Below are 56309 nucleotides of genomic sequence, written 5' to 3' on the forward strand. Positions count from 1 at the left end.
GCGGTCGCGAGGGAGTCCAGGTCAGGCGTCACAACCGACCTTTGGACTCCCTCGCTTCATCTCATGCGTGCCAGCAAGCCCTTCGCATCAATCATCTAGTTGAGGCGGTGGCGGGCCGACCTCGCCTCCAGGCGGACCTTCGCCGCGCTCTCCGGGTCGAAGGCGTCGAGGATGGTCGCGTAGGCGTCCATCTCGGCCGCACCGGCCAGGAAGTCGCCGGTCTTGACGAGCAACTCAGCGCGCTCCAGCCGGAGTTGGGCGGGGTGGCGGGGCAGCAGCAGGGCGAGCTCGGCGGCCCAGAGCTGGGTGCGGGCGTGTTCGGGGCGGTCGGCGGCCCAGCGGCGGATGTTGCCGAGGACGCGCAGCACGGTGTCCAAGGGCTGCGCAGGGGTGAGGAGTTCGGCGGAGAAGCGGTGGCCGGAGGCGGCGACCAGGCGCTCGACGTCGGGGACGTCGAGGAGCCGGCCGCCGTGGAACGGGTCCGCGAGGACGTACTCGTCGCCGCCCGCCGGGTCGCCGACCGCGACGATGAAGTGGCCGGGCAGCGCGATGCCGTGCACGGTCAGGCCGGCCCGGGCGGCCACCGCCTGCCAGACCAGCGAGAGCATGATCGGCAGCCCGCGGCGGCGGCGCAGCACCTCCGGCAGCAGCGAGGACTCCAGCCGGAGGTAGTCGGACTGGCGGCCGTGGAAGCGCTCGCGGCCGCCGAGCACCGCCGCGAGCAGCGCGGCGGTCTCCTCCGGGCCGTTCGGGCGGCGTTCGGCGACCGCCTGGCGGATGGCCGCGGCGTGCCGGTCCAGGGCGGCCTGGCAGGCCGTCAGGAGTTCCTCCAGGGACGGCTGTTCGGCACTGTCGCCGGGATCGCCGAGGGTGTGCTCGGCGGCGGCGAGCAGGCACAGCAGCACCGGGTCGGGGTGCTCGCCCCGGGCTTCGGTGCGGAAGCGGGTTCTGCTCTGCTCGGTCACTGCGGCCTTCGGTTCAGCAGCGGTCGTGGCTCACTTCAGGTGGTGCACGCTACCGCTGGGGAAGGCGGGCGTAGTGGTAAGTGTGACTGGTCGTGAAGCCCAGCCCGTCGTACAGGGCGATCGCGCCCCCGTTCTCGGCCTCCACCTGCAGGTAGGCGCCGGTGGCGCCCTCCTCGGCGGCGCGGGCGGCGAGCGCGGCCATCACGGCGGTGGCCAGGCCGCGGCGGCGGGCGGCCGGGGCGACCTCCACGGCGCCGAAGCAGGCCCACGGGCCGTCGACGGCGAGCCGGCCGATGGCCAGCGGGGCGCCGCCCGGGCCCTCGACCCGGGCGAACCAGACCGAGGGGCCGCCGTGCAGCACCGCGGTCGCGGCCGCCTCCAGAGCGGGGTCGCCGCCCACCCGGCGGTACAGCGCCAGCCACTCGGGCCCGGCGCTGCGGGCCAGCCGGACGTCCGCGGGGCGCCCGGCACGGGCCAGCCCACCGAGCGGGGCGGTGCGCACCAGGGTCGGGGCGAGGGCCGCGCCGAGCCGGTCCAGTTCGGCGGCCAGCGCGGGCGGCGAACCGGGGGAGACCACCTCGACGTACGCGGGCAGCGAACGGGCCGCGTACCACTCGCGCACCCGCTCCAGCGCCGCGGGCAGCGGCAGGCCCGGATCGCCCAGCGCCTGCACCGAGTTGGCCCGGCGGGTGAACCCGGACGAGGCGCGCAGCGTCCACTCGCCCAACTGCTCCTGCTCGACGGCGGGCCAGGAACGGGCGGCGGTCCGCTGGAGGTCGAGCGGGGCGACGGCGGGCGCGGCGGCGCGGCGGGCCGGGAACGCCGGAACGGGCTTGCCCGCCACCAGCAGTTCGGCCGCGAAGCGCACCGGCGCACCGGTGCGCGGCGCGACCGTCAACCCGTCGCCGTCCCACGAGGTGAGCACGCCGACCACATCGCGGAACACCGGACGGCCGTCCGCCACACCGTCGACACGCCGGACCGACACGCGTCGTCCCACGTCAGACGGGTCCATCCGGACCTCCGGACGGGCCTTCCACGGCTCCGGGCCGACCATCAACCGCACCTCCTGTGCATTTGCGCCCCCCGACCCGCGATACTAGGGGCGGGCATCGACGACGCCGCGCGCAAAGCGCGACCGAGTAAACAGTAGGGCGGCAGCCCTTCCGAGGAGGAACGACAGCGTGACCTACGTCATCGCGCAGCCTTGTGTCGACGTCAAGGACAAGGCGTGCATCGAAGAGTGCCCCGTGGACTGCATCTACGAGGGCGAGCGCTCCCTCTACATCCACCCGGACGAGTGCGTGGACTGTGGTGCCTGCGAACCGGTCTGCCCGGTCGAGGCGATCTTCTACGAGGACGACACCCCGGAGGAGTGGAAGGACTACTACAAGGCGAACGTCGAGTTCTTCGACGACCTGGGCTCGCCCGGCGGCGCCTCCAAGCTCGGCCTGATCGAGCGTGACCACCCGTTCATCGCCGCGCTGCCGCCGCAGAACGCCGAACACTGAGCCGATCGGTGGCATCCACGCTGTGAGCACCAACGACAGCACGCACGCGCCGCTCCCGGGACACCCGGGGGCGGCGCGCCGCGTCTCCGACCGCCTGCCGGTCTTCCCGTGGGACAAGCTCGAACCGTACAAGCGCACCGCCCAGGCGCACCCGGACGGGCTCTGCGACTTCTCCGTCGGCACCCCGGTGGACCCGGTGCCCGAGCTGATCCGGCAGGCGCTGGCCGCGCACACCGACACGCCCGGCTACCCCACCGTGTGGGGCCCGCTGTCGCTGCGCGACGCGATCGCCGGCTGGCTGGGCCGCCGCTGCGGCGCCGAGATCGGCCCCGAGGCCGTCCTGCCGACCGTCGGCTCCAAGGAACTGGTTGCCTGGCTGCCCGGCCAGCTCGGCCTCGGCCCCGGCGACCAGGTCGCCTACCCGAAGCTGGCCTACCCCACGTACGAGGTCGGCGCGCTGCTCTGCGGCGCCGAACCGGTCGCGTACGAGGACGTCGCGGAGCTGGACGGCTCGAAGGTCCGGCTGCTGTGGCTGAACTCGCCGTCCAACCCCACCGGGCGGGTGCTGGACGCGGCCGAGCTGCGCCGCGCCGTCGCCTGGGCCCGGGAGCACCGGGTGCTGCTGGTCAGCGACGAGTGCTACCTGGAGCTCGGCTGGGAGGCCGAGCCCGTGTCGGTGCTGCACCCCTCGGTCTGCGGCGGCTCGCACGAGGGCCTGCTGGCCGTGCACTCGCTGTCCAAGCGCTCCAACCTGGCGGGCTACCGGGCCTCCTTCGTGGCCGGTGACCCGGTGGTGGTCCGCGAGCTGCTGGAGATCCGCAAGCACGGCGGCATGATCGTGCCCGCGCCGGTGCAGGCGGCCACCGCGGCCGCGCTCGCCGACGACGCGCACGTCGCCGAGCAGCGGGCCCGGTACGCCCAGCGGCGCAGCGCCCTGCGGGCCGCGCTGGAGGCGTACGGGTTCCGGATCGAGCACTCCGAGGCGAGCCTGTACCTGTGGGCGACCCAGGACAAGCCGTGCTGGGAGACCGTGGCCGAACTCGCCGAGCTGGGCATCCTGGTGGCGCCCGGCGACTTCTACGGCCCGGCGGGCGAACGCTTCGTGCGGGTGGCGTTCACCGCCACCGACGAGCGGGTGGCCTCGGCGGTGGAGCGGCTCAAGCGGTAGCGCCGGCCGGTGCTGGTGCCGCGCGGTACGAGACGCGCGGACACGACGGAGGGGGCGGGCCGAAAGGCTCGCCCCCTCCGTCATGCGTGAGTCGTCATGCGTGAGTCGTCATGCGTGAGTCGTCATGCGTGAGTCGTCATGCGTGAGTCGTCATGCGTGACGCGTCAGCCGATCGGCAGGCCGCCGCCCTGGATGCCGCCGAGCAGGCCGCCGACCGGGCCGAGGGCGCCGGTCAGGCCGCCGAGCGGGCTGTCGCCGCCGAGGCCGGGCATGCCGCCGAGGCGGTTGGCGGACTCGTGCTCGGTCAGGCCCTCCACGGTGCCCGCGACCGGGAGGGAGTGGAGGGCGCCGGTGACCGGGCCGAGCTTGTCGGCGGCGGGCAGGCCCTGGGTGAGCTTGTCGGTGGGCAGGCCGCGGGCGACGGTGGCCAGCGGGGTGGCGGTGGCCCGGTCGGTGGCGGGGAGGACCTTCTCGGTGACCGCCGGGGCGACCTTCTCCTCGACCGCGGGGGCGACCTTGTCGCTGAGCGTCCCCAGCGAGCCGGTCAGCTGGCCGGCCTTGCCGACCGGGCCGAGCTTGCCGAGCGCGTCGTCGGTGGACGGCAGGTTGTGCGCGACGGTGTTGCCGGCCGCGTCGGCGGCCGCCGGGCCGCCCGCCGCGAGGGTCGCGGCGCCGGTGGTGCCGACCACGTGGCCCAGCTCGTGGGTGGCCCCCTGCACCGCGTCGCCCGAGTTGGGGACGTCGGCCAGCTTGGTCACGCCGGCGCCCAGGTCGGTCTGCGGCACCACCTCGGTGGCGGAGGCGGCGCCCGCCGCGGCTGCGAGCGGCGCCGCGGTGGCGGCGACGAGCAGCGCGGCCTGGGCGATCCGGCGCGTGAGGGGGAAGGACATGGTGCTCCTAAGAGGTGAGGTCGACGGTCCGCCGGGGCCGGGGCGCGGGGCGCTCCGCCCGGCGGGCGACGTGTATGACCGCAAGAGCACCGGGAAGGTTTCGGCCGGTCAAGGTCAAGGGTTGGTAAAGATCGGACGATCCTTTTTCGGGCATTGCGGAAGTATCGGCCGGACGGCGGTTCCCGGAGAACCGTCACTTCCCTTGTGGGCCGCGCCTTCGGGCGCCCGTCGGCACACCGCTCCGGGCGCGCCCGCCGACGGGCCCGCCGTCAGCGGGAGTTGACGCGATTCACCCGGTGGACGGTCACCCGCGCACCAGTGCGTCAACGCACCGTCGGGCCCCGCAGCCCCGCAGCCCCGCAGCCCCGTAGCCGCTCAGCCGTCCCCGCGGCCCGCGCCCCGCGCCCCGCGCCCCGCGCCCCGGCGTCACTTCTTGACCGGCGCGCCCAGCGTCACCAGCACCCGGTCGGACGGCGCGCCCGCCAGCGGCTTCCACCCCTCGCCGGGCTTGTCCACCCGCCACACCTTGCCGTCGTACGCGACCTGCCCGATGCCCAGCTCCGCCGCCTGCGCCACCGACCAGTGCGCCAGCGCCCAGCCGGTCTGGCCCGGCCCGCCCGCGCCCGCGGTGCTCGCGGTCGGCTGCGGGGTGAGCGCCAGCACCTCGCGCGGGTCCTTGGCCGGCTTCTCGGCGCCCGCCGCCGTCACCGCCTTGCCGAACTCCCGGCGCACCCGATCCGAGAGGTTCGCCGCGTCCGGAACGGGCTCGGCCCGGTCGGTCGGGTGCGGGTCCGGCAGCTGGTGCACCACGCAGTCCAGCGAGGCGGGCTCGCGGCCGGTCAGCACCGTGGCCAGCAGCGTCGCGTTGTTCTCGTGCTTGGCGTACGCCTGCGGGTAGCCGCTGCGCTGCACCTGCTGGGCGGCGTCGGTCAGCGGCATCTGCGCGTACCCGTTGACCTTCACCAGCGCGTCCAGGAACTTGTTGGTCGCGTACACCGGGTCCATGATCTGCTCGATCGTGCCCCAGCCCTGCGAGGGGCGCTGCTGGAACAAGCCGACCGAGTCCCGGTCGCCGCCCTCCAGGTTGCGCAGCTTCGACTCCTGGATGGCCGTCGCCAGCGAGATGGTCACCGCCCGTTCCGGCAGGCCGCGCGACATCGCGACCGCCGTGATGGTGGCCGCGTTGGCCGCCGCCGGGAGCTCCAGGGTGCCGCTGCCCGCCGCGGTGGTGACCGTGCAGCCCTCGTCGGGGGGCGTGATCTTGTCCCGGTTCAGCCAGACCACCAGGCCGCCCACCACCGACAGCGCGACCACCCCGACCAGCACCCGCCGCCACGGCCGCCGCCGGCGCTGCGCGTCGTACTCGGCGTCCTCGGTCACGGGTGGCCCCTCTCTGTGGCTGATCGCGTCGCATCGGTCCCGGCCCGGCGCGCGCTGTTCGCGGACACCGTAACCGCTCGGACGGCCGTACGGGTCCGCCCGGTTGCGCGGCCGTCCGCGGAGGGGGTCCGGCGGGCCGCCGACCTTACCGGCGGAGCCGCACCTTATCGATAGGGTGGCCGCCATGAGCAGCCCGAACGCGCCCCTCGACCTCTTCCTCGACGGCGGAACGCTGACCGCCCGCCTCGTCGACTTCCCGTCCGTCAGCGGCGAGGAGACCGCCCTCGCGGACGCCGTCGAGGCCGCGCTCCGGGCCCTGCCGCACCTCACCGTCGACCGGTACGGCAACAACGTGGTCGCCCGCACCCACTTCGGCCGGGACGAGCGGGTGGTGCTCGCCGGGCACCTGGACACCGTGCCGATCGCCGACAACGTGCCCTCGCACGTCGAGGGCGACCTGCTCTACGGCTGCGGCACCTCCGACATGAAGTCCGGCGTCGCCGTGCAGCTGCGCCTCGCCGCCACCCTCACCGAGGCCAACCGGGACGTCACCTACGTCTTCTACGACTGCGAGGAGGTGGAGGCCCACCGCAACGGCCTCGGCCACCTGTTCGCGCTCCACCCCGACTGGCTGGCGGGCGACTTCGCGGTCCTGATGGAGCCCAGCGGCGCCGTCGTCGAGGGCGGCTGCCAGGGCAGCCTGCGCGTCGACGTCACGCTCACCGGCGTCCGCGCCCACGCGGCCCGCAGCTGGCTCGGCGAGAACGCCATCCACAAGGCCGCGGAGGTGCTGCGGCGGCTGGCCGAGTACCGGCCGCGCCGGGTGGAGATCGACGGCCTGGAGTACCGCGAGGGCCTGAACGCGACCCGGATCGACGGCGGCGTCGCCGGGAACGTCATCCCCGACGAGTGCAAGATCCACGTCGCCTTCCGGTTCGCCCCCGACCGCACCCTGGAGCAGGCCGAGGAGCACCTGCGCGAGGTCTTCGAGGGCTACCAGGTCGACGTCGCCGACGCCTCGCCCGCCGCCCTGCCCGGCCTCGGCCTGCCCGCCGCCCGGGACTTCCTGGCCGCGATCGGCGGCGAGCCCCGGGCCAAGTTCGGCTGGACGGACGTGGCCCGGTTCTCCGCCCACGGCGTCCCCGCCGTCAACTACGGCCCCGGCGACCCGAACCTGGCGCACAAGCGCGAGGAGCACTGCTCGCTGAGCGCGATCGCCGAGGTCGAGCAGCGGCTGCGGGACTGGCTCACCCGGTAGCGGGGGAGGGGCCGGGAGTCGGGTGCGGTTCGCCCGACTCCCGTCTGTGCGACGGCCGTTATTTACCCCGGATCGTGCCTCGTCAGGCGTAGGGTTTCGTCATGACAGCCAACGGAGATGACCCCGTCCGCCGGCCGAAGAAGCCGTGGCCCGAGAAGCGCAAGGGCCCCGTCCTGCTGCGGCGCGACCAGGTCGAGACGAGTACGACCGACCAGCGGCTGCTGGACACCACCGGGCCCACCGACTGGTTGCACACCGACCCGTGGCGGGTGCTGCGGATCACCTCGGAGTTCGTCGAGGGCTTCGGCGCCCTGGCCGAACTCCCCACCGCCATCAGCGTGTTCGGCTCCGCCCGGACGCCGGTCGGCTCGCCCGAGTACGAGGCCGGGGTGGAGATCGGCCGGGCCCTCGCCGAGGCCGGCTACGCGGTGATCACCGGCGGCGGCCCCGGCGCGATGGAGGCCGCCAACAAGGGCGCCACCGAGGCGGGCGGGCTGAGCGTCGGCCTGGGCATCGAGCTGCCCTTCGAGCAGGGCCTCAACGAGTACGTCGACCTGGGCCTCAACTTCCGGTACTTCTTCGTCCGCAAGACGATGTTCGTGAAGTACGCCCAGGGCTTCGTGGTGCTGCCCGGCGGCCTCGGCACCCTGGACGAGCTGTTCGAGGCGCTCACCCTGGTGCAGACGAAGAAGGTCACCCGCTTCCCGGTGGTCCTGTTCGGCAGCGCCTACTGGGGCGGGCTGGTGGAGTGGCTCAAGTCGACCCTGGTCGCCCAGGGCAAGGCCAACCCCGCCGACCTCGAACTGTTCCACGTCACCGACGACGTGGCAGAGGTCCTGAAGGTGCTGGACGCCGCGCGGGGGCCGAAGGGCACCCCCGCGTAGCGCCGCGGCCGGAGCCCGGGCTCCGGCTCCGGCTCAGGCCAGTCCCCGGCGGGCCACCGCCGGGGGACGGGTGCCGCGGATCGAGGCCACCATGTCCAGCACCTGGCGGGTCTCGGCGACCTGGTGCACCCGGTAGACCTGCGCGCCCAGCCAGGCCGAGACCGCCGTGGTGGCCAGGGTGCCGAGCAGCCGCTCGTCCACCGGCTTGTCCAGGGTCTCGCCGACGAAGTCCTTGTTGGAGAGCGAGACCAGCACCGGGAAACCGGTCGCGGTCATCTCCGGCAGCCGCCGGGTCGCCTCCAGCGAGTGCCGGGTGTTCTTCCCGAAGTCGTGCCCCGGGTCGATGATCAACCCGTCGCGGCGCACGCCCAGTTCGAGCGCCCGCTCGGCCAGGCCGACGGTCACCGCCAGGATGTCCGCCATCACGTCCTCGTACCCCACCCGGTGCGGGCGGGTGCGCGGCTCCGCGCCGCCCGCGTGCGTGCACACCAGGCCCGCGCCGTGCCGGGCCGCGACCTCCGCGAGCTTCGGGTCGAAGCCGCCCCAGGCGTCGTTCAGCAGGTCCGCGCCGACCTCGCAGACCGCCTCGCCGACCTCGTGCCGCCAGGTGTCCACGCTGATCACCGCGTCCGGGTGGCGCTTGCGCAGCTCCGCCACGAACGGCACCGTGCGGCGCAACTCCTCCTCCACGGTGACCTCTTCGCCCGGACCGGCCTTCACCCCGCCGATGTCCAGGATCGCCGCGCCCTCCGCCACCGCCCGGTCCGCGGCCGCGAACGCCGCCTCGTCCGCGAAGGTCGCCCCCCGGTCGAAGAACGAGTCCGGGGTGCGGTTGACGATCGCCATGACGACCAGCTCGTCCGGGCCGAACTCCCGCGTGCCGAGGCGTAGTGCCACCGGTGTCTCCTCCTCAGCGCTCCCGGGTGCAATGATGGGCCCCGGCCTGTACGGGGACCATGATCCCACCGTAGCTCCCGCGGGCGGGCCGAAGCCGACCGGGAACTGCCGGGAACTGACGGAGGACAGCTCGTGTTCGTGGTGATCGTGATCGCGATGGCCCTGGTGGTCGGTGGCGCCGCAGTGGTGGCCCTGGGCGGCGGCGGGACGCTGCCGGAGGCCGAGCACGACCGGCTCGCCGTGCGCCTCCCGCAGGACCGCGCCCTCAGCCGCACCGACGTGGACGACCTCCGCCTCCCGATGGCGCTGCGCGGCTACCGGATGGACGAGGTCGACGACGTGCTCGACCGCCTCGGCGCGGAACTCGCCCTCCGCGACGCCCGGATCGCCGAACTGGAGGCCGTCGGCGTGGTCCGCGGCTCGGTGGAGAGCACCGCCACCGCCGGCGGCGAACCGCTGCCCGGCCTGGAGTCCTTCACCGCCGTCCTGGAGAAGGAGCCGCAGGGGCCCGTGGTCACCGAGGTCACCGACGTCGTCTCCTCCGGCGCGGACGAGGACGAGAACGAGGACGAGGACGCGAAGGCGGACGCGGAGACCGGGCGGCACGAGAAGAGCGACCGCGCGTGACGGGGGCGGTCCTCGGGGCCGACGGACTGCGGCGCTGCGGCTGGGGCGACTCGGCCGAGGACTACCGGGCCTACCACGACACCGAATGGGGGCGCCCGGTCCACGGCGACCGGGCCCTGTTCGAGCGGATCACCCTGGAGGCCTTCCAGTCCGGCCTGTCCTGGATCACCATCCTGCGCCGCCGGGAGGGCTTCCGGGCGGCCTTCCGGGGCTTCGACACCGCGGCGGTCGCGCAGTTCGACGACACCGACGTCGAACGGCTGCTGAACGACACCGGCATCATCCGCAACCGCGCCAAGGTCCTCGCCACCATCGCCAACGCGAAGGCCGCCCGCACGCTCGCCGACGGCGAACTCGACGCCCTGGTCTGGAGCCACGCCCCCGACCCGGCCGCCCGTCCCGCCCCGCTCACCCTGGCGGACGTCCCGGCGGTCACCCCGGAGTCGACCGCCCTCGCCAAGTCCCTCAAGCGCGCGGGCTTCCGCTTCGTCGGGCCGACGACCGCGTACGCACTGATGCAGGCGTGCGGGCTGGTGAACGACCACCTGGCGGACTGCCACGCGAGGTAGCGCCGGGAGCCCCGCCGGGGCACCCCCCGCCCGCCGTCCGCGGACCCGGCCGCGTGCCGTCCCCCTGCGCGCAGTTCCCCGCGCCCCCGGCGGGGCGGGGGAGGCGAGCGCGGCCCTTGGCATCGCCGGGGCGTGGGGGTCCGCCGGGGAGGGGCCCCCGCGGGAGCGGCTAGCGGCCGACGAAGTCGGGCTTCTGCTTGGTGAGGAAGGCGTCGACGGCGATGCGGTGGTCCTCGCTCTCGCCGGCCAGGGTCTGGAGTTCGTCCTCCTTGTCGAGGAGTTCGTCCAGGGAGTGCGAGGCGGCGTAGGCGAGGGACTCCTTGATCGCGCCGTAGGCGACGGTCGGACCGTTGGCCAGGGTGAGGGCGAACTCGCGGGCAGTGGCGGCGAGTTCGGCGGCGGGGACGACGCGGGTGGCGAGGCCGAGGGTGAGGGCCTCGTCGGCGCGGACGGTGCGGGGGAGCATCAGGAGCTCGGTGGCGCGGGCGTGGCCGACCAGCCGGGGGAGCGTCCAGGAGGCGCCGGAGTCGGCGGTGAGGGCGACGCCCGCGAAGGAGGTGTTGAAGCCCGCGGTGTCGGCGAGGATCCGGAAGTCGCAGGCGAAGGCGAGCGAGGCCCCGGCGCCCGCGGCGACGCCGTTGACGGCGGCGACGGTGGGCTTGCGCATCCCGGCCAGGGCGCGGACCAGCGGGTTGTAGTGCTCGGCGACGGTGCGCAGGGCGCCCTCGCCGGTCTCGCGCTGCTGCTGGAGCAGGCCGACGTGCTCCTTGAGGTCCTGCCCGACGCAGAACGCCTTGCCGCCCGCGCCGGTGAGCAGCACGGCCCGGACCGCGGGGTCGGCCGCGGCGGTGGCGACGGCGTCCCGGAGGGCGACCTTGGTGGGGACGTCGAGGGCGTTCATGGCGTCGGCGCGGTCGATGGTGAGGACGGCGAGGGCGCCGTCGCGCTCGTAGCGCACGGTGTCGGACATGGGTGAGGGCTCCCCGGGTCGCGGTGGCTGTCGTGGGCCAGCATGCCGGTTCGCGGCCGGGCGGGGGAGTGTGAGGTGCCGCACCTCCGGCGGGCGTGTCGGAGTGCGGCGGGATGCGGCTTTCGGCAGGTAATCGGCGCCTTGCGGCTGGTTGGGGCGGGTTGGCGCAGAGAGTGATGTTGGTCATCCAGCGGTCGCATGCGGGATAATGGCTTCCGATCAATGCGTTCGATACCGGCGGTGGACGGACCGTCCGGTGCGTACCTGAACGGTTGCAGGAAGGGGAACGAGCATGGCGGCCATGAAGCCGCGGACGGGTGACGGCCCGCTGGAGGTCACCAAAGAGGGGCGGGGCATCATCATGCGAGTTCCGCTCGAAGGGGGCGGGCGCCTGGTGGTGGAGCTGACGCCGGACGAGGCGGACGCTCTGGGCGAGGCCCTCAAGAAGGCCTGCGGCTGATCTGCAGGTAGTGACCCCGCACCTCCCGGTCTCATCCGCGAGGTGCTCGACGGGCCCGGCCCCCCACCTCGGGGGCCGGGCCCGTTCCGCGTCCGCCCGGCCGGGAGCCGCGGGAGCCGGAGGGCTCAGCGCTTGACGGCGCAGAGCAGCCCGTCGGAGACCGGCAGCAGCGCGGGCAGCAGGGTGTCGCTCTCCCGGATGTCGGCGACCAGGTCGCGCACCGCGCGGGTCTGCGGGTCGTCGAGCTCGGGCTCGGCGAGCCGGCCCTCCTGGAAGACGCCCTCGAAGCAGACCACGCCGCGCGGCCGCAGCAGGCGCAGCGCCTCGGTGAGGTGGAACCGGGAGTCGGCCGGGTCGCCGTCGCAGAACACCAGGTCGTACTGGCCGTCGGCGAGCCGGGGCAGCACGTCCCGGGCGCGGCCGGGGATGCAGCGGGCCCGGTTGCCGGTGAACCCGGCGGCCCGGTACGCCTCGCGGGCGTACTGCTGGCGGACCGGCTCGGAGTCGACGGTGGTGAGCACCCCGTCGGCGCGCATGCCGCGCAGCAGGTAGACGCCGGAGACGCCGGTGCCGGTGCCGACCTCGACCACGGCCTTGGCGTCGAGGGCGGCGGCGAGCAGCCGCAGGGCGGCGCCGCCGCTGGGGCCGATCGCGCGTATGCCGGTGCGGGCCGACTGGGCCCGGGCGTAGGTCAGCACCGCGTCCTCGCCGACGTAGGTGTCGGCGAGGGCCGCTCGCTGGGGCCCGAACTCGGTGATGGCTGCCTCTTCCGGAGCGCCGTTGCCGACCCAAGTCGACAAATTCCAGCGACAGACTACTGGCCGCCCGGGAACCGCGTTCGACGGCTGGCCGTTGAACTGCTACGGGCGGCCGGGCCGTCCGGGGCGGTCGCTGTTCGACGGCTCTTATCCTGGCTTGACGGGTGAGGTGGATATGGTGGTGGCTCTGCTGGGCAGAAGAGCCGACCGAGGAGGTGTGGCCGAGGGCGACGTCCCTGTGCAGCGGCACCCCCGCGGCCTCACGTCGATCCGTACGCCGAAGCCCGTGATGAACCAGTCTGTGCACTCCCCCCTGGACAAGTCGACCGCAGCCGACGACTCGGTGGCCGGGGCCGCCGGCACGCTCGCGTCCTTCGCGGAGGGGCCCGACGCGCAGAGCTGGACGCCGCCCAGCTGGGAGGAGATCGTCGAGGCGCACAGCGTCCGCGTCTACCGCCTGGCGTACCGGCTGACGGGCAACCAGCACGACGCGGAGGACCTCACCCAGGAGGTCTTCGTCCGGGTGTTCCGCTCGCTGTCCACGTACACCCCCGGCACCTTCGAGGGCTGGCTGCACCGGATCACCACCAACCTGTTCCTGGACATGGTGCGCCGCCGCCAGCGGATCCGCTTCGACGCCCTCGCCGAGGACGCGGCGGAGCGCCTGGCCAGCCGCGAGCCCAGCCCCGCCCAGCACTTCAGCGACACCCACTTCGACGCGGACGTCCAGCAGGCGCTGGACACCCTCGCGCCGGAGTTCCGGGCCGCCGTGGTGCTCTGCGACATCGAGGGCCTCTCGTACGAGGAGATCGCCGCGACGCTCGGCGTGAAGCTCGGCACCGTCCGCAGCCGGATCCACCGCGGCCGCTCGCACCTGCGTGCAGCCCTCAAGCACCGGGCGCCGAACGCCGCCGCGGGCCGTTCGCGCCGGGGCGGCTCCGCCGAGCCCGTGCCGGTCGGCGCCGAGCAGGCCGTCAGCGACCGGAGGGGGTCATGAGCGATCGCGCCCCCGAGCGCGCGGACACGGCCGCCGGCCGTCCGCGCTGGGCGCCGCTGCGCCGGGCCGAACAGGCCCCGGCGAGCGCCGAGCTGCGCCCGCTGGCGGTCCGTCCGGTCGAGCCGCAGGCCGAGGAGCACCACCTGGGAGACCGGCTCTCCGCCTACCTGGACGGCGAGCTGGGCCACGACGCCCGCGAGCGGGTCCAGGCCCACCTGGCGACCTGCCCGGACTGCCTGGCCGAGGCCGAGCAGGCCCGGTCGGTCAAGCGCGCGCTCAGCGAGGCCGCCGCGCCCGGCCCGTCGGCGGCCCTGATGGCGAGACTCATGGCGGTCGCCGCGCTGCCCGAGGAGGAGCCGGGCCCTGACGGACCGTCGGGGTCCGGCGGAGTGTTCGGCGGCAGCCGGCTCACCGGCGGCACCTTCGGCCGGGGCGCGGGCTTCGGCGGGGGCGCGCTCGGCGCGGACGCGCCGATACCCGGCATCGACCCGCGGGCCGGCCTGTTCGGCACCCGTCCCGCCGCGCTGCCGCGCCCCGGGGCGGACGCACTGCCGCGCCCGCTGGCCGCCGCGCTGGGCGAGCTGCCCACCGTCCGGCCGGCCGCCGCGCGCGGCCGCCGCCTGGTGTTCGCCGCCGCCGGGGCGTTCTCGGTCGCGGCCGTCACCCTCGGCGGGGTCGGCGGCGTCACCGCGGGCCAGGGCACCACCCGGCAGCCCACCAGCGTCACCCCGGTCGGCGGGGCGATCGTCCCGGTCAACGCCCAGCAGCCGGTGGACGTGCAGGAGTACCCGCTGCGCGCCCGCTACCAACTGGACACGACGCCCACGCCCACCGGTGACCCGCGGCAGCTCCTGCGCTAGCCTGCCTTCACCGGCACGCCGTCGACGCCGGTCACCCGGGTGGTCTTTACCACGGTTTCATCCTCCGGGGGCCGGGGGAGCGGCAGCCCGCGTTTACCCTTGGTTCAGCGTTGTCGGGTGCTGGGAGTTCAGGTGTTCGGAGACATAGGCGGACTGGAGGTCGTGGCGATCATCGTCATGGCCATCGTGATCTTCGGCCCGGACAAGCTCCCCAAGCTGATCCAGGACACGATGGGCTTCATCCGCAAGGTCCGCTCCTTCGCGGACAACGCGAAGGAGGACATCCGGAGCGAACTCGGTCCGGAGTTCCAGAACTTCGACTTCGAGGACCTCAACCCGAAGACCTTCGTCCGCAAGCAGCTGATCGGCGACGGCGACGACCCGCTCGGGCTCAAGGACCTCAAGGACAGCGTCGACATCAAGTCCGCGCTGAACGGCGACCGCACCCCGACGCCCACCGCCTCGGTGGACTTCTCCAAGGCCGCGACCGCCGCGAGCGCGGGCCCGGCCCTGGCCGCGGGCGAACGCCCCCCGTTCGACCCCGACGCGACCTGATCCCCGGGGCCCTCCCGCCCCGCCAGGCACCCCCGACGCCCCGCCCTGCTCCGGCAAGGCGGGGCATCGCCGTCCGCGCCGCTATCGTGTCCACTGCCCCTCCGGACGGCGGGCCCTGCGGGCTCCGTCACGACCGGCCGCGTCCGGCCCGGTCTACCGGACGCGGGGGCCCGGGTGCGCGACCATGGAGCGCCCGGGGAGCACAGCAGAGGAGAGGCCCGCAGTGGACGTCACGCACCGTACGGGAAGCGCCCCCGCCGCCCGCCGCGCCGCCGACCCGCTGGCCGGCTACCACGCGGCCGACTTCCCCTGGTACGGCCTCGACGAGGGCTGGACCGGGCGCCGCTGGCTCGGCCAGGTCGGCACCGGCCAGCGCACCGCCGCCGACGGCGACCGGACCCCGGACTACGGCACCCTCGGCCACGGCGACGAGCCCGCCCGCGGCCCCGAGCCGCGCGACGCCCGCCGCTTCGCCGTGGTCGTCACCGTCGCCCGCCGCGACGTCCGCCGCAGCGCCGACAACACCGGCACCCTGGAGGCCACCTCCGCCTCCTCCGCCGCCTGGCTGGCCGGCTCCGGCCTGCTGGCCGCGACCTGGCCCGGCAACCTCGACCGCACCCTGCGGCAGAACTGGCTCGACCAGCAGTCCGCCCTCGCGTGGGACCTGGCCGACGACCTCGACGGCCCCGCCTGGTCCGCCCTCACCCTGCCCGTCAACGGCCTCCCGCAGCCCTTCCGCTACCGCGAGTCCGAGCACGGCTGGGTGCTGGCCGGCGAGGCCCCCGGCGTCCTGATCGGCGCCTACGGCCGCTCGGTGTCCGCGTACGGCGTCGGCTTCACCACCGTCGCCGACCTCGGGGCGTACGACGGCCGGTAGCGCTTGCCGCGCCTCACCCGTAGCACTCGTACGAGCCGTCGTCCTGCCGGGCGATCAGGCTGCCGCTGCAGTCCAGCATCGGGGCCAGCACCGTCGCCCGCCAGGCCCCGAAGGCCAGTAGCGGCACCGCCACGGCCACCACCGCGATCCGGCTCCCGCGGCCGCGGCCGAGCAGGCCGACCACGGCCCCGGTCACCACCAGCAGCAGGCCCAGGGCCAGCACCGCCGCCGCGATCCCGGAGGTGTTGTCGCGCAGGCCCACGAACAGCGGGTCCTCCAGCTCCATGGTGAAACCCGCGCTGAGCAGCACCAGCAGCGCCCCCGGCACCAGCAGCACCGCCGCCAGGCACCCCGTGTTCCGTCGTCCGTCCACACCCTGTGGACACCCCGTCGGCCCTCCCGGTTCCGCCACCCGCCGCGCGGACCTCCGCCGCCCCGGCAGCCGCTACGGTGGGCCCCACACGACCTGAGGGGGACGGACGATGGACAACTACGACATCCACGTCGGCGCGGCCAGGCAACTGCTGACCGAGGCCCACCGTCGCTACAACGGCAGGTTCACCGCCGAACAGGCCGCCTCCTTCGCCCAGGTCGAGGCCCTGCTCGCGCTCGCCGCCGCGATCCGCACCCACCCCGGCTGCCCCGCACCCCACCACGCCGCCGCCCAGGCCGCCGCGATCACCGCCGGACCGCCCGCCCGCAGCCCGGAGTGACCGCGCACGCGAACGGCCCCGGGCGTGGTGCCCGGGGCCGTCCGTCGTGTCGGGGTCCGTCAGAACTTGTTCTTCGGGGTCAGGCCCAGCGAGAGGCCCGAGAGGCCGCGCTGGCGGCCGGAGAGCTTGCCGGCGATGGTGCGGAGGGCGGCGCCGGCCGGGGAGTCGGGGTTGGAGAGGACGACCGGGCGGCCGTCGTCGCCGCCCTCGCGGAGGCGGACGTCGATCGGGATGGAGCCGAGGACGGGGACGGTGGCGCCGACGGTGCGGGTGAGGGCGTCGGCGACGGTCTGGCCGCCGCCGGTGCCGAAGACGTCGATCATCTCGTCGCAGTGCGGGCAGGGCATGCCCGACATGTTCTCGATGACGCCGACGATCTTCTGGTGGGTCTGCAGGGCGATGGTGCCGGCCCGCTCGGCGACCTCGGCGGCGGCCATCTGCGGGGTGGTGACGATCAGGATCTCGGCGTTGGGGACGAGCTGCGCGACCGAGATGGCGATGTCGCCGGTGCCGGGCGGCAGGTCGAGCAGGAGGACGTCGAGGTCGCCCCAGTAGACGTCGGCGAGGAACTGCTGGAGGGCGCGGTGCAGCATCGGGCCGCGCCAGACGACCGGGGCGTTGCCGGGGGTGAACATGCCGATCGAGATGACCTTCACGCCGTTCGCCGACGGCGGCATGATCATGTCCTGCACCTGGGTCGGCCGGCCCTCGACGCCCAGCATCCGGGGCACGCTGTGGCCGTAGATGTCGGCGTCCACCACGGCGACCTTCAGGCCGTCCGCGGCGAGCGCCGCCGCCAGGTTGACCGTCACCGAGGACTTGCCGACGCCGCCCTTGCCGGAGGCCACCGCGTAGACCCGGGTCAGGGTGCCGGGCTTGGCGAACGGGATCTCCCGCTCGGGGGCGCCGCCGCGCAGCAGGGTGGAGAGTTCGCGGCGCTGCTCCTCGCTCATCACGTCGAGCTCGACGGAGACGCCGGAGACGCCGGGAACGGCGGACACCGCGTCGGTGACCCGCTGGGTGATCGTCTCGCGCATCGGACAGCCGGAGACGGTGAGGTACACCGCGACCTTCACCGAGCCGCCGTCGCCGATCTCGACGGACTTCACCATGCCGATCTCGGTGATCGGGCGGTTGATCTCCGGGTCGTGCACGGTCGCCAGGGCTTCCCGGACGGACTGCTCCGTCGCCCCGGCCGCCACCTCTGTCTCGTTCGCCATGTGTTGATGGTACGGCGCGGCGCCCCACCCCCGACTCGCCGGTAGCGTGCCGCCGGTCACAGCGTGTCGGCGGACTCCCGGCGCTCGTCCAGCTCCTTCAGCAGGGACTGCAGCTCGGAGCGCACGAAGTCGCGGGTGGCGACCTCGCCGAGGCCCTGCCGGAGGGCCGCGACCTCGCGGGTCAGGTACTCGGTGTCGGCGATGTTGCGGTCGCTGCGGGCCCGGTCCTGCTCCATGTTGACCCGGTCCCGGTCGTCCTGGCGGTTCTGCGCGAGCAGGATCAGCGGGGCCGCGTACGAGGCCTGCAGGGACAGCATCAGGGTGAGGAAGATGAAGGGGTAGTCGTCGAAGCGGACGGACTCCGGCAGCAGGGTGTTCCAGACCACCCAGGCGATGATCACCACCGTCATCCAGACGATGAACCGCCCGGTGCCGAGGAAGCGCGCGATCCGCTCGGAGAGCTTGCCGAACGCCTCCGGGTCCCAGGCGGGCAGCCGGACCAGCCCGGGCCGGCCGGTGCGCGGCTGGTCGAGCCGGGTGCGGGAGCCGCCGGAGGGGGAGGGGCGCTCCTCGCGGCGGCCGCGCTGCTCCCGGGCCCGCAGTTCGCGCAGCTGCCGCAGTTCGCGCAGCTCGCCCTGGATCCGCTGGCCCGGGCCGCCGTCGCCCGGCCGCTTGCGGTCAGCGTCCACCGCGCACCCCGCCGGTGCTCGCGCCGATGCCGTGCGCCGCGCCCTCGCGCCAGTCGTCCGGCAGCAGGTGGTCCAGCACGTCGTCGACGGTGACGGTGCCCAGCAGGTGGTCGTCCTCGTCCACCACGGGCGCCGCGACCAGGTTGTACGTGGCCAGGTAGGAGGTGATCAGCGGCAGCGGGGTGTTGGGCGGCAGCGGGTCCAGGTCGTCGTCCACCAGCGAGCCGACCAGCGTGTACGGGGGCTCGCGCAGCAGCCGCTGGAAGTGCACGGTGCCCAGGTACGTCCCGGTCGGGGTCTCGTTCGGCGGGCGGCACACGTACACCTGCGCGGCCAGCGCGGGCTTGGTGTCGGCGACCCGCACCCGGGCGAGGGCCTCGGCGACCGAGGCGTCCGGCTCCAGCACGATCGGCTCGGTGGTCATCAGCCCGCCCGCGGTGTCCTCCTCGTACGAGAGCAGGCGGCGCATCTCCTCGGCCTCGGCGGGTTCCATCAGCCGCAGCAGGCGCTCCGCGTCGGCCTCCGGCAGTTCGGAGAGCAGGTCGGCGGCGTCGTCCGGGTCCATGGTCTCCAGGATGTCCGCGGCCCGTTCCTCCTGCAGCTTGCCGATGATCTCCACCTGGTCGTCCTCGGGCAGTTCCTCCAGCACGTCGGCCAGCCGGTCGTCGTCGAGGGCCGCGGCGACCTCGGCCCGGCGCTTCGCCGACAGGTGGTGCATGACGTTGGCCAGGTCGGCCGGGCGGAGCTGCTCGAAGGTGGCCAGCAGGTTGGCCGCGCCCTGGCCCTCCTCGGCGAGCGAGAAACCGGTCACCGCCGACCAGTCCAGCAGCAGCTGCTCGCCCCTCGCCTTCCGCAGCCGCCCGGCCGGCCGCCCCGCCTGCACGAACACCCTGTCGATCTCCCACTCGCGCAGCCGGGTCTGCACCATCGCCACGTCCAGGACGGTCACCTCGTCGGCGGTCTTGGTCCGGGTCACGGTGCGGTCCAGCAGCTCGGCCAGCACCAGCGTCTCGGACGGGCGCTGCTCGAAGCGGCGCATGTTCAGCAGCCCGGTGGAGAGCACCTGGCCGGACTCCAGGCTGGTCACCCTGGTCATCGGCAGGAAGATCCGCCGCCGCCCGATCACCTCCACCACCAGCCCCAGCACCCGCGGCGGCTGCTTGTTCAGGCGCAACGAGACGACCACGTCCCGGACCCGGCCGACCTGGTCGCCGTTAGGGTCGAACACCGCGACCCCGGAGAGGTGGGAGATGAAGACCCGGCTGCCTGGCCCCGCCATGCGAGACTCCCTCCGGCGGAAACGGACACAACCCCCCAAATCTAGCGGCGGAGGGCGGAGGAGACGCGTCGGCACGAGCGAAGCGTGCAACCCGGGGCGCGGGGAACCGACCGGGGGCGCGGGGAACTGCGCGCAGCGGAGGTGAGCGTCGGCGAGGTCGCGAGGCGGGGGTGAGTTGACGTCGGCCCGCGACCTCGCAGCGGGTGCCGGGGTCCGGCGCGGCAGTTCCCCGCGCCCCCGGCTGCGCGTCAGCGCTTCTTGAAGAGGATCCTGGGCAGCCCCGCCGGGGCCGGCTCGCGGGTGGTGGCCGGGGTGGGCAGCGGCGCCGCGGCGAGGGCGCCGTCGGGGAGCGGGGCGAGCGGGGCGTCGGCGGGGGCGAGGCGCAGGACGTGGCACTCGCGGGCCCAGCGGTCGCCGATGGTGTCGGTGTCGGGGGCGTTGAGGCGCTTGCCCTTGAGCTCCTCGACGGCGCCGTCCCAGGCGGGGGTGCCGGGTTCGAGGCGGGTGACGGAGGCGGTCAGGGCGACCAGGCGGCCCCACTTGTCCTTGCTGCGCAGGGTGACCGCGGCGGAGCCGCTCGCGGCGAGGCCGTGCAGGGGCTGCTCGGCGCCGTCGCCGACGACGACGATCGCGCCGTCGTGCCAGGCGTGCCAGAGCGGGCGGGCGTGCGGCTGCCCGGCGGGCTGGACCCAGAGCAGGCCGGACTTCTTGGCGGCTTCCTCCACCAGGGCCCGGTCGAGGAAGTCGGTCGGCCCCGGGGTCGTCGTGCGCTCCATGCCGCACAGCGTACGGCCTGGGCGGTCCGGGGCCGGTCCCATCCCCCGGACGACAGTGCCGTAGCGTGCCGACAGACCTTACGGTGTATGCCGTCCATAATCCCGGATCCCCGTCCCGGGCCCCGATCCCGGACCCCCGGGGCCCCCGGCACCGCACACTGCCCGAAGGAGCGCCGTGACCGCCGCCAGCACCACCGCCCCCGCCGCACCCCCGGTGCCCGGGGAACGGCGGCAACTGCCGCGCACCGACCTGCTGCTGCTGGCGGTGTCGATCGCGGGCATCTCGCTGTCCGCGCCGCTGATCAGCGCGACGGCCGCGCCCGCGCTGGCGATCGCGTTCTGGCGCAACGGCATGTCGGTGGCGGTGCTGGGCCCGTACGCGCTGTGGCGGCACCGGGCCGAGCTGCGCGGCATCCCGCGGCGGGCGCTGCTGCTGGCGGTGGCGGCGGGGGTGCTGCTGGCGCTGCACTTCGCGCTGTGGATGCCGAGCCTGCGGATGACCTCGGTGGCCTCGGCGACGGCGCTGGTGACCACCACCCCGCTGTGGACGATCCTGCTGATGCGGGCGTTCGGGGTGCGGGCGCCGCGGCTGGTGTGGCTGGGGACGGGCCTGGCGTTCGCCGGGGTGCTGGTGCTGACCGGCGTCGACCTGTCGGTCTCCCCGCACGCCCTGCTGGGCGACGGCCTGGCGCTGGCCGCGGGCGCGGCGGCGGCCGGGTACATGCTGCTGGGCGCGGAGGTGCGGCGCACCGTGTCGACCACCGCGTACACCCTGGTCTGCTACGCGACCTGCGCGGTCGTGCTGCTGGCGGCCTGCCTGCTGACGGGCGTCCGGCTGGGCGGCTGGTCGGCGGGCGCGTGGTGGCAGATCTTCCTGCTGATGGTGGCGGCGCAGCTGCTCGGGCACTCGCTGAGCAACCGGGTGGTGCGCACCCTGGGCCCGTCGGTCACCTCGACGGCGATCCTGCTGGAGACCCCGGGCGCGGCGCTGATCGCCGCGGTGTGGCTGGGCCAGTGGCCGCCCGCGGCGTCCTACCCGGCGGTGGGGCTGATCCTGCTGGGCCTGGTGCTGGTGGCCCGGGCGGAGCGCCGCTGACGCCCCGCCCGGCCCCCGGCCGCCGTCACAGCCAGCCGTTGCGGCGGAAGCCCCGGTACATGCCGAAGCAGATCACCACGATCGCGCCGAGCACCGTCGGGTAGCCGTACGTCGACTTCAGCTCGGGCATGTGCTCGAAGTTCATCCCGTACACGCCGGTGATCATGGTGGGGACGGCGAAGATCGCGGCCCAGGCGGTGATCTTGCGCATGTCCTCGTTCTGGGCGACCGAGACCTGCGCCAGGTTGGCCTGCAGCAGCGAGTTCAGCAGTTCGTCGAAGCCCTGCACCTGCTCGCTGACCCGGGCCAGGTGGTCGGCGACGTCGCGGAAGTACTTCTGCATGTCGAGGTCGACCAGCCGTGCGGTGGGCTCGGAGAGCTGCAGCATCGGGCGCAGCAGCGGGGTGACGGCGCGCTTGAACTCCAGCACCTCGCGCTTGAGCTGGTAGACCCGGCCGACGTCGGCGCCGCGGCCGCCCTTGTTGGCGAACACGTCGTACTCGATCTCGTCGACGTCGTTCTGCAGGCGCTCGGCGACCAGCAGGTAGTTGTCCACCACGTGGTCGGCGATGGCGTGCAGCACGGCGGCCGGGCCCTTGGCGAGCAGGCCGGTGCCCTCGTCGTCGGCCTCCAGGCGGTGCCGCAGGGCGCGCAGCGAGGAGTGCGCGCCGTGCCGGACGGTGATCACGAAGTCCGGCCCGGCGAAGACCATCAGCTCGCCGGTCTCGATCACCTCGCTGGTCGGGGTGAGCTGCTCGTGCTCGACGTAGCGGACGGTCTTGAACACCGCGAACAGCATCCCGTCGTACCGCTCGACCTTGGGGCGCTGGTGCGCGTGCACCGCGTCCTCCACGGCCAGCGGGTGCAGGCCGAAGCGCTGCGCGATGCCCTCGAACTCGGCCTCGGTCGGCTCGTGCAGGCCGATCCAGCTGAACGAGCCGGGCGCCAACTGGTGCGCCGCCTTCACCTGCCGGGCGGCCTCGCGCGGGCTGCAGGTCTCGGTGGCCCGCTTGCCCTGCTGGTAGACGGCGCAGTCCACCACCGCGGACGGGGTGTCACCGGGCTTCGACTCGAACGCGTCGCCGACCCGGCGGCGGGCTGGACGGACGACGGCGGCGCGCAGGTTGTGCATCATCGACATGGCGCGGGCTCCCTAGGGCCGGACCGGCGCGCCCCGGGCCGTGCCGGGGTGACGCGACGGCGGAAAACACCGGTGGACACGCCAGGGCCGAAGAACTGTCAGAAAGCCGTTCGCTGGGCGGGTTTCGTCGGATCAGCCCCGGGGAAGGTGCTCTCTCGGCCGCGCGCGACGCTGCGGGGTGGGCCCGGTCAGCCGCGCGGGCGGCGGGCCGGGGTGGGCCGGAGAGAGCTGCCGGTACTGCATGGTCGACTGCTGTCCACCGTGACCACCTCCTCCACGCCGGGGCCCGCGCTGGGGCCGTCGCGGCCCTGGTTCGTGTTCACAAGGCCGACCGCTCACATTAACAGTTCTTCCCGGGGCCGCGCCCGGCATTCGGCGTCCGCCGGGTAAAGGTCGCGCCAAGGTTCGGCCCGGCACGCCCGCGCTAAGGTCGCGGCATGGCGCACGACTTCCCTCACTTCGGCGACTTCTCGCAACCGGACGGCCCCGCGGGCCCGGCCCGGCAGACCGTCCTCACCCTGGTCGAGGCCCGGCTGACCAGCACCTTCGGCGAACCCACCGGCCGGGCCGCGGTCACCTTCGTCGGCGCGGACCGGATCGAGGTGCTGCGCTTCGGCCCCGACGCCGACGGCCTGGTCCGGTACGCGACGCTCGGCATGGCCGCCGCCCCGATGGCTGACCCGACCTCCGCGGTCGCCGACCCGGTGCGCGGCCCGCGCGCCGAACTGGTGCTGACCGTCCGCGGCGGCCGCGACGAGGTGCACAAGGCGCTCGCGGTGTTCGCCGCCAGCCCGCAGGTCGAGGGCCTGGTGGTGGCCCCCGGCGGCTCGCTCGACCTCGGCTCCCCGCTGTGGACCGGCGCCCCGTTCACCTCGGTGCTGGCCGCCGAGCCCGGCGGCCTGGTCGCGGACCTCGAACTGCCCGCACCGGCCGACCCGGTGCTCTTCCTGCCGCTGCTGCCGATGACCCCCAACGAGGCCGCGTTCAAGCGCGTCCAGGGCGCCGAGGCGCTCCAGGAGCGCTGGCTGCAGCACGGCACCGACCTGCGCGACCCCGGCCGCCGCGGCGTCCCGCTCGACTGAGACCGTGCGGCGGCGGGGCGTCAGCCGGTGATCGGCGCCGCCCCCGTCGCCTGCGCCAGCAGTTCCTCGTACGCGGCCGGGTCGGTGGTGTGCTCGCCCAGCCGGACGGTCTTGCGGCTGCCGTGGTAGTCGCTGGAACCGGTGGTGAACAGCCCCAACCCGGCCGCCAGGCCGCGCAGTCGGGCCCGGGTCTCCTCGTCGTGGTCGACGTGGTCGACCTCCAGCCCGCCCAGCCCGGCCGCCGCCAGCTCGGCGATCACCGCGTCCGACACCGTCCGCCCGCGCTTCACCGCGCCCGGGTGCGCGAACACCGGCACCCCGCCCGCCGCCCGCACCAGCCGGACCGCCGCCACCGGGTCGGTCTCGTGCTTGCGGACGTCCGCCCGCCCGCCGTTGGCCAGCCACTCGGGCGTGAACGCGTCCGAGACGCTCGCCACCACGCCCGCCTCCACCAGCGCCGAGGCGATGTGCGGACGCCCCACCGAGCCGTCGCCCGCGATCCGCTCCACCTGCTCCCAGCTGATCGGCGCCCCCAGCTCCCGGCAGCGCTCCACGACCGCCCGCCCGCGCCGGAACCGGTCGGTGCGCACCAGCTCCCGCTCGGCCGCGAAGGCCGGCTCCGCCGGGTCGAACAGGTACGCCAGCAGGTGCATGCTGATGCCGTCCACCTGGCAGGACAGCTCCGCCCCCGGCACCAGCACCAGCCCCGTCCCGGCCACCGCGGCCGCCGCCGCCCCGTACCCGGCCACCGTGTCGTGGTCGGTCAGCGCCACCACGTCCAGTCCGGCCGCGACCGCGTTGGCGACCAGTTCGGCCGGGGAGTCGGTGCCGTCGGAGGCGTTGCTGTGGGCGTGCAGATCGATGCGCATGCCGCCCAGGATAGGGAGCCCGCCCGGGCCGGGGGCAGCGGACGGACCGTCAGGGCGGTGGCCCGCCCCCGCTCCCGGCGCCCCGGCGGTCCGCGCCGGGAGGGCCTCAGCCCAGCAGGCGCGGGGTGAGCGCCCCGCAGGGCAGCAGGCCGAGCTCGGCCCCCGCGTCCCGCAGGTCGGTCAGCACCAGCTCGTCGTGCATCAGCAGCGCCGACTGCTCGGGCCAGGCGATCGCCCACAGCCACAGGCCGCGCGCCTCGCCGACGTACACCGCCCGGTCGTCCGGCGCCCCCGGCACGTGGAACATCGGCGTCGGACGGCCCGCCGCCATCAGCTTCGCGTCGGCCGGCTTGTACAGCCCCACCGAATCGCCCGGGTCCGGCCCGTCCAGCCCCGCGTAGCGGGCGCCCAGGCCGATGCCCAGCTCCTCGGCGACCAGCACCAGCTCGCCGAACCCGCCCAGCGGGGCCGGGCCGGAGCAGGCGACGGCGGTGGCCCGGGCACCGGACAGGTCGTCACCCGCGTGCGCGATCCCGGTGAACAGCCAGCCCACCGGCAGCGGCCAGGGCAGCCAGACCGGCACCTGCGAGCGGTTCACCGCCACGTTCAGGGCCTCGATGCTCGGGGGCAGCACCGGCTGCATCGGATGCACGGCGCCGTGCAGGTCGCACTGCCAGGTGTCGGAGAAGAGGCCGGGGGCGCGGACCCGACCGGCGCACCTCGGGCAGCTTGGCTCGCCCCTCATAACCGACAACGGTCCTCCCTCCGGAGTGCTGCGTCAAGGACGATCACCCGTAAGGAGTGCGCCACGAGCCGCCCCGGCGACGACCCGGGTCCGGCAGAGGTGATGTCCCGGCCGGAGCACCGTCAAACCCCCGCAGGTGGCGGCCCCCGAACGCACTGACGCCCCGCCGTCCCAGGGGTCTCCTGCGATGACGGGGCGTCAGCCGGGTATCGGAACGTCGGAGGACTCGGAGGTCCGTCCGCGTCCGCTCACACGGCCTTGCACGGCCGGATGTACAGGCGCTCGCCGGTCTGTGCGGCGGCCTTCAGGTACTCGGAGACGGTCTCCGCGTCGGCGATCAGCCGGTCGGTCTCCGTTCCCGCGTGATCCAGGCGAAGGATCTCGAAACGCATGGGCCTCTCCCTTCCCGTCCTCGGGGTCCGAGGCGGACTCGGCCGACGGTCGGCCACCAGACGGTGGCTCGTCGGCGTTGGCTGGGTCGGACGTCCGGCAGGTGCAGTCACCCGTCGTTCCCCCCACTCTCAGGCAGGACTTCTTCAGCGGCACTTTCCTTGCGGCACTGGAGGGGGGTCGTGGTGCCCCGGTGTCTCACTGTGCCGCGACGCTGCTTCCCGGCGGTTGCCCGCCGGTAAATCCGTGGTTTCGGCGGCCGGAGGAGGGTGCGGCCGTCGGAGGGTGTTGATCCCGGACGAAATCAAATATTACCCGAGCTAACGATTCTTGTCGCGCGAAAACCGCAGCCGACTTCTGAACGGCTGTCAGGAAACCCACTCGTGGCCCGGATCCGGCCGGAAACCCGCGAGCGGCGAGGAGGCGCTCAGGCGGACCAGAACGCGGCCAGCGCCGCCGCCGTCTCGGCCGGCCGGTCCGCGTTCGGGGAGTGGCCCGCACCGGGCACCACCAGCCGGGCCGCGCCCAGCCGCTCCGCCATCAGCGACTGCTCCGCGACCGGCCAGGCGTAGTCCCGCTCCCCGGACAGCACCAGCTTCGGCAGGCGCACCGCCGCCAGCTCGTCCACCCGGTCCGGCGCCGACACCAGGTGCGCGGCCGCCGCCCGCAGCCCCTGCGGGCGGTTCGCCAGCCAGCGGCGGTGCAGGAACTCCGCGATCTCCGGGTCCAGCGGCGGCACCCGCTCGCCCTCCAACTGCTGCATCACCTGCCAGATCGACTCCAGGTCCATCGAGTCCAGCGCCTCCAGCAGCATCGCCGTCCGCGCCGCCTCCGCCGGGTCGATCACCCCCGCCCCCGTCGACATCAGCGTCAACGACGACCACGGCAGCTCCTCCGGCGCCGCGAGCACCGCCTCGCGCACCACCTGCCCCCCGAACGAGTGCCCCAGCAGGTGCACCGGCCCCGTCACCCCCAGCCCGGCCGTCACCGCCCGCACGTCCGCCCCCAGCGCCGGGACGGCGTACGCCGCCGGGTCCTCCGGGCCGCCGGACTCGTACTGGCCCCGCTGGTCCACCGCGACCGTCCGGAAACCCGCCTCCGCGAGCGGCTCCAGCAGCGCGATGAAGTCCTCCTTGCTCCCGGTGAACCCCGGCACCAGCACCGCCGTCCCCCGCACCGCCCCCACCGGCTCGCCCCACAGCGCGGCCAACCCCGCCACCCGGGTCGCCCGCACGCACGACGGCAACTTCAAGAACGGCGGCGTACTCATCCGCTGCGACCCCTCATCTCCGGCCCCGACGCTTCGGGCTCACCCTACGGTGGAGGACGACCCCGACGGGGGAGGGCCGGCGCGGACGGGGGCGCGGGGCGGGCCGGGGGTGCCGGGGCCGGGAAACGCCGCGGGGGAGGGGCGACGTGGTGTCGCTCCCTCCCCCGCGGCGGGGTGGTGCCGGTTACTGCTCGACGGCCTTGCGGGTCCGGCGCGGGGCCGGGATCTCCTCGGCCGTGGTGGCCGTGGCCTTCTTGGTGGCCCGCTTGCGCGGGGCCGGGGCGGCGGCCTCCTCGGCCGGGGCGGCTTCGGTGGCGGCGGCCTTCTTGGTCGTGCGCTTGCGGGGCGCCGGGGCCGGGGTCTCCTCGGCCGGGGCGGCTTCGGTGGCGACGGCCTTCTTGGTGGCCCGCTTGCGCGGGGCCGGAGCGACGGCCTCCTCGACCGGGGCGGCCTCGGTGGCCGTGGCCTTCTTGGCAGCGCGCTTGCGGGGCGCCGGGGCGGCGGCCGGGGCGGCCTCGACCGGGGCGGTCTCGGTGGTGACGGCCTTCTTGGTCGTGCGCTTGCGCGGCGCCGGGGCCGGGGTCTCCTCGGGAGCCGGGGCCTCCTCGACCGGGGCGGCGGCCGGGGCGGCCTCGACCGGGGCGGTCTCGGTGGTGACGGCCTTCTTGGTCGTGCGCTTGCGCGGCGCCGGGGCCGGGGTCTCCTCGGACCGGCTCCGCGACGGCGGCAACCGGCTCCGGGGCGGACACCGGCTCCGCGAGGGCGGCGACCAGCTCCGGGGCGGCGGCCTTGCGGGTGCGCTTGCGCGGGGTGCGGGCGGCGGCGGCCTCGTCGACGGGGGCCTCCACGACGGGCGCGGGCGCGGCCGCAGGGGCGGTCGCGGGCGCCTCGACCGGCTCCGCGACGACGGCGGCGGCCTCGACGGCGGCGGCGTTGCCGCCCCGGCGGTTGCGGTTGCGGCGGCGCGGGCTGCGGCCCTCGACCGGGGCGGCGGCGGGGCCGGTGCCGGTGGTGGCGGGCTGCGGCTGCTCGACCGTCTGGGTCTCGGGGGCGACGGCGGCCGCGGTGCTGCCACCGCGGGTGCGGCGGCGCTCGCGGGAGCGGTGCGGGCGCTCGGCGGGGGCCGGGCTCTCGGGGGCGCCACCGCGTCCGCCGCGGGAGTCGCGCGAATCGCGGGAGTCACGCGAGTCGCGGCCGTCCCGGGAGGAGTCGCGGCCGCTGCGGCCGCGTCCGCCGCGGCCGCCGGTCTCGCCGAGGTCCTCGACCTCTTCGGCGGCCAGGCCGGCCCGGGTGCGCTCGGAGCGGGGGAGGACGCCCTTGGTGCCGGGGGCGATCCGCAGCAGCTCGTAGAGGTGCGGCGAGCTGGAGTAGGTCTCCTCCGGGTCGTTGAACGGCAGGTCCAGCGCCTTGTTGATGAGCTGCCAGCGCGGGATGTCGTCCCAGTCGACCAGGGTGACGGCGGTGCCCGAGGCGCCGGCCCGGCCGGTGCGGCCGATCCGGTGCAGGTAGGTCTTCTCGTCGTCGGTGCACTGGTAGTTGATGACGTGCGTGACGCCCTCGACGTCGATGCCGCGGGCGGCGACGTCGGTGCAGACCAGGACGTCGACCTTGCCGTTGCGGAAGGCGCGCAGCGCCTGCTCGCGGGCGCCCTGGCCGAGGTCGCCGTGCACCGCGCCGGCCGCGAAGCCGCGCTTGGTGAGCTGCTCGGCGACGTCGGCGGTGGTGCGCTTGGTGCGGCAGAAGATCATCGCCAGGCCGCGGCCGTCGGCCTGGAGGATCCGGGAGACCATCTCGACCTTGTCGAGCGAGTGCGCACGGAAGATGTGCTGCTCGATGTTGGCGACGGTGGTGCCGGTGTCGTCCGGGGCGGCGGCGCGGATGTGGGTGGGCTGGCTCATGTACCGGCGGGCCAGCGAGATGACCTGGCCGGGCATGGTGGCCGAGAAGAGCAGGGTCTGCCGCTTGGCGGGCAGCATGGTGATGATCTTCTCGACGTCCGGCAGGAAGCCGAGGTCGAGCATCTCGTCGGCCTCGTCCAGGACCAGCGCGCGGACCTTGGACAGGTCGAGCTTGCGCTGCCCGGCCAGGTCGAGCAGGCGGCCGGGGGTGCCGACCACGATGTCGACGCCCTTCTTCAGGGCCTCGACCTGCGGCTCGTACGCGCGGCCGCCGTACACGGCCAGCACCCGGACGTCGCGGACCTTGCCCGCGGTCTGCAGGTCGTTGGTGACCTGGGTGCAGAGCTCGCGGGTGGGGACGACGATGAGCGCCTGCGGGCCGTCGGAGAGCTGCTCGGCGGTGGCCCGGCCGGCGGCGACGTCGGCCTTGACCACGACGCGCTCGATCAGCGGGAGGCCGAAGCCGAGGGTCTTGCCGGTGCCGGTCTTGGCCTGGCCGATGACGTCGTGACCGGTCAGCGCGACCGGCAGGGTCATCTCCTGGATCGGGAAGGGGTGGACGATGCCGACGGCCTCCAGGGCCTCGGCGGTCTCCGCGAGGATGCCGAGGTCGCGGAAGGTCGTCTTGACGGGTTCAGCGGTGGTGGACAGGGTGCTGCCTCTTCCATGTGGAGGGCCGAGTCCGAACGCGTCCTGCCGTGCCCGGGCGGCCCCGTGAGGGGCGCGTCGGGCGGGCGGCGCGGGGGAGGGCTTCCCGTTTTGAACCGGGTCGTGCGGCGCGCTGTCGGCGCGGTCCGCGGCGGCCCTCGCTCGGCCTGATGCGGTGCCTGGGCCCGAGGCTCGGGCCAGGTCGGAGCCGATCGGGTCTCCGACCGGGCATCCGCGTGCGTGAGCGCCGGGTGCTGCACCGGGCGGCTGAACGCCACCGGGCACGACTGCGCGGCCTGCCGTTGGACGGACGGGCCGCGCCGGTCTACACCTGGCCTCACCACCTACCATACAGTCAAGCGACGACTCGAACACGTGACGGTCGCTACTCCGACCGGCCGAGCCCGGCTGGCGGGGCGGCCGCCGGGCGGATCCGGGGGGCCGGGCGGGACCACTAAGGTCGTTGCCATGGAGACTCAGGAACCCGCGGACGGGCCCACCGACTCGATCGGCCCCTGGGCGGCCCGGGCCGCCGACCCGCAGTACCGGGCGGCGGTGCTGGACCTGCTCGGCGCCCTCGCGTACGGCGAGCTGAGCGCCTTCGAGCGGCTGGCCGAGGACGCCAAGTTCGCGCCCGGCATCGAGGAAAAGGCCGCGCTGGCCCGGATGGCCTCCGCCGAGTTCCAGCACTACCAGCTGCTGCACGACCGGCTGGAAGAGGTCGGCGCCGACCCGGTCGCGGTGATGGGGCCCTTCGTCGAACCACTGGAGAACTTCCACCGGATGACCGCCCCGGCCGACTGGCTGGAGGGCCTGGTCAAGGCGTACGTCGGCGACGCGATCGCCACCGACTTCTACCGCGAGGTCGCCGTCCGGCTCGACGACGACACCCGGGACCTGGTGCTGCGGGTGATGTCCGACACCGGGCACGCCGGGTTCGCGGTCGAGCGGGTGCGGCAGGCGATCGCCGAGGACCCGCGGGTCGGCGGGCGGCTCGCGCTGTGGGGGCGGCGGCTGATGGGCGAGGCGCTCAGCCAGGCGCAGCGGGTGGTCGCCGAGCGCGACGCGCTCTCCAACCTGCTGGTCGGCGGGGCGCAGGTGCGCGGCTTCGACCTCGTCGAGGTCGGCAAGATGTTCAACCGGATCACCGAGACCCACACCAAGCGGATGGCGGCGCTGGGCCTGGCCTCCTGAGCGACCGGCCCGGCCTCCTGGGCGCCCGGCCCGGCCTCCTGGGCGCCCGGCCCGGCCTCCTGGGCGGCCGGGCGCTCAGACGTGGCGGTGCCGGCCGCGGCGCTCCGGCCGCAGGTCGGGGCGGGCCGGCACCGACACCAGCAGGACCGCCGACACGGCGGCGACCGCCAGCTCCAGCAGCGGTGCGTGCCCGTCCAGCACGTAGTGGGCGATCCGGGCGGCCAGCACCGCGGAGACCAGCGCCGTGCCGACGGGCAGCGCCCGCGGGCCGGGGTACAGGTCGGGTCGCACCAGCAGGGCGCCCACCCCGACGGCCAGCCCGATCAGGACGGACGCGATCGTCTCCCACACGGCTGCCTCCCGGGGCGTACGGCGCTGCGGCAGCAGTCCGCCTACCCGCCCGGGCCCGCCGGTACGCACAGCACGGCGCCCCGTCCCCCCGGCGGGGGAACGGGGCGCCGGTGACGCGGGCTCAGAGCGTGCCGAAGCCGACCTTGCGGACGGACGGCTCACCGATCTCGACGTACGCGAGCCGCTCGGACGGCACCAGCACCCGGCGGCCGTGCTCGTCGACCAGGGTGAACAGCTTCGAGGTGCCGTCCAGGGCCTTGGCGACCGCGTCCGCGACCTCTTCGGCAGATTGCGCGCTCTCCAGGACGATCTCCCGGTTCGCGTTCTGCACGCCGATCTTGACCTCCACGGCTTCCGTCCCTCCGGTAGCTGGCCGCGCGCCCCCGACCGCCGTTCGCGGTGGGAGCGCCGTACGGGCATCACCTTAAGGCAGTGACCCGGCCGGGGGGCGAAGGTCGGGGGTCGGTCCGCTCAGGGCCGAATCCCGGTTCAGTCCGCCTGCTCGGCGGAACCCTCCTGGGCGGGGTGCATCGGGAAGCCCTTCAGGCCGCGCCAGGCCAGGCTGGCGACCAGCCGGACGGCCTCCTCGCGCGGGATCTCGCCGTCCTGGGTGAGCCAGTACCGGGCGGTGATCTGGGCCAGGCCGCAGACGCCGACCGCGAGCAGCTTGGCCTCGGCCTCGGGCAGGTCGGTGTCCTCGGCGATCACCTTGGAGACCAGCGTCGCGCTCAGGTCGGTGGCCCGGTCGACCCGCTCGCGCACCGCCGGGTCGTTGGTCAGGTCCGACTCGAAGACCAGCCGGAACGCGCCGGACTCGCTGGAGACGTAGTGGAAGTACGCCTCCATGGTCGCGGCCACCCGCTGCTTGTTGTCGCTGGTCGCCTCCAGCGCGGCCCGGGTGCCGTCGACCAGGGCGTCGCAGTGCTTGTCGAGCAGCGCGAGGTAGAGCTCGAGCTTGCCCGGGAAGTGCTGGTACAGCACCGGCTTGCTGACGCCGGCCCGCTCGGCGATGTCGTCCATGGCGGCGGCGTGGTAGCCCTGGGCGACGAACACCTCCTGGGCGGCTCCGAGCAGTTGTTCACGGCGGGCGCTTCGCGGCAGGCGGGCACCGCGCGGGCGCTCCTGCGCCTCCTGGATGGCCGTCACGGCGCTCCTCACTTCACGGTCTGCGGTGGACTGGCGGGGTGATTGATTCTACTTTCCGGTAACCCGCTCGTGCGCGGGTGAAGCCGAGTAAAGCGCACAACCGCCCTTGTCGGGAGCCCACAATACGACCCGGACCTGGACTGTCCACGGGTCGAGACGGGCTCGTGACGGGGGCAGTACGGGCCCGTGACCGGCCGTGGCGGCCGACCCGTCCGTCACTACGATCGTGCCCCATGAGCGCCTCCCAGCACCCCCTCGCCGCCCTGGAGCCGCACCGCACCGTCGAGGTGCCCGGCGCAGCCCTGGCCGTCAGCCGGCACTCCGCGCCCCGCGAGGACCTGCCGCCCGCCCTGTTCGTGCACGGCCTCGGCGGATCCGCCGACAACTGGCTCGAACTCCTCGACCTGCTCGCCGGGGACGTCGACGGCGAGGCCGTCGACCTGCCCGGGTTCGGCCACTCCGCCCCGCCGCTGGACGGCAACCTCTCCGTCTCCGGGCACGTCCGCGCCGTCATCGGGTACCTGGAGGAGAGCGGCCGCGGGCCGGTGCACCTGTTCGGCAACTCGCTCGGCGGCGCGGTCGCCGTCCGGCTCGCCGCGCTCCGCCCCGACCTGGTGCGCAGCCTCACCCTGATCTCCCCGGCGCTGCCCGAGCTGCCCCCGCAGCGCACCGCCTGGTCCACCGGGCTGCTGGCCGTGCCCGGCGTCGCCGAACTGGTCCGCCGCCGCGGCCCCGCCGCCGACCCGGAGGCCGCCACCGCCGACCTGCTCGGCCTGGTCTACGCCGACCCCGCGGCCATCCCGGCCCACCGCCGGGCCCGCGCCGTCGCCGAGTACCGCCGCCGGGCCGCGCTCCCGTACGCCCTCGGCGTGCTGGCCGGGTCCGCGCGCGGGATCGTCAGCGCCTACACCGAGCGCGGCGAGCAGTCGCTGTGGCGGCAGGCCGAGCAGGTCGCCGCGCCGGTGCTGCTGGTCTACGGGCTCAAGGACAAGCTGGTCTCCTACCGCTCCGCCCGGCGGGCCTGCGCCGCGTTCCGGGACGCCCGGCTGCTGGTGCTGCCCGACTCCGGGCACGTGGCGATGCTGGAGCACCCCGAGCCGGTCGCCCGCGCGGTGCGGGAACTGCTCGCGGAGGCCGACGGCCGCCGCTGAGCCGGGGCCGGAGTCGGGCCGGAACCGGGCCGGAGCCGGGGTCGGAACCGGGCCGGAACCGGGCCGGAGCCGGGGTCGGAACCGGGCCGGAACCGGGCGCACGCGGGGCGCACCGGGCGCGAAGGCAGAAAACGGAACGGGGACGCGCGAGGTCACGGGCGTTCACTCGATGGTGTGGCAAGCCGGGCCGGGCTCCTAGGGGGCTCGGCCCGGCGCTCTACCGTCGTGTTGTCGGACCGAACAGGTGTGGGGGGCGAGACGGCGAGGGCGGTGACCGCGGGGAGCGGGCACCGGCCGGGCGACCGTCGAGCAACGGACGCACTCCCCTGTGTCGTAGGGCCGTGAACCCAGTGGAAACGCTCTGCTCTGGAGGCGTCGTGCGCATCGCTCTGCTCACCGAGGGCACCCTCACCAACGCGCAGCGTGGCGAAGGGGGCTGGTGCGGCCGCCTGGTCGACGGCCTGCCCGAGCACGAGTTCCGGCTCTACCGGCTGCTGCCCGCCGACCGCCCCGCCCCGCCCAGCGGCGTCCGCGGCCTGCACGGCGTCCACGAACTGCCGATGTGGGGCCGCCGCCCCGGCGGGCGCGGGCCGACCGCGCTGCGCCGCCGGGCCTACGCCAAGGCGTACGAGGAGCTCGTCCGCGCCCTGGTGACGCCCGGCGAGCGGGCCGGGTTCGGGCCCGCGCTGTACCGGCTCGCCGAACTCGGCCGGGAGGACGAGGCGCTGCCCGCGTTCCTCTCCTCCGGCCACGCCCACCGCGCCCTGGAGCGGATCTGGCGGATGCCCGGCGCCGACACCGCCGGGGGCCAGCCGCTGGTCTGCGACGTGCTGGTCGCCGCCGACCTGCTGGAGCAGTGCCTGCGGCCGCTCTCCGCGCCCTGGTACGGCACCGGCCCGGCCGGGCTCGGCGGCGCCGACCTGTGCCACGTGGTCGGCGGCGGACCGGCCGCGCTGCCCGCGCTGGTCGCGCGCGAACTGCACGGCGTCCCGTTCGTGGTCACCGAGCACGGCCTGCACCTGCGCGAGCAGTACCGCGGCTACCGCAGCGCCCCGTACCGCTGGCCGGTGCGCGCCCTGCTGCTGTCCTTCTTCCGGCAGCTCACCGAGGAGACCTACCGGCAGGCCGCCGTGCTCACCCCCGGCAGCGAGTACGACCGGCAGTGGCAGCAGCGCTGCGGCGGCGAGGCCGCCCGCACCCGGATCGTCCACGAGGGCACCACCGCCACCGAACGGCCCGCCGCCGGGAAGGAACCCGAGGCGCCCACCCTGGTCTGGGCCGGCGCCCTCGAACCCGGCCGCGACCCCGAACTGATGCTGCACGCCTTCGCCCGGGTCCGGGCCGAACTGCCCGCCGCCAGACTGAAGCTGTACGGCGAGGAGAGCGCCCCCGGCTACCTCGCGCACTGCACCGCCATCGCCGGACGGCTCGGCATCGCCGACGCCGTCGAGTTCGCCGGACGGCCCCGCAGCTCGGCCGCGGCCTGGGAGTCCGGCAGCGTCGTGGTGTTCAGCGCGCTCGCCCAGCGCAGCCCCCGGCTGCTCGCCGACGCCATGCTCAGCGGACGGGCCGTGGTCTCCACCGAGGTCGGCGTCGCCCGCGAAGCGCTCGGCCCCACCGGCCTGCTGGTGCCGCCGCGCAGCCCGCGCGCCCTCGCCGCCGCCTGCCTCGCCCTGCTCACCGACCACGAACGCCGCTCCCGGCTCGGCCTGGCCGGCCGGCTCCGGGCGCAGGAACGCTTCGCCGTGGAACCCGTGGTCGGCGCCTTCCGCGAGATCTACCTCGACCTGGTCTCCCGCTACCCGGCCTTCCCGGCCCGCCCCGGCACCCAGGCCCGCCCCTTCGCCCGCCCCGCCGAGTACTGGGTCTCCGGCGGCACCACCCCGCCGCAGTCGGCGCCCGCCGAGAAGGCGCCGCGCGCGGCGGGGCCCGCCCTCGCGGAGGCGCTGTGACCAGCGCCCCCGCCGACCCCGTCCGCGAACTCCTCGACAGCAACCGGGCCCTGTGCGAACAGGCGGTCGACCCGCTGGAGATCGCCGCCGCCCTGGAGGACTCCGGCCTGGCCACCGACGGCGCCGACCGCTACCGGCACGCCGACGTCTTCGGCCTCGCCGAGGAGCTGTACGCCCGCGTCCCCCGCCGCCCGCCCACCCGCGAACCCCTGCCGCCCGCCGCACCCCTCCGCACCCTCCCGCTCGCCGCCCTCCGCACCGCCACCGCCCACCTGCTGCCGCTGCTCCCCGCCGCCACCCTCGGCGGCCTGCCCGGCGGGACGCTCGCCGTCCTGCTCGGCGCGGGCGCGGGCGTCCTGACCGGACGGCGGCCGGACGGGGCGGTGGGCGGGGTGCCGGACGGGGAAGCGGGCGGGGCGCCGGACGGGGCGGTGGACGGGTGGGGGGCGGAGCAGCGGGAACCGGCACCGGCGCCTGCCCGGCGGACCGTCCCGTGGGCCGCGCTCGGCCAGGGCGCGGGCACCGGCCTGCTGCTGGCGCTCCTCGCCGCCGCCGCACCCCGCGCCGCGCTCGCCGCCGCGCTCGGCGCGGCCACCGCCGGATGGGCGGCCGCCTGGCTGCGCCGGTTCGGTCAACGACAGGGCGGGGCCGCCACGCTGGGGGAGTACCGCTCCCGGCTGCGGTTCGCGCTGCCGCTGGCCGTGCTGGCGCAACTCGCCGCCCTCGCCGGGACCGGCTGGGCCGTCGCCGGTGGCACCCCGGCCACCGGGTGGGCCGCGCTCCTGCTGCTCGGCACCCTGCCGCTGCTCGCCACCGCCGCCCGCGACGCCGGACGTCCGACCGCAGCCGCGGCCGCCGTCCTCACCGCCGCAACCGGCGCCGCCCTCCTCGCCCTCCCCGGTCCCGCCCACTGGCTCGGCGCCTCCCCGACCGGCGGCCTCTCCGCCGCCGCCCTCGGCCCCGCCCTCCTCCTGGCCGGCACCACCTGGCCGCCCTCCACGGGGCCCGGGGCGTACCGATGAGAGCGGTTCCGGCAACGGGCGGCGGAACGACGGCGCCGACAGCAGCGGGCCCGCGGGCCACCCCCGCCCGGGCGCGCGCCGCGCCGGCGCGGGGCTCCGCCCGCGGGAGTGCCGGTGTGGGCCGGGGCTGGTGGGCGGTTGCGCGGTGCGGGGTTCCGGCTGCGCCGGGCTCCGGCTGTGGGGCTGTCGGCTGTGCCGGGCTGGTGCGGGGGTTCGCTCGGGAGGGCGGCCGTCGGGGGCGGGGCTGGTGGGCGGTCTCGTGCTGCGGGGTTCCGGCTGCGCGGGGCTCCGGCTGTGGGGCTGTTGGCGGTGCGGGGCTTCGTCCGCGAGGGCGTCGGGATTCCGGGGCGGCGGCCCGGGGTGTTGGTCAGATTCGGTTTCGTCCGGCGGGTGCCGGGCCTGAGGGAAGGACTGGGACCCGATGAGGGTGCTGCTGCTGGGGGCCGACGGGTTCATCGGTCGGCGGGTGGCCGATCGGCTGCTGGCGGAGGAGGGACTCCAGGTGACGGTGCTGGGGCGGGGGGACTCCGCGGACATCCGGTTCGACCTGGCCGCGGGGAGTCCGGGGGCGCTGGCCCGGTTCCTGGACGCGGTGGCCGCGCAGGTGGTGATCAACTGCGCGGGGGCCACGTACGGGACGTCGCGGACGCTGATCCGGTCCAACACGCTCGCGGTGGCGACGGTCTGCGAGGCGATCCGGCGCAGTCGGGAGCCCGCGCGGCTGGTGCACGTGGGGTCGGCGGCCGAGTACGGGCCCGCGCAGCCCGGGGGGCCGATCCCGGAGAGCGCGGAGCCGCGGCCGGTGGGCCCGTACGGGGTGTCGAAGCTGGCGGGCACCGAGCTGGTGCTGAACTCGGGGCTGGACGCGCTGGTGCTGCGGGTGTTCGACGTGGTGGGGCCGGGGGCGCCGACGGCCTCGCTGTTCGGGCGGCTGGCGGAGGGGCTGCGGCGGGCGCTGGAGCAGGACGAGGGCCAGGTCCGGATGCCCGACCTGTCCGGCTACCGGGACTTCGTGGACGTCCGGGACGTGGCGCGGGCGATCCAGGCGGCGGCGGTCTCGGCCGCCACCGGGGTGATCAACATCGGCTCCGGCCACGCCGTCCGGGCCCGGGACGCGGCGCACCTGCTGGTGCGGGCGTCCGGTTTCGAGGGCACCGTCAGCGAGGACGCCCGGCAGGTGGTGCTGCCCGCGCAGCAGGCGGGCGCGGAGGGGCTGCGGGCGGTGGAGGCGCGGGCGGTGGTCGAGCCGGTGCAGTGGCGGCAGGCGGACGTCCGGACCGCCCGGGACCGTCTCGGATGGCGGACGCAGGTGCCGCTGGAGGAGTCGCTCGGGGACGTCTGGCTGGAGACCGCCTGCCGGGTGTGATCCAGAACGGCCGGGCCTGACCAGGGGGTTGGCCCGGGGAGCCGAGGTCTCGGCATCCGGTGTCGGGCATCTCACCCACTGGACCCGCTGTCTTGGAATACCCCGGGCACGTGACACTGTTGGCGTAGTCGAACAGAACCTGACGACCATCGGAGTCCCCGTGTCGCTGCCACCCCTGGTCGAGCCCGCCGCCGAGCTCACCGTCGAAGAGGTCCGCCGGTACTCCCGCCACCTGATCATCCCCGACGTGGGCATGGACGGGCAGAAGCGGCTGAAGAACGCCAAGGTGCTGTGCGTCGGCGCCGGTGGCCTCGGGTCCCCGGCCCTGATGTACATGGCCGCCGCCGGTGTCGGCACGCTCGGCATCGTCGAGTTCGACACCGTCGACGAGTCGAACCTGCAGCGCCAGATCATCCACGGCCAGTCCGACATCGGCCGGTCCAAGGCGGAGTCCGCGCGCGACTCGGTCAAGGAGATCAACCCGCTGGTCGAGGTGGTCCTGCACGAGGAGCGCCTGGACAACGACAACGTGATGGAGATCTTCTCCGGCTACGACCTGATCGTCGACGGCACCGACAACTTCGCCACCCGGTACCTGGTGAACGACGCCGCGGTGCTGCTCGGCAAGCCGTACGTGTGGGGTTCGATCTACCGCTTCGACGGCCAGGCCAGCGTGTTCTGGGCCGAGCACGGCCCCTGCTACCGCTGCCTCTACCCGGAGGCCCCGCCGCCGGGCATGGTCCCGTCCTGCGCCGAGGGCGGCGTGCTGGGCGTGCTGTGCGCCTCGATCGGCTCGATCCAGGTCAACGAGGCCATCAAGCTGCTGGCCGGCATCGGCGAGCCGCTGGTCGGCCGACTGATGATCTACGACGCCCTGGAGATGCAGTACCGCTCGGTGAAGGTCCGCAAGGACCCGAACTGCGCCGTCTGCGGCGAGAACCCGACGGTCACCGAGCTGATCGACTACGAGTCCTTCTGCGGCGTCGTCTCGGAGGAGGCCTCCGCGGCCGCGGTCGGCTCCACGATCACCTCCAAGCAGCTCAAGGAGTGGATCGACAACGGCGAGGCGATCGACATCATCGACGTCCGCGAGGTCAACGAGTACGAGATCGTCTCGATCCCGGGCGCCCGCCTGATCCCGAAGAACGAGTTCCTGATGGGCAACGCCCTCCAGGACCTGCCGCAGGACAAGCGCATCGTGCTGCACTGCAAGACCGGCGTGCGCTCCGCCGAGGTCCTCGCGGTCCTCAAGTCCGCGGGCTTCGCGGACGCGGTGCACCTGGGCGGCGGCGTGATCGGCTGGGTCAACCAGATCGAGCCGGAGAAGCCCGTCTACTGACGGACGCGTGCGGCCGAGACCGCCCGGTCGGGGAGTCCCCCGGCCGGGCGGTCTCGTGCGTTCAGGGGGCGGTCAGGCCGGGCGGGCGGTCAGGCCGGGCGAGCGGTCAGGCCGAGCAGGGTGCCGGTGCGGTGCATCAGGTGGTCGAAGTACGCCGCCGGGTCGGTGGTGAATCGGCCGAGGGTGCCGAACACCTCCAGGGCGAGCGCGCCCAGCAGGTCGCTCCAGGCGGCCAGCGCGGAGACCACCAGGTGGTCGGGCGCGTCGGGGGGCATCCGGTCCAGCAGCGGGGCGAGCGCGGCCCGGGCCGCGGCGGGGACGGCCGGGTCGCCGAGCGGGCGGTAGGCGCCCGCGGCGGCGGCCTCCTGGAAGAGTCGGCCGATCAGCAGCGGCAGCCGCCTGCCGGGCCCGGTGGTGTCCTCGGGGGCGGTGTAGCCGGGCACGGGGGAGCCGTGGACCAGTGCGAACTCGTGCGGGTGGGCCACCGCCCAGCCGCGGACGGCCCGGCAGACGGCCAGCCAGCGGCCCGCGTGGTCGGTGCCGTCGAACGGGTCCGCGGCGGCGTCCGCGGCGTCGCCCAGTGCGTCGTAGGCGTCCGCGATCAGCGCGGTCAGCAGGGCGTCCCGGCCCGGGTAGTAGCGGTACAGCGCGGAGGCGGAGACCAGGCCCACCTCCTTGGCCAGCGTGCGCATGGAGAGCCCGGCGGGCCCGTGCTCGGCGAGCTGGCGGCGGGCGGCGTCCTTGATCTCGCGGGTGAACTCGGCGCGGACCCGCTCGCGGGGGGTGGGGGCCTTCGGCATGCCGGTCATCCTCCCAGCGGGCGAGAACGGGCGCAACATTCGGGTACGTCGTTCTCGGTCGAGAACACTGTTCTTGACAGTGGTCCGGCGGCTGCGCCAGGCTGGGGAGCGAGCGAGAACACCGTTCTCCCGGACTCCGAGCGGAGCGTTCCCCCATGAGCAAGCACCTGGTCGTCGGCGCCGGACCGGTCGGCTCCACCACCGCCCGGCTCCTCGCCGAGCGCGGCGAGGAGGTCGTGGTCGTCACCCGCACCGCCGCCGCCACCCACCCGCTCGACGGCGTCCGCCGCCTGCACCTGGACGCCGCCGACACCGACGCGCTCAGCGCCGCCGCGGCGGGCGCGGCCGCGGTCTACAACTGCGCCAACCCGCCCTACCACCGCTGGGCCGAGGTCTGGCCGCCGCTCGCCGCGTCCCTGCTGACCGCCGCCGAACGCACCGGCGCCGTGCTCGCCACCGTCTCCAACCTGTACGGCTACGGCGCGGTGGACGGCCCGATGCGCCCCGACAGCCCGCTGCGGCCCAACTCGGTGAAGGGCGGGGTCCGCGCCGCGATGTGGCGCGAGGCGCTGGCCGCGCACCGGGCCGGGCGCGTCCGGGCCACCGAGGTGCGCGGCTCCGACTACCTCGGCCCGGGCGTCACCGGCGTCTTCGACGGACGGGCCCTCGGCCGCGCGCTGGCCGGCCGCACCGTCCAGGTCATCGGCGACCCCGACGCCCCGCACAGCTGGACCGCCCCCGAGGACACCGCCCGGCTGCTGGTCACCGCCGCCACCGAGGGGCGCGCCTGGGGGTGCGCCTGGCACGTCCCCAGCAACCCGCCGCGCAGCCAGCGGCAGGTCGTCGCCGACCTCTGCGCGGTCGCGGGGCGGCCCGCCCCGAAGGTCACCGCGATCCCGCGGCCGGTGCTGGCCCTGCTCGGCCTGGTCAACCCGACCGTCCGGGCCGTCCGCGAGACGGCGTACCAGTTCGAGCGGCCCTTCGTCATCGACGACACCGCGACCCGGGAGGCGTTCGGGCTGGCGCCGGTGGAGTGGGAGCGGATCGTTGCGGACCTGCTGCCGTAGCGGAGGCCCCGACGGGGGCGCTCACTCAGAGGGCGTTCCTGCGCTGGAGGATGTTGTAGGCGATCCAGCCCGGGAGGACCGGGAGCCAGAAGGTGAGCAGGCGGTAGAGGAAGACGGCGGGGGTGGCGGCCGTGGCGGGGACGCCCGCGACGGTGAGGGCGGTGATCAGGGCGATCTCGACCGGGCCGATGCCGCCGGGGGTGGGGACGGCGGAGCCGGCCGCGTTGGCGGTGAGGAAGACCACCGCGACGGCCGCGTAGGTGACGTTGGCGCCGCCGCCGAAGGCGTGCACGGAGGCGTCCAGGCAGGCGGTGAAGGAGAGGGTCAGCAGGATGATGCCGCCGAAGCCGGTGACCAGCTTGCGGGGGGTCTGCATCAGGTCGAGCATCCGCGGGATGACGCCGAACAGCAGCGAGCGGACCCGGGTCACCACGAAGCGGCGCAGCGGGGCGACCGCGGCGACGACCAGGGCCAGGACGGCGGCGCTGAGCACGCCGATGATGACGGCCCGGGAGGCGCCGAGGTCGCCGTTGGTCTGCGAGCCGGTGATCAGGCCGAAGGCGAACAGCAGCAGCAGGTGGCCGCCGAGCCCGGCCAGCTGCGAGGCGCCGACCGAGGCGACGGCCTGGACCGGGCGGATGCCGGCCTTCTGCAGGTAGCGGGTGTTCAGGGCGATGCCGCCGACCGCGGCCGGGGCGACCAGCTTGACGAAGGAGCCGGCCAGCTGGGCGGCCACGGTGCGCCAGAACGGGAGCTTCTCCGGGACGAAGCCGGTCAGGCTCATCGCGGCGGCCACGTACGAGAACGCGGAGGCGGCCAGCGCGACCGAGGCCCACGCCCAGTTCATCTGGGAGACCTTGAACTGGTCGGGCCGGATCGTGGTCAGCGCCAGGTAGGCGGCGAAGGTGAGCGCCACCACCATGATCAGGGTCTTGGGCTTGAGGCGTTCCAGCTTGGCGGGGGCCAGCGGCGCCTCGGGGGCGATCTGCAGGATCTGCGCCCGGATCTTCGCGAGCAGGTCCTCGCCGGCCTGGGCGATGTCCTCCTCGGCCTGCTGCTGGGTGCGCTCGCCCGCGGCGACCTGCTTGAGGGCGAGGGCCTGGGCGGCGGCCTTGCGCTCCTTGGTCATCCGCTGGAGGTCGCCGCGGGTCTGCCGGCTCAGGCCGACGGGCTGCAGCAGCGGCAGCGCCTCGGCGACCCGGGTCGGGCCGAGGACGTCGGTGGCGACGGCCACCGCGCGCTCCGGGCCGACCCGCAGGGCGAAGGTGGTGAGCAGCTGGGCGACGTCGATGCGCAGCGTGAGGTCGCCCGCGGCGATGTCGCCGCCGGAGAGGTTGACCAGGCAGCCGGTGCGCTCGTCGACGGCCAGCAGGGACTCGCCGGTGAGGCGGCGGTGGGCGATCCGGCGCTCGTGCAGGGTGGAGACGGAACTCCAGAACGAGGCCATCACCGCGTCGGTGACCTCCTCGTCGGCGAGCTCGTCCAGCGTCCGCCCGGCCACGTTCTCGTAGACCAGGATCGCGGCGTCCGGGCCGAGCTCGGAGGTGGCGACCAGCTGCGGGGCGCGGGCCCCGGAGGCGGCCGCCGCGTACGCGATCAGGGCCTCCTGCTCCAGGGCCTGGCGCAGCGACTGGGGGCTGCGGCGGACGGCGACGGAGCGCAGCCGCAGGCGGCGCCAGGCGCGGTAGAAGAAGCCGGACGCCTGCTGCTCGCGGTCGATGATGTGGACGTCCAGCAGCGGGCCGGTCTGCTGGGTGACCAGGTAGCGGCGGGTGCCGCCGGGCGCGGCCGGGGCCAGGTGGGCGGCGGACGGGGCGAAGCCGACCTTGCGCAGGCCGATCATCAGGTGCTGCCCGGTGGGGCGGATGTTCGGCGAGCCGATCGCGTACAGCGTGCCGTACGCCACCGACCAGCCGATCAGGACGGTCAGCACCAGGGACAGCGGCGTGGTGTTGCCGTTGATCAGCTCGGCCGCCCCGGAGAGGATCACCACCACCCACAGGGCGACCCGCCAGCGCGGCCGGCTCGACATGCCGACCGCCGTCATGTAGGCGATGACGGGCGCCAGGTAGCCGTGCACCGGGTCGGTGAGCGTCTCCCCGCCGCCCGGCGGGAACTGGGTCAGCGCGTTGCGGATCTCCTCGGGGGCGCTGGCCGCGACCCACCAGTCGACGCCCAGCGAGACGCCGTACGCCAGCACCGAGGCGAGCACGCCGTCGGCGACCCGCAGGCCGTCGCGCTTGATCAGCCGCTCGACCGCGAAGGCCAGCGGCACGGTGAGCACCGCGATGGAGGAGACCAGCGCGGAGATCTTCGACAGCACGCCGGGGATCCGGTCGGCGTTGACCGTGATGTCCTTCTCGATGCCGGTGGTGGTGGAGACCGCCACCTGCGCCAGCACGAACACCAGGATGATCAGGAACAGGCCGCCCAGGAACTTCAGCAGGTCGGACGGGCGGTGCGCGCGCGGGGCGAGCAGCGGCTCGTCGACGGCCAGGTACTCGCCGGCCGGCTCCTCGGCGTCCGGCGCCGGCTCCTCGGCGTCCGGCGCCGGCTCCTCGGCGTCCGGCGCTGGCTCCCCGTCCGGCTCCGGCGGCCGCTCCGGTGCGTCCGGACGGTCCGGCCCGTCGTCCGACGGCAGCTGTGCGGCCACCGTTGCCTCCCCCGTGTGGTGCGCGTCCCGTCCCCGGTGGCGCAGGTCGACCGGACGCCCGGCGGAACCGTCGGTGGCGGGCTGCTCGGAGCCCTCGTCCACGTTCAATTCGGCCGTCCCGGTCGTCATGGTCTTCGTCCTCGTGCGTCGCACTGCCCCGAAGATGCTGCCATGCCCGCCACCCGGCTGCGGTCCAGGGGCGGCATCCCGCGCGCCGGGTCGCCCGCACGGGGTGCGGGAAATCGACCGGATGGGGAAGAATGCGGCGGATGACCGACCCCGAGGACGCCCCCGCGATCCCGCCGTACGCCGAGGCGGTGCTCGACCTCGCCGAACGCATCCCGCCCGGGAGGGTCATGACGTACGGCGACGTCGCCGAGTACCTGGGCCGCGGCGGCCCCCGGCAGGTCGGCCGGGTGATGGCGCTGTACGGGGCGCCGGTGCCCTGGTGGCGGGTGATCCGGGCGGACGGGCGGCCGCTGCCCGGCCACGAGCACCGCGCGCTGCCCGAGTACCGGGCCGAGGGCACCCCGCTGCGCACCGTCGGCGGCGAACCGCGGGTCGACCTGCGGGCCGCCCGCTGGGACGGGACGCCCTGAGCAGCGGGGGTGCGCCGGAGGGGTCTGTGGGTGCAGGATCGTAGGCTCGTCGTGGCGGGCCACCCCACGGCCCGCCGCTGAACCGCCGTACGACCCTGGACCGCAGTGACCTCACCGTTCCGCCTGGTGCGCAACCCCCTCGCCCAGCCCGACCCGCCGCAGCTGGACGCCTTCCAGCAGGCGGTCGTCGAGCACGCCTCGGGGCCGCTGCTGGTGCTCGCGGGCCCCGGGACGGGCAAGACCACCACCCTGGTCGAGGCGGTCGCCCGGCGGGTCGCCGACGGCACCGCGCCCGAGCGCGTCCTGGTGCTGACCTTCAGCCGCAAGGCCGCGATGGAGCTGCGCGACCGGATGACCGCCCGGATCGGCGCCACCGCCCCGCAGGCCACCACCTTCCACTCGTTCTGCTACGCCCTGCTGCGCGCCCACCAGCCGCCCGAGGAGTACGCCGAGCCGCTGCGCCTGCTCTCCGGCCCCGAGCAGGACGTGATGGTCCGCGAACTGCTCGCGGGCGGCGCCGAGGACGCGAAGGCGGGCGTCGGCACCATCGACTGGCCGCTGGACCTGCGGGCCTGCCTGACCACCCGCGGCTTCGCCGACGAGGTCCGCGCCGTGCTCGCCCGCAGCCGCGAGCTCGGCCTCGGCGAGCAGGAGCTGGAGCGCTTCGCGGCGGGCGTGCGGCGCCCCGACTGGGCCGCCGCTGCGCACTTCCTGGCCGCCTACCTGGACGTGCTGGACCTGCGCGGCGTTCTCGACTACGCCGAGCTGGTCCACCGCGCCGTGCTGCTCGCCGGGCGGCCCGAGGTCGCCGCCGAACTGCGCGCCCGCTACGACGCGGTGTTCGTCGACGAGTACCAGGACACCGATCCCGCCCAGGTCCGGCTGCTGCGCCACCTCGCCGGGGACGGGCGCGACCTGGTCGCCGTCGGCGACCCCGACCAGTCGATCTACGCCTTCCGCGGCGCCGACGTGAACGGCATCCTGGAGTTCCCCGACGCCTTCCGGCGCACCGACGGCCGCCCCGCCGAGGTCAAGGTGCTGCGCCGCTCCCGGCGCTCCGGCGCGGTGCTGCTGGCCGCCTCCCGCGAGCTGGCCCGCCGGATGCCGATGGGCCGGCTGCCCGCCGACAAGCTCGCCGCGCACCGCGCCCTGCTGCCCTCCCGGGAGGGCGGCGCCGTCGAGGTGTACACCTACCCGACGCCCGGCGCCGAGCTCGACTCGGTCGCCGACCTGCTGCGCCGCGCCCACCTGGAGGACGGCGTCCCCTGGGGCGAGATGGCGGTCCTGGTCCGGGCCGGGTCCCGGACGATACCGGCGGTGCGCCGCGCGCTGGCCGCCGCGGGCGTCCCGCTGGAGATCGACGGCGACGACCTGCCGCTGCGCGAGGAGGCCGCCGTCGTCCCGCTGCTGCTCGCCCTGCGGGTCTGCGCCGAGGGCCCCGGCGCGCTCACCGCCGACCTCGCGCGCACCCTGCTCACCGGACCGCTCGCCGCCCTCGACGGCTCCGACCTGCGCCGCCTGGGCCGCACCCTGCGCGAGGAGGAGCGCCGGGCGCTCGCCGCCGACGGCGCCCCCGGCGTGGTCCGCCCCGCCGAGGAGCTGGTCCGCGAGGCCCTGGACCACCCCGAACTGCTCGCCCTGCTGGACGCCCCCTACGCCCGCCGCGCGTACGAGCTCGGCGTGCTGCTGCGCAAGGTCCGCGAACTGCTGGCGGGCGGCGCGAGCGCCGAGGACGCGCTGTGGGAGCTGTGGGACGGCTCCCGGCGCTGGCGCGAGCGGCTGGAGCGGGCCGCCCTGCGCGGCGGCCCCGCCGGGCGCAACGCCGACCGGGACCTGGACGCGCTGTGCGCCCTGTTCGAGACCGCGGCCCGCGCCGAGGAGCGGGTCACCGGCCACCGCGGCGCCCTCGACCTGCTCGCCGAGGTCGAGGCCCAGGACATCGCCGCCGACACCCTGCACGTGCGCGCCGTGCGCCCCGACGCCGTCCGGCTGATGACCGCGCACCGCTCCAAGGGCCTGGAGTGGCGCCTGGTCGTCGTCGCCGGCGTCCAGGAGGGCCTCTGGCCCGACCTGCGCCGCCGCGGCTCGCTGCTGGAGGCCGACCGGATCGGCCGCGACGGCCTCGCCGAACCGCTCTCCCCGGCCGCGCTGCTCGCCGAGGAGCGGCGGCTGTTCTACGTCGCCGCGACGCGGGCCAAGGACCGGCTGGTGGTCACCGCCGTCAAGGCCCCCGCCGAGGACGGCGACGAGCCCTCCCGGTTCCTGCGCGAGCTCTACCGCGAGAGCGTCGACCCCCGCACCGGCAAGGTGCTGGAGCGCACCCCCCGGGTCAAGGTCGCCGACGTCACCTCCCGGCCGCGCCGCCCGCTGTCGGTGCCCGCGCTGGTCGCCGAACTGCGCGCCGTCACCGTCGACCCGACCCGCTCCCCGCAGCTGCGCCGGGCCGCCGCCGAACGCCTCGCCACCCTCGCCGCCGCCCTCGACGAGGACGGCCGCCCGCTCGTCCCCGCCGCCCACCCCGACCAGTGGTGGGGCCTGGACGACCCCACCGCCGCCCCGCAGCCGCTGCGCGAGCCCGAGCAGCCCGTGCGGCTCTCCGGCAGCGGCCTGGAGCAGCTGGAGTCCTGCGCGCTCCAGTGGTTCCTGGAGAAGGACGTCAGGGCGGGCGGCACCGCCTCCGCCGCCCAGGGCTTCGGCAACGTGGTGCACGCCCTCGCCGACGAGGTCGGCTCCGGCCGCACCCCCGCCGACCTGGCCGTCCTGATGGAGCGCCTGGACACCGTCTGGGACGCCCTCGCCTTCGACGCGCCGTGGAAGTCCACCCAGGAGAAGGGCGAGGCCCGCGCCGCCCTGGAGCGCTTCCTGCGCTGGCACGTGCTGGAGCGCGAGCGCACCACCGTCGCCACCGAGCACGGCTTCGACCTGACCCTGGACGTCGGCGGCGTCGCGGTGCGCATCCGCGGCTCGATGGACCGGGTCGAGGCCGACGCCGCGGGCCGGGCGTACGTCGTCGACTTCAAGACCGGCAAGCAGGTGCCGAGCGACAAGTCGCTGCCCGACCACCGTCAGCTCGCCGTCTACCAGCTGGCGGTGAGCCGCGGCGCGCTCGACGCGCTGCCCGGCTTCGAGCACGGCGCCACCCCCGGCGGCGCCGAACTGGTGCACCTGCGCGAACCGGACAGGAAGGACCCGGAGGCTCCCAAGGTGCAGCGGCAGCTGCCCGAGGAGAGCACCCCCTGGATCGAGGACCTGCTGGTGGAGACCGCCGGGAAGGTGCTCGCCGAGAAGTTCACCCCCACCGCGGGCGAGCGCTGCGGGCGCTGCGCCTTCCGCGGCAGCTGCTCCGCGCAGCGGGACGGCCGGCATGTCGTCGACTGAGCCGCTCCGGCACCCGGCCCAGCTCCGCGAACTGCTCGGGATCCCGTTCAACGACGAGCAGTTGGCGGCGATCGGCGCGCCCATGGAACCCGGCGTGATCGTGGCCGGCGCGGGCTCCGGCAAGACCACCGTGATGGCCGCCCGGGTGGTCTGGCTGGTCGGCTCCGGCGCGGTGCGCCCCGAGCAGGTGCTCGGCCTGACCTTCACCAACAAGGCGGCCGGGGAGCTCTCCGAACGCGTCCGGGCCGCCCTGCTGCGCGCCGGGGCCCGCGAGGAGGACGAGGACGCCCTCGGCGAACCGCAGATCTCCACCTACCACGCCTTCGCCGGGACACTGCTCAAGGAGCACGGCCTGCGCCTGGGCATCGAACCCGACGTCCGGCTGCTCGCCGACGCCACCCGCTTCCAGCTCGCCGCCCGCGTCCTGCGCCAGGCCCGCGGCCCCTTCCCGGCGCTCACCGGCACCTTCTCCGCGCTGGTCGCCGAGATCGTCGCGCTGGACTCCGAACTCGCCGAGCACCTGGTCGAACCCGCGCAGCTGCGGGCGTACGACGAGGAACTGCTCGACCGGCTGGCCACCGTCAAGCTCACCAACGACGACCTGCGGGCCGTCCCGAAGGCCGCCCGCGGCCGCCAGGAGCTGCTGCGCCTGGTCGAGGACTACCGGGCCCGCAAGCAGAAGCTCGGCCTGCTCGACTTCGGCGACCAGATCGCCGCCTCCGCCCGGCTCGCCACCCGGCGCCCCGAGGTCGGCGAGCTGCTGCGCGCGCAGTACCGGGTGGTGCTGCTGGACGAGTACCAGGACACCTCCGTCGCCCAACGCCTCATGCTGGCGGGCCTGTTCGGCGGCGAGCGGGGCGCCGGGCACCCGGTCACCGCGGTCGGCGACCCCTGCCAGGCGATCTACGGCTGGCGCGGCGCCTCGGTCGCCAACCTGGACGACTTCCCCCGGCACTTCCCGCGCGCCGACGGCAGCGGGGCGCACCGCTTCGCGCTCAGCGAGAACCGCCGCAGCGGCGGCCGCCTGCTCGACTTCGCCAACCGGCTCGCCGCCCCGCTGCGCGCCATGCACGAGGGCGTGGAGGCGCTGCGGCCCGCCCCCGGTGCCGAGCGCGACGGCTACGCCCGCGTCGCGCTGCTGCCCACCCACGCCGAGGAGGTCGACTGGCTGGCCGACTCGGTCGCCCACCTGGTGCGCACCGGCACCGCGCCCGGCCGGATCGCCGTGCTCTGCCGGGCCGGCAGCTCCTTCGCCGACCTGCACGCCGCGCTGGTCGCCCGGCAGGTCCCGGTCGAGGTGGTCGGCCTCGGCGGGCTGCTGCAACTCCCCGAGGTAGCCGACCTGGTGGCGGTCTGCGAGGTGCTGCAGGACCCGACCGCGAACGCCGCCCTGGTCCGGCTGCTGATCGGCCCGCGCTGGCGCACCGGCCCGCGCGACCTGGCGCTGCTCGGCCGCCGCGCCGCCGAACTCGTCCGCACCGCCCGCCCCGGCGAGCAGGACGCCCTGGCCGCCGCCGTCGCCGAGACCGACCCGACCGAGGTGGTCTCGCTGGCCGACGCGCTGGAGACCTTCGTCGACGCCGAGCAGCCCGACGACCTGCCGTTCTCGCCCGAGGCGCGGGTCCGCTTCGCCCGCTTCGCCCGGGAGATCCGCGAGCTGCGCCGGGCGCTGGCCGAGCCGCTGATGGACGTCCTGCACCGGGTGCTGACCGTCACCGGCCTGGAGGTCGAACTCTCCGCCTCCCCGCTGGCGCTGGCCGCCCGCCGCCGCGAGACCCTGCACTCCTTCCTGGACATCGCCGCCTCCTTCGCCGACCTGGACGGCGACCCCGGCCTGGCCGCGTTCCTGGCCTTCCTGCGCGCCGCCCAGGAGTACGAGCGCGGCCTGGACGCCGGGCTGCCCGGCGGCGAGGACACCGTCAAGGTGCTCACCGCGCACAAGTCCAAGGGCCTGGAGTGGGACGTGGTCGCCGTCCCCGGCCTGGTCAAGGGCGGCTTCCCGTCCGGCCAGGGGCGCGAGCGCTGGACGTCCACCCGCCGGGTGCTGCCGCACGCCCTGCGCGGCGACGCCGCCACGCTGCCCGCCGACCCGGCCTGGAACGCCAAGGGCATGGGCGCGTTCAAGAAGGAGACGGCGCAGCACGGCGAGGTGGAGGAACTGCGGCTCGGCTACGTCGCCTTCACCCGGCCGCGCTCGCTGCTGCTGGCCTCCGGGCACTGGTGGGGGCCGTCCCAGAAGCGCCGCCGCGGGCCGTCGGAGTTCCTGCGGCAGCTGCGCGAGCACTGCGAGCGGCCCGGCGACGGCGAGGTCGAGCACTGGGCCGAGGAGCCCGCGGCGGACGCGCAGAACCCGGCGTTCGACGTCTCGGTGGAGACCCCCTGGCCGCTGCCGCTGGACGGGGCCGCGCAGCACGCCCGCCGCCGGGTCGCCCGGGTGGTGCGGCAGCGGATCGCCGGGGCCCCCGCGCCCGCGGCCGAGCCGATGGGCGTCGAGGACCAGCGGCTGCTGGCCTCCTGGGACCGCGACCTGACCGCCCTGCTGGGCGAGTTGGAGCGCTCCCGGCGGGCCGTCCGGGACGTCGAGCTGCCCGCTTCGCTGTCCGCCTCCCAGCTGATGCGGCTGGCCGCCGACCCCGACGGCTTCGCCCGCGACCTGGCCCGCCCGATGCCCCGCCCGCCCGCGCCCGCCGCCCGCCGCGGCACCCGCTTCCACGCCTGGGTGCAGTCCCGCTACGACCAGCCGCTGCTGCTCGGCCCGGACGCGCTGCCCGGCCTGGACGCCGAGGAGATCGAGGACGAGCGCGACCTGGAGCGGCTCAAGGAGGCGTTCCTGCACGGCCCCTACGCCCGCCGCACCCCGCACCGGGTCGAGGCGCCCTTCCAACTGGTGCTCGCGGGGCGGGTGGTGCGCGGCCGGATCGACGCGGTCTACCGGGACGCCGACCGTGGCACTGGGTCACCGCGGTACGAGGTGGTGGACTGGAAGACCGGCCGGGAGGAGAGCGGCGACCCGCTGCAACTCGCCATCTACCGGCTGGCCTGGGCCGAGCAGGTCGGCGCCCCGCCGGAGGAGGTCGCCGCCTCGTTCTGCTACGTGCGCTCCGGGCGGGTCGAAACGCCGTCAGGACTTCCCGGCCGAAAAGAGTTGAGCGATCTTCTGATCGGGAATAGGTAGAAAAGAGTCACTCAGAGCACCCAACCCGTCACGAGATCACGCGAAACCTGTGCGCCCTGCACGTTTCGTGCCTATTGTGGGGTCGGTAACCGGTCATCCCTCGTACTCCGGCCGCCGTCAGGGCCTCCCGACCCCCTGACCTCCCGTCAGACCCGCAGGTGCCGAGCAGCACCCGCACCTTCCGCTGGAGAGACCGACGTTGAGCGCGACCGGATGGATCAGGGACGTCCTCCACGGCCCCACCCCAGGCCCGGTACCGGGCACCGTCACCGGCACCTGGCCCAAGACCTCGCACGCCCTGCCGCTGGTCGGCATGGTGCTGATCCTCTCGCTGGACCTGCTGGCCGACAGCCAGGTCACCGTCGAGCCCGCCCTGACCGCCGTCCCCGCCCTCGCCGCCGTGGTCTCCCGCCGGACGTGGTACCCGCTGCTGATCGGCGCCCTCGCCGAGGTCTGCGCCTTCGGCATGGCCTGGTACCACGGCCTCCTCGGCCAGTCCGTGCACGCCGCCACCGTCGCCGCGATCGTCCTGATCGCGGGCATCGGCCACCTCAGCGCCACCCTCCGGCTGCGGCAGGAACTCGCCCTCGCCGAGGCCCAGTTGGTCGCCGAGATCGCCCGCCGGGTGCTGCTGCGCCCCGTCCCCGAGCGGGTCGGCCCGGTCCGCGCCGCCGTCCGCTACGCCGCCGCCGCGGCCCACGCCTCCATCGGCGGCGACCTGTACGAGGTCGTCCACACCCGCTACGGCGTGCGGGCCGTGATGGGCGACGTCCGCGGCAAGGGCCTGGCCGCGGTGGAGACCGCCGCCGCCGTGCTCGGCGCGTTCCGCGAGGCCGCGCACCAGGAGGCCGCCCTCGACAAGGTGGCCGGCTGGCTCGCCGTCAGCCTGGACCGGGCCCTGCACGAGAACGAGCACCCCGGCGTCGAGGAGGAGTTCGTCACCCTGGTGCTGGTCGGCGTCCGCCCCGACGGCGCCCTGGAGATCGCCAACTGCGGCCACCCCGCGCCCGTCCTGCTCCGCGGCGACGCCCCGCCGCGGCTGCTCGCCGCCGACGAGACCGTCCCCCCGCTGGGCGTGCTGGACCCGGCGGACGTCCGGCCCCCGCTCCAGGTGCTCGACGTGGAGCCCGGCGACCGGATCCTGCTCTACACCGACGGCGTCATCGAGGCCCGCGACCGCTCCGGCGCCTTCTACCCGCTCACCGACCGCCTCCCGCTGCTCGCCGACGACGGCCCCGGCGACGTGCTCCAGCGCCTGCACGACGACGTGGTCCGCCACGTCGGCCACCGGCTCGGCGACGACGCGGCGATGCTGCTGCTCCAGTTCGACCCGGTCGCGCTGCCCGCGCAGGGCGTGTACTGGGGCGCCCGGGGCACGGCGGCCTGACGGCGCCCCGGCCCGGTCACATCTCGACGTCCACCACCAGCGGCCGGTGGTCCGACACCCCCGTGCGGGGCGCCGACACCGAGCCGACGGAGCTGCGCGGGACGCCGATGCCCAGGATGTGGTCGAACTGCACGGCCGGGCGGTGCGAGGGGTACGTGGGGGTGCGGGCCAGGTCGTACCAGCCCTGCAGCCGGGTGCGCCGGGCGGTGCGGACGCGCTCGCGCCGCGCGGTGCGCTGGATCGCGTGCGCCGAGCCGAGCACCGTGCGGGGCACCGCGCCGATCAGGTTGAAGTCGCCGAGCACCAGGTAGGGCTGCGGCAGGTCGGCGATCCAGCGCCGGACCGCGGCGAGCTGGGCGACGTTCCACCCCGGCACGAAGGACAGGTGCGCGGCCACCACCGTGAACTCCCCGCCCGGCCCGGCCAGCACCGCGGCCAGCGCCGCCCGCGGCTCGTCCGGGACGGGCGTCAGCCCGCGCCGCCCGGCCACCCGCAGCGGCAGGCCGAAGGGCGCGGGCGCGAACCGGCGGGCCCGCCAGTGCAGCACCGGCAGCCGGGTGAGCAGCGCGGTCCCGTACGAGGGCCGGGAGTCGTCCAGGTCGGTCGGCCCGTAGACGGTCAGGCCGGGCCGGTCGGGGTCGGTGACCCAGCCCGCGCCGGGGGCGGGGACGCCGTGCAGCGCGGCGGCGAAGCGCCAGTCGGCGGCGCCGGTGGCCTTCGCGGCGACGGCGGCCTGGTCGGTGCGGCCGGAGCGGTCCTGGTACCGGTCGACCTCCTGGAGGGCGAGCACGTCGGCGTCGAGCGAGGCGACGGCGTCGGCCAGCGGCCCGCCCGGGTCGGCGGGGTAGGGCGCCGGGCTGCCGTCGGGGGCCAGCGGCCGGCCGTGCAGCAGGTTGTACGTGGCGATCCGCAGTGTGGTCACGCCGTCGACCGTACCGGGCCGGTGCGAACGGGCGGGGGCGGTTCGGGCGGGGAGGGCTTGAGCGGGGGCGGCTTGAGCGGGGAGGGCCTGAGCGGGGAGGGCCTGAGCGGGGAGGGCTTGAGCAGGGGGGCGGCTTGAGCAGGGGGGCGGCTTGAGCGGAGGGCCGCATACCCGGTATACATACTCGGTATGTCGATCCGTCACGGCCTGCTGGCCCTCCTCGACCAGGGCCCGCGCTACGGCTACCAGCTGAGAACCGAGTTCGAGGCCCGTACGGGGGCGACCTGGCCGCTGAACGTCGGCCAGGTCTACACCACGCTGGGCCGCCTGGAGCGCGACGGCCTGGTCGAGGCCGCGGGCGAGGACGACGAGGGCCACCAGTTCTACGCCGTCACCGACGAGGGACGCGTCGAACTGCGCCGCTGGTTCGACACCCCGGTGCCGCGCACCAACCCGCCCCGCGACGAACTCGCGATCAAGCTCGCGATGGCGGTCGCCATCCCCGGCGTCGACGTCGCCGCGGTGGTGCACGGCCAGCGCCGGCACAGCATGCAGGCGCTCCAGGACTACACCCGGCTCAAGGGCCGCGCGCTGGCCGCCGACACCGGCTCCGGCGGCGACCTGGCCTGGCTGCTGGTGCTGGAGCAGCTGATCTTCCAGACCGAGGCGGAGATCCGCTGGCTGGACCACTGCGAGTCCCGGCTCGCCCAGCACGCCGAACGCACCGCCACCGCCGAGCCGTCCGAACCCGCCGCCGCGCCGCCCGCCCGACGCGCCGTCAAGAGCCGCGACCGCGGCCGCACCTGAACCTCCTGGGGGAGCGATGACCGAACAACTCAAGCCGGCCGACCCCGTCCTGCACCTCGACCGGGTCAGCCGCACGCACGGCCACGGCGCGGCCGAGGTGCACGCGCTGCGCGCCGTCGACCTGCGGGTCCACCCCGGCGAACTGGTCGCCGTGATGGGGCCCTCCGGCTCCGGCAAGTCCACCCTGCTGACCCTCGCGGGCGGCCTGGACAGCCCCACCGACGGCCGGGTGATCGTCGAGGGCACCGTCCTCGGCGACCTCGACCGCAAGAAGCTGGCCGCCGTCCGCCGCCGCTCGGTCGGCTACGTCTTCCAGGACTACAACCTGATACCGGCGCTCACCGCCGCCGAGAACATCGCCCTGCCCCGCGAGCTGGACGGCACCTCCGCCCGGGCCGCCCGCCGCGAGGCGCTCGCCGCGCTGGAGGAGCTCAACATCGGCGAACTCGCCGACCGCTTCCCCGACGACATGTCCGGCGGCCAGCAGCAGCGCGTCGCCATCGCCCGCGCCCTGATCGGCGACCGCCGCCTGGTGCTCGCCGACGAACCCACCGGCGCCCTGGACTCCACCACCGGCGAGTCCGTGCTCGCCGTGCTGCGCGCCCGCTGCGACGCCGGGGCCGCCGCCATGATGGTCACCCACGAGGCCCGGCACGCCGCCTGGGCGGACCGGGTGGTCTTCCTGCGCGACGGCCTGCTGGTCGACGAGACCGCCCGCCAGGACGCCGGGAGCCTGCTCGTCACCGCCGCCACCAACGCCCGCAAGGACGGCGACCGGTGAAGCCGAGCGCCTGGCGCGCCGCCCTCCGGATCGCCCGCCGCGACGCCGCCCGCGCCAAGGGCCGCAGCGCCCTCGTCCTGGCGATGATCGCCCTGCCGGTGCTCGGCGTCGCCGGAGTGGACGTGATCGCCCGCAGCACCCAGCTGGAACCGGCCGAACAGGCCGCCCGGACGATGGGCACCGCCCAGGCCTCCGTCACCTCCACCACGCCCGGCGGCACCGTCCTGCAGAGCCCCGACGGCCGGGAGAGCACCTCCAAGGTGCCCGAGCAGGGCGCGGCGAAGACCCCCGCCCAGCAGCGCAGCGCCGCGACCGACCCCGCGCAGCTGCTCACCGAACTGCTCCCCGGCGCGGTGCTGGTGCCGACCGGGCAGTACAAGAGCACCACGACCACCACCGCCGAGGGCCGGATGACGACCAGCGTCGACGAGGTCGACCTGACCGACCCGGTGTGGCGCGGCAAGCTCGACGTGGTCGAGGGCAGCGCCCCCACCCGACCCGACCAGCTCGCCGCCACCCGGAAGTTCCTGGACCGCTCCGGCCTGCGGATCGGCGACCGCACCGCCTTCCGCGGACTGGACTCCCGGCCCTACACCATCACCGGCGTCGTCGAGGACCCCGCGGACCTCGGCCAGACCGTGCTGTACGGCCGCCCCGGCGCGGTGTTCGCCCCGCTGGCCCAGGCCGACCCGGCCTCCGCCGACAGCGGGCAGATGAACTGGACGACCTGGCTGGTCAAGCTGCCCGCCGACGGCCGGATCGACTGGCCGAAGGTCAAGGAGCTCAACGAGTACGGCTTCTCGGTGGCCTCCCGGGCCGTCCTGCTGCACCCGCCGGCCCGCAGCGAGGTCCCCTTCTACGCGGAGCAGGACAGGTACTCCTCCGGCTACGTCAACAAGAGCGTGCTGGCCGTCGCCGCCCTGGTGCCCGGCATGGCCCTGCTGGAGATCGTGCTGCTCGCCGGGCCCGCGTTCGCGGTCGGCGCCCGCCGCTCGCGCCGCCAGCTCGGCCTGCTCGCGGCGGGCGGCGGCGACCGCTCGCACGTGCGGGCCGTGGTGCTGGCGGGCGGCGCGGTGCTCGGCACCGGCGGCGCCGTGCTCGGCCTGCTCGGCGGCACCGGCCTGGTCGCGCTGCTGCGCGGCCCCCTGGAGGAGTACGGCGGGCAGCGCTTCGGCCACTTCGACGTGCAGCCCCTCGACCTGCTCGCCGTCGCCCTGGTCGGCCTGGTCACCGGCCTGCTCGCGGCCGTCGTCCCCGCCGTCCAGGCCTCCCGGCAGGACGTGGTCGAGGCGCTCACCGGCCGCGGCGGCAGCAAGCCCGCCAACCGGATCGTCGCCGTCCTCGGCGCCGTGATGGTGGCCGGCGGCACCGGGCTGGCCCTGCTCTGCGCGGTCACCAACACCGCCCCCGTACCCGGCCTGCTCGGCGGCTCGGTGATCGCCGAACTCGGCATGCTGCTGTGCACCCCGCTGCTGATCGGCCTGTTCGGCCGGCTCGGCCGCCACCTGCCGCTCAGCCCGCGGCTCGCGCTGCGCGACTCGGTGCGCAACCGCGGCCGCACCGCCCCCGCCGTGGCCGCCGTGATGGCCGCCGTCGCGGGCGCCGTCGCGGTCGGCATCTACCACGCCAGCGACGTCGAGCAGCAGCGCCGGGACTACCGGCCCAGCCTGCCCGCGGGCGCGGTCGCCCTGCTGCAGGGCGGCCGCGGGGAGGGCGACGCGGCCCGCTACGCCACCCTGCGCGACACCGTCGAGAAGGACCTCGGCAAGCTCGGCGA

Annotated in this window: 51 protein-coding genes and 1 pseudogene (1 of these 52 running past the window's edge); 28 read left to right on the forward strand and 24 right to left on the reverse strand. The window is 75.3% G+C overall.

Features of this window, described 5'->3' with window-relative positions:
• Window positions 1-95 precede the first annotated feature (95 nt).
• Both OO57_RS06970 and OO57_RS06975 read right to left on the reverse strand, forming a co-directional pair.
• On the reverse strand, window positions 96-965 hold the full coding sequence (locus tag OO57_RS06970; RefSeq protein WP_033251425.1) for a transglutaminase-like domain-containing protein: 870 nt from the start codon (window positions 963-965) through the stop codon (window positions 96-98).
• Window positions 966-1014: 49 nt separating this feature from the next.
• Entirely contained in the window at window positions 1015-2022 is a 1008-nt protein-coding gene (locus tag OO57_RS06975; RefSeq protein WP_033251426.1) for a GNAT family N-acetyltransferase, read from the reverse strand.
• A 127-nt stretch (window positions 2023-2149) separates the two neighbouring features.
• Between OO57_RS06975 and fdxA the strand changes: the two genes are divergently transcribed.
• Complete coding sequence (gene fdxA, locus OO57_RS06980) at window positions 2150-2476, forward strand: ferredoxin (protein WP_030459925.1); 327 nt, start codon at window positions 2150-2152, stop codon at window positions 2474-2476.
• 22 nt (window positions 2477-2498) lie between these two features.
• A complete protein-coding gene (gene dapC, locus OO57_RS06985) occupies window positions 2499-3644 on the forward strand; it encodes a succinyldiaminopimelate transaminase (RefSeq protein WP_051776778.1) in 1146 nt (381 codons plus the stop codon).
• Between the two features lie 164 nt (window positions 3645-3808).
• Here dapC and OO57_RS47170 read toward each other — a convergent pair whose 3' ends face one another.
• Together OO57_RS47170 and OO57_RS06995 are read right to left on the reverse strand one after the other, a co-directional pair.
• A complete protein-coding gene (locus OO57_RS47170; protein ID WP_051776780.1) occupies window positions 3809-4534 on the reverse strand; it encodes a hypothetical protein in 726 nt (241 codons plus the stop codon).
• A 426-nt stretch (window positions 4535-4960) separates the two neighbouring features.
• Complete coding sequence (locus OO57_RS06995) at window positions 4961-5914, reverse strand: hypothetical protein (RefSeq protein ID WP_033251427.1); 954 nt, start codon at window positions 5912-5914, stop codon at window positions 4961-4963.
• Between the two features lie 184 nt (window positions 5915-6098).
• Here OO57_RS06995 and dapE point away from each other — a divergent pair, with 184 nt between their 5' ends.
• Entirely contained in the window at window positions 6099-7172 is a 1074-nt protein-coding gene (gene dapE, locus OO57_RS07000) for a succinyl-diaminopimelate desuccinylase (protein WP_033251428.1), read from the forward strand.
• A gap of 101 nt (window positions 7173-7273) precedes the next feature.
• Window positions 7274-8056: a TIGR00730 family Rossman fold protein gene (locus OO57_RS07005; RefSeq protein WP_033251429.1), complete on the forward strand. Its 783-nt coding sequence runs from the start codon at window positions 7274-7276 to the stop codon at window positions 8054-8056.
• Window positions 8057-8089: 33 nt separating this feature from the next.
• On the opposite strand, the gene folP is transcribed toward OO57_RS07005, so the two are convergent.
• Window positions 8090-8902, reverse strand: a complete 813-nt coding sequence (folP, locus tag OO57_RS07010; protein ID WP_051776812.1) for a dihydropteroate synthase — start codon at window positions 8900-8902, stop codon at window positions 8090-8092.
• A 183-nt stretch (window positions 8903-9085) separates the two neighbouring features.
• Here folP and OO57_RS44605 point away from each other — a divergent pair, with 183 nt between their 5' ends.
• Both OO57_RS44605 and OO57_RS07020 read left to right on the forward strand, forming a co-directional pair.
• Window positions 9086-9580, forward strand: a complete 495-nt coding sequence (locus OO57_RS44605) for a DivIVA domain-containing protein (RefSeq protein WP_063737510.1) — start codon at window positions 9086-9088, stop codon at window positions 9578-9580.
• Window positions 9577-10149: a DNA-3-methyladenine glycosylase I gene (locus OO57_RS07020; protein WP_033251431.1), complete on the forward strand. Its 573-nt coding sequence runs from the start codon at window positions 9577-9579 to the stop codon at window positions 10147-10149. Before OO57_RS44605 ends, OO57_RS07020 begins: the two co-directional genes overlap by 4 nt.
• 169 nt (window positions 10150-10318) lie before the next feature.
• Here OO57_RS07020 and OO57_RS07025 read toward each other — a convergent pair whose 3' ends face one another.
• Window positions 10319-11119 carry an enoyl-CoA hydratase/isomerase family protein gene (locus OO57_RS07025; protein ID WP_033251432.1) on the reverse strand — a complete coding sequence of 267 codons (801 nt, stop codon included), beginning with the start codon at window positions 11117-11119 and terminating at the stop codon, window positions 10319-10321.
• A 292-nt stretch (window positions 11120-11411) separates the two neighbouring features.
• Here OO57_RS07025 and OO57_RS40755 point away from each other — a divergent pair, with 292 nt between their 5' ends.
• Complete coding sequence (locus OO57_RS40755; RefSeq protein WP_014137929.1) at window positions 11412-11579, forward strand: DUF3117 domain-containing protein; 168 nt, start codon at window positions 11412-11414, stop codon at window positions 11577-11579.
• 125 nt (window positions 11580-11704) lie between these two features.
• On the opposite strand, the gene OO57_RS07030 is transcribed toward OO57_RS40755, so the two are convergent.
• Window positions 11705-12379, reverse strand: a complete 675-nt coding sequence (locus OO57_RS07030) for an O-methyltransferase (RefSeq protein WP_376053228.1) — start codon at window positions 12377-12379, stop codon at window positions 11705-11707.
• 247 nt (window positions 12380-12626) lie between these two features.
• Here OO57_RS07030 and sigE point away from each other — a divergent pair, with 247 nt between their 5' ends.
• The 4 genes from sigE (at window position 12627) to OO57_RS07050 (ending at window position 15626) form a co-directional block, all read left to right on the forward strand.
• Window positions 12627-13334 carry an RNA polymerase sigma factor SigE gene (gene sigE, locus OO57_RS07035; protein WP_081973511.1) on the forward strand — a complete coding sequence of 236 codons (708 nt, stop codon included), beginning with the start codon at window positions 12627-12629 and terminating at the stop codon, window positions 13332-13334.
• A complete protein-coding gene (locus OO57_RS07040) occupies window positions 13331-14194 on the forward strand; it encodes an anti-sigma factor family protein (RefSeq protein ID WP_051776784.1) in 864 nt (287 codons plus the stop codon). Before sigE ends, OO57_RS07040 begins: the two co-directional genes overlap by 4 nt.
• Window positions 14195-14326: 132 nt before the next feature.
• Window positions 14327-14749 (forward strand): sec-independent translocase, encoded by a 423-nt coding sequence (locus OO57_RS07045; RefSeq protein ID WP_033251433.1) that lies wholly within the window; start codon window positions 14327-14329, stop codon window positions 14747-14749.
• A gap of 223 nt (window positions 14750-14972) precedes the next feature.
• On the forward strand, window positions 14973-15626 hold the full coding sequence (locus OO57_RS07050; RefSeq protein WP_033251434.1) for a hypothetical protein: 654 nt from the start codon (window positions 14973-14975) through the stop codon (window positions 15624-15626).
• Window positions 15627-15639: 13 nt separating this feature from the next.
• On the opposite strand, the gene OO57_RS07055 is transcribed toward OO57_RS07050, so the two are convergent.
• Window positions 15640-15999 carry a hypothetical protein gene (locus OO57_RS07055; protein WP_158715044.1) on the reverse strand — a complete coding sequence of 120 codons (360 nt, stop codon included), beginning with the start codon at window positions 15997-15999 and terminating at the stop codon, window positions 15640-15642.
• Window positions 16000-16108: 109 nt separating this feature from the next.
• Between OO57_RS07055 and OO57_RS07060 the strand changes: the two genes are divergently transcribed.
• Window positions 16109-16339, forward strand: coding sequence for a hypothetical protein (locus OO57_RS07060; RefSeq protein WP_033251436.1), 231 nt, complete (start codon window positions 16109-16111; stop codon window positions 16337-16339).
• A 59-nt stretch (window positions 16340-16398) separates the two neighbouring features.
• Here OO57_RS07060 and OO57_RS07065 read toward each other — a convergent pair whose 3' ends face one another.
• The 4 genes from OO57_RS07065 to OO57_RS07080 all read right to left on the reverse strand — a co-directional run bounded on the left by OO57_RS07065 (window position 16399) and on the right by OO57_RS07080 (window position 20303).
• Complete coding sequence (locus OO57_RS07065; protein WP_033251437.1) at window positions 16399-17559, reverse strand: Mrp/NBP35 family ATP-binding protein; 1161 nt, start codon at window positions 17557-17559, stop codon at window positions 16399-16401.
• A gap of 56 nt (window positions 17560-17615) precedes the next feature.
• The gene (locus tag OO57_RS07070) at window positions 17616-18161 is read right to left on the reverse strand and encodes a DUF1003 domain-containing protein (protein WP_234337253.1); all 546 of its coding nucleotides are present in this window, start codon (window positions 18159-18161) and stop codon (window positions 17616-17618) included.
• A gap of 76 nt (window positions 18162-18237) precedes the next feature.
• Window positions 18238-19527: a magnesium transporter MgtE N-terminal domain-containing protein gene (locus tag OO57_RS07075; RefSeq protein ID WP_033251438.1), complete on the reverse strand. Its 1290-nt coding sequence runs from the start codon at window positions 19525-19527 to the stop codon at window positions 18238-18240.
• Window positions 19528-19775: 248 nt separating this feature from the next.
• Window positions 19776-20303 (reverse strand): hypothetical protein, encoded by a 528-nt coding sequence (locus OO57_RS07080; protein WP_033251439.1) that lies wholly within the window; start codon window positions 20301-20303, stop codon window positions 19776-19778.
• A gap of 175 nt (window positions 20304-20478) precedes the next feature.
• On the opposite strand from OO57_RS07080, the gene OO57_RS07085 reads away from it, so the two are divergent.
• Window positions 20479-21399, forward strand: a complete 921-nt coding sequence (locus tag OO57_RS07085; protein ID WP_033251440.1) for a DMT family transporter — start codon at window positions 20479-20481, stop codon at window positions 21397-21399.
• 25 nt (window positions 21400-21424) lie between these two features.
• Here OO57_RS07085 and OO57_RS07090 read toward each other — a convergent pair whose 3' ends face one another.
• Window positions 21425-22540 (reverse strand): magnesium and cobalt transport protein CorA, encoded by a 1116-nt coding sequence (locus tag OO57_RS07090; protein ID WP_033251441.1) that lies wholly within the window; start codon window positions 22538-22540, stop codon window positions 21425-21427.
• 437 nt (window positions 22541-22977) lie between these two features.
• Between OO57_RS07090 and OO57_RS07095 the strand changes: the two genes are divergently transcribed.
• Entirely contained in the window at window positions 22978-23622 is a 645-nt protein-coding gene (locus OO57_RS07095) for a suppressor of fused domain protein (protein WP_234337245.1), read from the forward strand.
• A 20-nt stretch (window positions 23623-23642) separates the two neighbouring features.
• On the opposite strand, the gene OO57_RS07100 is transcribed toward OO57_RS07095, so the two are convergent.
• The 5 genes and pseudogenes from OO57_RS07100 to OO57_RS38365 form a co-directional block, all read right to left on the reverse strand.
• Window positions 23643-24491, reverse strand: coding sequence for a PHP domain-containing protein (locus OO57_RS07100; protein ID WP_033251442.1), 849 nt, complete (start codon window positions 24489-24491; stop codon window positions 23643-23645).
• Between the two features lie 106 nt (window positions 24492-24597).
• Window positions 24598-25236 carry a DUF6758 family protein gene (locus OO57_RS07105; RefSeq protein ID WP_033251443.1) on the reverse strand — a complete coding sequence of 213 codons (639 nt, stop codon included), beginning with the start codon at window positions 25234-25236 and terminating at the stop codon, window positions 24598-24600.
• 248 nt (window positions 25237-25484) lie between these two features.
• On the reverse strand, window positions 25485-25628 hold the full coding sequence (locus OO57_RS44610; RefSeq protein WP_162869915.1) for a hypothetical protein: 144 nt from the start codon (window positions 25626-25628) through the stop codon (window positions 25485-25487).
• A 425-nt stretch (window positions 25629-26053) separates the two neighbouring features.
• Window positions 26054-26896, reverse strand: a complete 843-nt coding sequence (locus OO57_RS07110; RefSeq protein WP_033251444.1) for an alpha/beta fold hydrolase — start codon at window positions 26894-26896, stop codon at window positions 26054-26056.
• Between the two features lie 184 nt (window positions 26897-27080).
• Window positions 27081-29331: pseudogene (locus tag OO57_RS38365) on the reverse strand (DEAD/DEAH box helicase).
• Between the two features lie 579 nt (window positions 29332-29910).
• On the opposite strand from OO57_RS38365, the gene OO57_RS07120 reads away from it, so the two are divergent.
• Window positions 29911-30636, forward strand: coding sequence for a ferritin-like fold-containing protein (locus tag OO57_RS07120; protein ID WP_033251445.1), 726 nt, complete (start codon window positions 29911-29913; stop codon window positions 30634-30636).
• Between the two features lie 75 nt (window positions 30637-30711).
• Here the strand turns inward: OO57_RS07120 and OO57_RS07125 are convergent, their stop codons facing one another.
• The 3 genes from OO57_RS07125 to OO57_RS07135 form a co-directional block, all read right to left on the reverse strand.
• Window positions 30712-30987, reverse strand: coding sequence for a hypothetical protein (locus tag OO57_RS07125; protein WP_033251446.1), 276 nt, complete (start codon window positions 30985-30987; stop codon window positions 30712-30714).
• Window positions 30988-31108: 121 nt separating this feature from the next.
• Window positions 31109-31336 carry a DUF3107 domain-containing protein gene (locus OO57_RS07130; RefSeq protein WP_033251447.1) on the reverse strand — a complete coding sequence of 76 codons (228 nt, stop codon included), beginning with the start codon at window positions 31334-31336 and terminating at the stop codon, window positions 31109-31111.
• Window positions 31337-31476: 140 nt separating this feature from the next.
• Window positions 31477-32133: a TetR/AcrR family transcriptional regulator gene (locus OO57_RS07135; protein ID WP_033251448.1), complete on the reverse strand. Its 657-nt coding sequence runs from the start codon at window positions 32131-32133 to the stop codon at window positions 31477-31479.
• Between the two features lie 233 nt (window positions 32134-32366).
• Here OO57_RS07135 and OO57_RS07140 point away from each other — a divergent pair, with 233 nt between their 5' ends.
• The 5 genes from OO57_RS07140 (at window position 32367) to moeZ (ending at window position 38963) form a co-directional block, all read left to right on the forward strand.
• The gene (locus OO57_RS07140) at window positions 32367-33284 is read left to right on the forward strand and encodes an alpha/beta fold hydrolase (protein ID WP_033251449.1); all 918 of its coding nucleotides are present in this window, start codon (window positions 32367-32369) and stop codon (window positions 33282-33284) included.
• Window positions 33285-33661: 377 nt separating this feature from the next.
• Window positions 33662-35236, forward strand: a complete 1575-nt coding sequence (locus tag OO57_RS07145; RefSeq protein ID WP_051776790.1) for a DUF3492 domain-containing protein — start codon at window positions 33662-33664, stop codon at window positions 35234-35236.
• Complete coding sequence (locus OO57_RS46690) at window positions 35233-36258, forward strand: hypothetical protein (RefSeq protein ID WP_033251450.1); 1026 nt, start codon at window positions 35233-35235, stop codon at window positions 36256-36258. Before OO57_RS07145 ends, OO57_RS46690 begins: the two co-directional genes overlap by 4 nt.
• Window positions 36259-36679: 421 nt before the next feature.
• Complete coding sequence (locus OO57_RS07155; RefSeq protein ID WP_033251451.1) at window positions 36680-37624, forward strand: NAD-dependent epimerase/dehydratase family protein; 945 nt, start codon at window positions 36680-36682, stop codon at window positions 37622-37624.
• Between the two features lie 160 nt (window positions 37625-37784).
• Window positions 37785-38963 carry an adenylyltransferase/sulfurtransferase MoeZ gene (gene moeZ, locus OO57_RS07160; RefSeq protein ID WP_033251452.1) on the forward strand — a complete coding sequence of 393 codons (1179 nt, stop codon included), beginning with the start codon at window positions 37785-37787 and terminating at the stop codon, window positions 38961-38963.
• Between the two features lie 89 nt (window positions 38964-39052).
• On the opposite strand, the gene OO57_RS07165 is transcribed toward moeZ, so the two are convergent.
• Window positions 39053-39763, reverse strand: coding sequence for a TetR/AcrR family transcriptional regulator (locus OO57_RS07165; protein WP_033251453.1), 711 nt, complete (start codon window positions 39761-39763; stop codon window positions 39053-39055).
• 155 nt (window positions 39764-39918) lie between these two features.
• On the opposite strand from OO57_RS07165, the gene OO57_RS07170 reads away from it, so the two are divergent.
• A complete protein-coding gene (locus OO57_RS07170; protein ID WP_033251454.1) occupies window positions 39919-40830 on the forward strand; it encodes an NAD-dependent epimerase/dehydratase family protein in 912 nt (303 codons plus the stop codon).
• Between the two features lie 25 nt (window positions 40831-40855).
• On the opposite strand, the gene OO57_RS07175 is transcribed toward OO57_RS07170, so the two are convergent.
• Window positions 40856-43612 (reverse strand): lysylphosphatidylglycerol synthase transmembrane domain-containing protein, encoded by a 2757-nt coding sequence (locus OO57_RS07175; protein ID WP_234337246.1) that lies wholly within the window; start codon window positions 43610-43612, stop codon window positions 40856-40858.
• 131 nt (window positions 43613-43743) lie between these two features.
• Here OO57_RS07175 and OO57_RS07180 point away from each other — a divergent pair, with 131 nt between their 5' ends.
• The 4 genes from OO57_RS07180 to OO57_RS07195 all read left to right on the forward strand — a co-directional run bounded on the left by OO57_RS07180 (window position 43744) and on the right by OO57_RS07195 (window position 52022).
• Window positions 43744-44082, forward strand: coding sequence for an MGMT family protein (locus OO57_RS07180; protein WP_033251455.1), 339 nt, complete (start codon window positions 43744-43746; stop codon window positions 44080-44082).
• A gap of 105 nt (window positions 44083-44187) precedes the next feature.
• Entirely contained in the window at window positions 44188-47460 is a 3273-nt protein-coding gene (locus OO57_RS07185; RefSeq protein WP_051776793.1) for an ATP-dependent helicase, read from the forward strand.
• Complete coding sequence (locus OO57_RS07190; RefSeq protein WP_033251456.1) at window positions 47447-50635, forward strand: ATP-dependent DNA helicase; 3189 nt, start codon at window positions 47447-47449, stop codon at window positions 50633-50635. The genes OO57_RS07185 and OO57_RS07190 overlap by 14 nt, the downstream gene beginning before the upstream one ends.
• 199 nt (window positions 50636-50834) lie before the next feature.
• Entirely contained in the window at window positions 50835-52022 is a 1188-nt protein-coding gene (locus tag OO57_RS07195; RefSeq protein ID WP_051776795.1) for a PP2C family protein-serine/threonine phosphatase, read from the forward strand.
• Window positions 52023-52038: 16 nt separating this feature from the next.
• Here the strand turns inward: OO57_RS07195 and OO57_RS07200 are convergent, their stop codons facing one another.
• Entirely contained in the window at window positions 52039-52944 is a 906-nt protein-coding gene (locus tag OO57_RS07200; protein WP_199811219.1) for an endonuclease/exonuclease/phosphatase family protein, read from the reverse strand.
• Between the two features lie 189 nt (window positions 52945-53133).
• Between OO57_RS07200 and OO57_RS07205 the strand changes: the two genes are divergently transcribed.
• The 3 genes in view from OO57_RS07205 to OO57_RS07215 are tightly spaced (at most 16 nt apart) and all read left to right on the forward strand, a layout consistent with a single transcriptional unit that may run on beyond the window.
• Window positions 53134-53751, forward strand: a complete 618-nt coding sequence (locus OO57_RS07205) for a PadR family transcriptional regulator (RefSeq protein WP_033251457.1) — start codon at window positions 53134-53136, stop codon at window positions 53749-53751.
• Between the two features lie 16 nt (window positions 53752-53767).
• Window positions 53768-54532 (forward strand): ABC transporter ATP-binding protein, encoded by a 765-nt coding sequence (locus OO57_RS07210; RefSeq protein ID WP_033251458.1) that lies wholly within the window; start codon window positions 53768-53770, stop codon window positions 54530-54532.
• Window positions 54529-56309 carry the 5' portion of an FtsX-like permease family protein gene (locus OO57_RS07215; RefSeq protein ID WP_033251459.1) on the forward strand. Its footprint extends 1048 nt past the window's final position, so only the first 1781 of its 2829 coding nucleotides appear in the window; it begins with the start codon at window positions 54529-54531; the stop codon falls past the right edge of the window. The genes OO57_RS07210 and OO57_RS07215 overlap by 4 nt, the downstream gene beginning before the upstream one ends.

Origin of the sequence: Kitasatospora phosalacinea, assembly GCF_000717185.1 — a bacterium.
Classification (GTDB): Bacteria; Actinomycetota; Actinomycetes; order Streptomycetales; family Streptomycetaceae; genus Kitasatospora; species Kitasatospora phosalacinea_A.

Excerpts from the sequence above, each read along its gene's own strand:
- OO57_RS06975 (WP_033251426.1), bottom strand. The coding sequence starts at position 2,022 with ATGGTCGGCCCGGAGCCGTGGAAGGCCCGTCCGGAGGTCCGGATGGAC.
- OO57_RS47170 (WP_051776780.1), bottom strand. The coding sequence starts at position 4,534 with ATGTCCTTCCCCCTCACGCGCCGGATCGCCCAGGCCGCGCTGCTCGTC.
- dapE (WP_033251428.1), top strand. The coding sequence starts at position 6,099 with ATGAGCAGCCCGAACGCGCCCCTCGACCTCTTCCTCGACGGCGGAACG.
- OO57_RS07005 (WP_033251429.1), top strand. The coding sequence starts at position 7,274 with ATGACAGCCAACGGAGATGACCCCGTCCGCCGGCCGAAGAAGCCGTGG.
- folP (WP_051776812.1), bottom strand. The coding sequence starts at position 8,902 with ATGGCGATCGTCAACCGCACCCCGGACTCGTTCTTCGACCGGGGGGCG.
- OO57_RS07025 (WP_033251432.1), bottom strand. The coding sequence starts at position 11,119 with ATGTCCGACACCGTGCGCTACGAGCGCGACGGCGCCCTCGCCGTCCTC.
- OO57_RS40755 (WP_014137929.1), top strand. The coding sequence starts at position 11,412 with ATGGCGGCCATGAAGCCGCGGACGGGTGACGGCCCGCTGGAGGTCACC.
- sigE (WP_081973511.1), top strand. The coding sequence starts at position 12,627 with ATGAACCAGTCTGTGCACTCCCCCCTGGACAAGTCGACCGCAGCCGAC.
- OO57_RS07040 (WP_051776784.1), top strand. The coding sequence starts at position 13,331 with ATGAGCGATCGCGCCCCCGAGCGCGCGGACACGGCCGCCGGCCGTCCG.
- OO57_RS07060 (WP_033251436.1), top strand. The coding sequence starts at position 16,109 with ATGGACAACTACGACATCCACGTCGGCGCGGCCAGGCAACTGCTGACC.
- OO57_RS07065 (WP_033251437.1), bottom strand. The coding sequence starts at position 17,559 with ATGGCGAACGAGACAGAGGTGGCGGCCGGGGCGACGGAGCAGTCCGTC.
- OO57_RS07075 (WP_033251438.1), bottom strand. The coding sequence starts at position 19,527 with ATGGCGGGGCCAGGCAGCCGGGTCTTCATCTCCCACCTCTCCGGGGTC.
- OO57_RS07080 (WP_033251439.1), bottom strand. The coding sequence starts at position 20,303 with ATGGAGCGCACGACGACCCCGGGGCCGACCGACTTCCTCGACCGGGCC.
- OO57_RS07090 (WP_033251441.1), bottom strand. The coding sequence starts at position 22,540 with ATGTCGATGATGCACAACCTGCGCGCCGCCGTCGTCCGTCCAGCCCGC.
- OO57_RS07095 (WP_234337245.1), top strand. The coding sequence starts at position 22,978 with ATGGCGCACGACTTCCCTCACTTCGGCGACTTCTCGCAACCGGACGGC.
- OO57_RS07100 (WP_033251442.1), bottom strand. The coding sequence starts at position 24,491 with ATGCGCATCGATCTGCACGCCCACAGCAACGCCTCCGACGGCACCGAC.
- OO57_RS07105 (WP_033251443.1), bottom strand. The coding sequence starts at position 25,236 with ATGAGGGGCGAGCCAAGCTGCCCGAGGTGCGCCGGTCGGGTCCGCGCC.
- OO57_RS44610 (WP_162869915.1), bottom strand. The coding sequence starts at position 25,628 with ATGCGTTTCGAGATCCTTCGCCTGGATCACGCGGGAACGGAGACCGAC.
- OO57_RS07110 (WP_033251444.1), bottom strand. The coding sequence starts at position 26,896 with ATGAGTACGCCGCCGTTCTTGAAGTTGCCGTCGTGCGTGCGGGCGACC.
- OO57_RS07120 (WP_033251445.1), top strand. The coding sequence starts at position 29,911 with ATGGAGACTCAGGAACCCGCGGACGGGCCCACCGACTCGATCGGCCCC.
- OO57_RS07140 (WP_033251449.1), top strand. The coding sequence starts at position 32,367 with ATGAGCGCCTCCCAGCACCCCCTCGCCGCCCTGGAGCCGCACCGCACC.
- OO57_RS07155 (WP_033251451.1), top strand. The coding sequence starts at position 36,680 with ATGAGGGTGCTGCTGCTGGGGGCCGACGGGTTCATCGGTCGGCGGGTG.
- OO57_RS07165 (WP_033251453.1), bottom strand. The coding sequence starts at position 39,763 with ATGCCGAAGGCCCCCACCCCCCGCGAGCGGGTCCGCGCCGAGTTCACC.
- OO57_RS07170 (WP_033251454.1), top strand. The coding sequence starts at position 39,919 with ATGAGCAAGCACCTGGTCGTCGGCGCCGGACCGGTCGGCTCCACCACC.
- OO57_RS07175 (WP_234337246.1), bottom strand. The coding sequence starts at position 43,612 with ATGACGACCGGGACGGCCGAATTGAACGTGGACGAGGGCTCCGAGCAG.
- OO57_RS07180 (WP_033251455.1), top strand. The coding sequence starts at position 43,744 with ATGCGGCGGATGACCGACCCCGAGGACGCCCCCGCGATCCCGCCGTAC.
- OO57_RS07190 (WP_033251456.1), top strand. The coding sequence starts at position 47,447 with ATGTCGTCGACTGAGCCGCTCCGGCACCCGGCCCAGCTCCGCGAACTG.
- OO57_RS07205 (WP_033251457.1), top strand. The coding sequence starts at position 53,134 with ATGTCGATCCGTCACGGCCTGCTGGCCCTCCTCGACCAGGGCCCGCGC.
- OO57_RS07210 (WP_033251458.1), top strand. The coding sequence starts at position 53,768 with ATGACCGAACAACTCAAGCCGGCCGACCCCGTCCTGCACCTCGACCGG.